This is a genomic window from Methanococcus voltae PS (assembly GCF_024807035.1).
GTDB classification, from domain to species: Archaea; AGJL01; Methanococci; order Methanococcales; family Methanococcaceae; genus Methanococcus; species Methanococcus voltae.
The window spans coordinates 576,717-634,387 of the sequence record NZ_JANUCQ010000001.1 but is presented as its reverse complement, the minus strand read 5'-3'; the positions used below and the strand labels follow the sequence as shown (position 1 = coordinate 634,387).

At 29.9% G+C, this 57,671-nt stretch carries 45 protein-coding genes (2 of these 45 cut by a window edge); 17 read left to right on the top strand and 28 right to left on the bottom strand.

Annotation, left to right across the window (positions count from 1 at the left end):
* From hdrC (M2325_RS02940) to M2325_RS02920, 5 genes are all read right to left on the bottom strand, one after another.
* A protein-coding gene (gene hdrC, locus M2325_RS02940) for a CoB--CoM heterodisulfide reductase subunit C (protein WP_209590639.1) crosses the window boundary here: on the bottom strand, positions 1 to 172 show its beginning. Its footprint begins 386 nt before the window's first position; the window shows 172 of its 558 coding nt (coding positions 1–172); it begins with the start codon at positions 170 to 172; its stop codon lies off the left edge, out of view.
* A gap of 660 nt (positions 173 to 832) precedes the next feature.
* Positions 833 to 1,354: an arsenate reductase/protein-tyrosine-phosphatase family protein gene (locus M2325_RS02935; RefSeq protein ID WP_209590638.1), complete on the bottom strand. Its 522-nt coding sequence runs from the start codon at positions 1,352 to 1,354 to the stop codon at positions 833 to 835.
* Positions 1,355 to 1,519: 165 nt separating this feature from the next.
* Positions 1,520 to 2,509: a ketol-acid reductoisomerase gene (gene ilvC, locus M2325_RS02930; protein ID WP_209590637.1), complete on the bottom strand. Its 990-nt coding sequence runs from the start codon at positions 2,507 to 2,509 to the stop codon at positions 1,520 to 1,522.
* Positions 2,510 to 3,020: 511 nt separating this feature from the next.
* Positions 3,021 to 3,848: a 4Fe-4S binding protein gene (locus M2325_RS02925; RefSeq protein ID WP_310572588.1), complete on the bottom strand. Its 828-nt coding sequence runs from the start codon at positions 3,846 to 3,848 to the stop codon at positions 3,021 to 3,023.
* 133 nt (positions 3,849 to 3,981) lie between these two features.
* A complete protein-coding gene (locus tag M2325_RS02920) occupies positions 3,982 to 4,830 on the bottom strand; it encodes a substrate-binding domain-containing protein (RefSeq protein ID WP_209590636.1) in 849 nt (282 codons plus the stop codon).
* A gap of 379 nt (positions 4,831 to 5,209) precedes the next feature.
* Here M2325_RS02920 and M2325_RS02915 point away from each other — a divergent pair, with 379 nt between their 5' ends.
* Entirely contained in the window at positions 5,210 to 6,250 is a 1,041-nt protein-coding gene (locus M2325_RS02915) for a TIGR00341 family protein (RefSeq protein ID WP_259050763.1), read from the top strand.
* Between the two features lie 69 nt (positions 6,251 to 6,319).
* Here M2325_RS02915 and tgtA read toward each other — a convergent pair whose 3' ends face one another.
* The 5 genes from tgtA to M2325_RS02890 all read right to left on the bottom strand — a co-directional run bounded on the left by tgtA (position 6,320) and on the right by M2325_RS02890 (position 12,945).
* The gene (tgtA, locus tag M2325_RS02910; RefSeq protein WP_259050762.1) at positions 6,320 to 8,338 is read right to left on the bottom strand and encodes a tRNA guanosine(15) transglycosylase TgtA; all 2,019 of its coding nucleotides are present in this window, start codon (positions 8,336 to 8,338) and stop codon (positions 6,320 to 6,322) included.
* Between the two features lie 188 nt (positions 8,339 to 8,526).
* Positions 8,527 to 9,645, bottom strand: coding sequence for a FecCD family ABC transporter permease (locus M2325_RS02905; protein ID WP_209590633.1), 1,119 nt, complete (start codon positions 9,643 to 9,645; stop codon positions 8,527 to 8,529).
* Positions 9,646 to 9,769: 124 nt separating this feature from the next.
* Positions 9,770 to 10,816 carry a FecCD family ABC transporter permease gene (locus M2325_RS02900; RefSeq protein ID WP_209590632.1) on the bottom strand — a complete coding sequence of 349 codons (1,047 nt, stop codon included), beginning with the start codon at positions 10,814 to 10,816 and terminating at the stop codon, positions 9,770 to 9,772.
* Between the two features lie 269 nt (positions 10,817 to 11,085).
* On the bottom strand, positions 11,086 to 11,814 hold the full coding sequence (locus M2325_RS02895) for a 4Fe-4S binding protein (protein ID WP_259050761.1): 729 nt from the start codon (positions 11,812 to 11,814) through the stop codon (positions 11,086 to 11,088).
* A gap of 105 nt (positions 11,815 to 11,919) precedes the next feature.
* On the bottom strand, positions 11,920 to 12,945 hold the full coding sequence (locus M2325_RS02890) for a permease (protein WP_259050759.1): 1,026 nt from the start codon (positions 12,943 to 12,945) through the stop codon (positions 11,920 to 11,922).
* 250 nt (positions 12,946 to 13,195) lie between these two features.
* Between M2325_RS02890 and hdrC (M2325_RS02885) the strand changes: the two genes are divergently transcribed.
* Together hdrC (M2325_RS02885) and hdrB are read left to right on the top strand one after the other, a co-directional pair.
* Entirely contained in the window at positions 13,196 to 13,777 is a 582-nt protein-coding gene (gene hdrC / locus M2325_RS02885; RefSeq protein ID WP_209590629.1) for a CoB--CoM heterodisulfide reductase subunit C, read from the top strand.
* 107 nt (positions 13,778 to 13,884) lie between these two features.
* Entirely contained in the window at positions 13,885 to 14,805 is a 921-nt protein-coding gene (hdrB, locus tag M2325_RS02880) for a CoB--CoM heterodisulfide reductase subunit B (RefSeq protein WP_245314017.1), read from the top strand.
* 118 nt (positions 14,806 to 14,923) lie between these two features.
* Here the strand turns inward: hdrB and M2325_RS02875 are convergent, their stop codons facing one another.
* Positions 14,924 to 16,099, bottom strand: a complete 1,176-nt coding sequence (locus tag M2325_RS02875; protein WP_209590628.1) for a cation:proton antiporter — start codon at positions 16,097 to 16,099, stop codon at positions 14,924 to 14,926.
* Positions 16,100 to 16,594: 495 nt separating this feature from the next.
* Here M2325_RS02875 and dph5 point away from each other — a divergent pair, with 495 nt between their 5' ends.
* From dph5 to M2325_RS02860, 3 genes are all read left to right on the top strand, one after another.
* On the top strand, positions 16,595 to 17,362 hold the full coding sequence (gene dph5, locus M2325_RS02870; RefSeq protein ID WP_209631534.1) for a diphthine synthase: 768 nt from the start codon (positions 16,595 to 16,597) through the stop codon (positions 17,360 to 17,362).
* A gap of 324 nt (positions 17,363 to 17,686) precedes the next feature.
* Entirely contained in the window at positions 17,687 to 18,802 is a 1,116-nt protein-coding gene (locus M2325_RS02865) for a protease inhibitor I42 family protein (RefSeq protein WP_259050757.1), read from the top strand.
* Positions 18,803 to 19,039: 237 nt separating this feature from the next.
* Positions 19,040 to 20,947, top strand: a complete 1,908-nt coding sequence (locus M2325_RS02860; protein ID WP_259050755.1) for a molybdopterin biosynthesis protein — start codon at positions 19,040 to 19,042, stop codon at positions 20,945 to 20,947.
* 88 nt (positions 20,948 to 21,035) lie between these two features.
* On the opposite strand, the gene M2325_RS02855 is transcribed toward M2325_RS02860, so the two are convergent.
* Positions 21,036 to 21,824, bottom strand: coding sequence for a DUF7839 domain-containing protein (locus M2325_RS02855; RefSeq protein ID WP_209590624.1), 789 nt, complete (start codon positions 21,822 to 21,824; stop codon positions 21,036 to 21,038).
* A 472-nt stretch (positions 21,825 to 22,296) separates the two neighbouring features.
* On the opposite strand from M2325_RS02855, the gene M2325_RS02850 reads away from it, so the two are divergent.
* Entirely contained in the window at positions 22,297 to 23,403 is a 1,107-nt protein-coding gene (locus M2325_RS02850; protein ID WP_259050749.1) for an ABC transporter substrate-binding protein, read from the top strand.
* Positions 23,404 to 23,548: 145 nt separating this feature from the next.
* Here M2325_RS02850 and M2325_RS02845 read toward each other — a convergent pair whose 3' ends face one another.
* Positions 23,549 to 25,057 carry an FIST signal transduction protein gene (locus M2325_RS02845; RefSeq protein WP_259050747.1) on the bottom strand — a complete coding sequence of 503 codons (1,509 nt, stop codon included), beginning with the start codon at positions 25,055 to 25,057 and terminating at the stop codon, positions 23,549 to 23,551.
* Between the two features lie 515 nt (positions 25,058 to 25,572).
* Here M2325_RS02845 and M2325_RS02840 point away from each other — a divergent pair.
* Positions 25,573 to 25,929 (top strand): response regulator, encoded by a 357-nt coding sequence (locus tag M2325_RS02840; RefSeq protein WP_209590621.1) that lies wholly within the window; start codon positions 25,573 to 25,575, stop codon positions 25,927 to 25,929.
* 305 nt (positions 25,930 to 26,234) lie between these two features.
* Positions 26,235 to 28,199 carry a cache domain-containing protein gene (locus M2325_RS02835; protein WP_209590620.1) on the top strand — a complete coding sequence of 655 codons (1,965 nt, stop codon included), beginning with the start codon at positions 26,235 to 26,237 and terminating at the stop codon, positions 28,197 to 28,199.
* Between the two features lie 288 nt (positions 28,200 to 28,487).
* Here M2325_RS02835 and M2325_RS02830 read toward each other — a convergent pair whose 3' ends face one another.
* The 8 genes from M2325_RS02830 to endA form a co-directional block, all read right to left on the bottom strand.
* Entirely contained in the window at positions 28,488 to 29,648 is a 1,161-nt protein-coding gene (locus tag M2325_RS02830) for a Coenzyme F420 hydrogenase/dehydrogenase, beta subunit C-terminal domain (RefSeq protein WP_209590619.1), read from the bottom strand.
* Positions 29,649 to 29,922: 274 nt separating this feature from the next.
* Positions 29,923 to 31,950 (bottom strand): formate dehydrogenase subunit alpha, encoded by a 2,028-nt coding sequence (gene fdhF, locus M2325_RS02825; RefSeq protein WP_259050745.1) that lies wholly within the window; start codon positions 31,948 to 31,950, stop codon positions 29,923 to 29,925.
* Between the two features lie 1,285 nt (positions 31,951 to 33,235).
* Positions 33,236 to 33,709: a beta-class carbonic anhydrase gene (locus M2325_RS02820; protein WP_374759662.1), complete on the bottom strand. Its 474-nt coding sequence runs from the start codon at positions 33,707 to 33,709 to the stop codon at positions 33,236 to 33,238.
* A gap of 251 nt (positions 33,710 to 33,960) precedes the next feature.
* Positions 33,961 to 34,500, bottom strand: a complete 540-nt coding sequence (locus tag M2325_RS02815; RefSeq protein WP_259050742.1) for a hypothetical protein — start codon at positions 34,498 to 34,500, stop codon at positions 33,961 to 33,963.
* A 494-nt stretch (positions 34,501 to 34,994) separates the two neighbouring features.
* On the bottom strand, positions 34,995 to 35,822 hold the full coding sequence (locus M2325_RS02810; RefSeq protein WP_209590616.1) for a formate/nitrite transporter family protein: 828 nt from the start codon (positions 35,820 to 35,822) through the stop codon (positions 34,995 to 34,997).
* 827 nt (positions 35,823 to 36,649) lie between these two features.
* Positions 36,650 to 36,904, bottom strand: a complete 255-nt coding sequence (locus tag M2325_RS02805) for a selenium-binding protein (RefSeq protein WP_209590615.1) — start codon at positions 36,902 to 36,904, stop codon at positions 36,650 to 36,652.
* Positions 36,905 to 37,140: 236 nt separating this feature from the next.
* Positions 37,141 to 38,325, bottom strand: coding sequence for an archaeosine biosynthesis radical SAM protein RaSEA (locus M2325_RS02800; protein WP_209590614.1), 1,185 nt, complete (start codon positions 38,323 to 38,325; stop codon positions 37,141 to 37,143).
* Between the two features lie 123 nt (positions 38,326 to 38,448).
* Positions 38,449 to 38,997, bottom strand: coding sequence for a tRNA-intron lyase (gene endA, locus M2325_RS02795; protein WP_209590613.1), 549 nt, complete (start codon positions 38,995 to 38,997; stop codon positions 38,449 to 38,451).
* Between the two features lie 202 nt (positions 38,998 to 39,199).
* Here endA and M2325_RS02790 point away from each other — a divergent pair, with 202 nt between their 5' ends.
* Positions 39,200 to 40,579 carry an NAD(P)/FAD-dependent oxidoreductase gene (locus M2325_RS02790; protein ID WP_209590612.1) on the top strand — a complete coding sequence of 460 codons (1,380 nt, stop codon included), beginning with the start codon at positions 39,200 to 39,202 and terminating at the stop codon, positions 40,577 to 40,579.
* A 159-nt stretch (positions 40,580 to 40,738) separates the two neighbouring features.
* Here the strand turns inward: M2325_RS02790 and M2325_RS02785 are convergent, their stop codons facing one another.
* The 3 genes from M2325_RS02785 to thiM form a co-directional block, all read right to left on the bottom strand.
* The gene (locus tag M2325_RS02785; protein ID WP_259050740.1) at positions 40,739 to 42,379 is read right to left on the bottom strand and encodes a Na/Pi cotransporter family protein; all 1,641 of its coding nucleotides are present in this window, start codon (positions 42,377 to 42,379) and stop codon (positions 40,739 to 40,741) included.
* Positions 42,380 to 42,509: 130 nt separating this feature from the next.
* On the bottom strand, positions 42,510 to 43,130 hold the full coding sequence (gene thiE / locus M2325_RS02780; RefSeq protein ID WP_209631694.1) for a thiamine phosphate synthase: 621 nt from the start codon (positions 43,128 to 43,130) through the stop codon (positions 42,510 to 42,512).
* Positions 43,131 to 43,536: 406 nt separating this feature from the next.
* On the bottom strand, positions 43,537 to 44,346 hold the full coding sequence (gene thiM, locus M2325_RS02775; protein WP_209590609.1) for a hydroxyethylthiazole kinase: 810 nt from the start codon (positions 44,344 to 44,346) through the stop codon (positions 43,537 to 43,539).
* Positions 44,347 to 44,686: 340 nt separating this feature from the next.
* Here thiM and glnA point away from each other — a divergent pair, with 340 nt between their 5' ends.
* From glnA to M2325_RS02760, 3 genes are all read left to right on the top strand, one after another.
* Positions 44,687 to 46,027, top strand: coding sequence for a type I glutamate--ammonia ligase (gene glnA, locus M2325_RS02770; RefSeq protein ID WP_209590608.1), 1,341 nt, complete (start codon positions 44,687 to 44,689; stop codon positions 46,025 to 46,027).
* A 287-nt stretch (positions 46,028 to 46,314) separates the two neighbouring features.
* The gene (gene cobQ / locus M2325_RS02765) at positions 46,315 to 47,886 is read left to right on the top strand and encodes a cobyric acid synthase CobQ (protein WP_209590607.1); all 1,572 of its coding nucleotides are present in this window, start codon (positions 46,315 to 46,317) and stop codon (positions 47,884 to 47,886) included.
* A gap of 62 nt (positions 47,887 to 47,948) precedes the next feature.
* Positions 47,949 to 49,232 carry a peptidase U32 family protein gene (locus tag M2325_RS02760; protein ID WP_209631695.1) on the top strand — a complete coding sequence of 428 codons (1,284 nt, stop codon included), beginning with the start codon at positions 47,949 to 47,951 and terminating at the stop codon, positions 49,230 to 49,232.
* Between the two features lie 81 nt (positions 49,233 to 49,313).
* Here the strand turns inward: M2325_RS02760 and hemB are convergent, their stop codons facing one another.
* A complete protein-coding gene (hemB, locus tag M2325_RS02755) occupies positions 49,314 to 50,294 on the bottom strand; it encodes a porphobilinogen synthase (RefSeq protein ID WP_259050739.1) in 981 nt (326 codons plus the stop codon).
* Between the two features lie 306 nt (positions 50,295 to 50,600).
* Between hemB and M2325_RS02750 the strand changes: the two genes are divergently transcribed.
* From M2325_RS02750 to M2325_RS02740, 3 genes are all read left to right on the top strand, one after another.
* Positions 50,601 to 51,173 carry an ATP-dependent Clp protease proteolytic subunit gene (locus M2325_RS02750; protein ID WP_209590605.1) on the top strand — a complete coding sequence of 191 codons (573 nt, stop codon included), beginning with the start codon at positions 50,601 to 50,603 and terminating at the stop codon, positions 51,171 to 51,173.
* Positions 51,174 to 51,524: 351 nt separating this feature from the next.
* Positions 51,525 to 52,121, top strand: coding sequence for a DUF106 domain-containing protein (locus M2325_RS02745; protein WP_209590827.1), 597 nt, complete (start codon positions 51,525 to 51,527; stop codon positions 52,119 to 52,121).
* A 189-nt stretch (positions 52,122 to 52,310) separates the two neighbouring features.
* Positions 52,311 to 52,826 carry a chorismate--pyruvate lyase family protein gene (locus tag M2325_RS02740; RefSeq protein WP_209590604.1) on the top strand — a complete coding sequence of 172 codons (516 nt, stop codon included), beginning with the start codon at positions 52,311 to 52,313 and terminating at the stop codon, positions 52,824 to 52,826.
* A gap of 63 nt (positions 52,827 to 52,889) precedes the next feature.
* Here M2325_RS02740 and serB read toward each other — a convergent pair whose 3' ends face one another.
* On the bottom strand, positions 52,890 to 53,555 hold the full coding sequence (gene serB / locus M2325_RS02735) for a phosphoserine phosphatase SerB (RefSeq protein ID WP_209590603.1): 666 nt from the start codon (positions 53,553 to 53,555) through the stop codon (positions 52,890 to 52,892).
* Between the two features lie 252 nt (positions 53,556 to 53,807).
* On the opposite strand from serB, the gene M2325_RS02730 reads away from it, so the two are divergent.
* Positions 53,808 to 54,605, top strand: a complete 798-nt coding sequence (locus M2325_RS02730) for a D-aminoacyl-tRNA deacylase (RefSeq protein ID WP_259050864.1) — start codon at positions 53,808 to 53,810, stop codon at positions 54,603 to 54,605.
* 86 nt (positions 54,606 to 54,691) lie between these two features.
* Here M2325_RS02730 and M2325_RS02725 read toward each other — a convergent pair whose 3' ends face one another.
* Both M2325_RS02725 and M2325_RS02720 read right to left on the bottom strand, forming a co-directional pair.
* Positions 54,692 to 56,995: a cohesin domain-containing protein gene (locus M2325_RS02725; RefSeq protein ID WP_259050736.1), complete on the bottom strand. Its 2,304-nt coding sequence runs from the start codon at positions 56,993 to 56,995 to the stop codon at positions 54,692 to 54,694.
* A 1-nt stretch (position 56,996) separates the two neighbouring features.
* Positions 56,997 to 57,671: the 3' portion of a hypothetical protein gene (locus M2325_RS02720; protein ID WP_259050735.1), read on the bottom strand. It continues 240 nt past the right edge of the window; only the last 675 of its 915 coding nucleotides appear in the window; its start codon lies off the right edge, out of view — the gene reads right to left on this strand; the stop codon is at positions 56,997 to 56,999.

Genomic DNA, 57,671 nt, shown 5'->3' with positions numbered 1-57,671 from the left:
CTTTTCTTGTTCTGTATGCTGTTCTTCTACCACTTGGGCAGCTTCCTGTACATGTACCACATTGGTAGCATGCCTTAAATGATGCAGTTACATCTTCCCCAGGTACCGGGTCTCCTGCTGCTATGATTTTGTCTGCAAATTTCTTATCTGTTCCAGTTTCCATGTTTATCATAATATTACACCTCGACATTATATAGGCATATATATAATATATGAGTTGATGTTTACATTCACATATTATACAAGTGTATAATACCCTCTATTTTAAAATAGTATTTTAATATATTTGCCAAAAATCAAAATAAAAAATAATACCCTAAAAAATACATATTAACGTTTATTTTCTATTTTTAAAAATTAAAAATGTGTATAAGTGATATAGATAACATAAGGGCTATAATTTAATTATTCGTGCTTATTTTGTAATTTAATTCATAATAAATTAATATTTTAACTTTAAAATATTAATTAAAGCTTATATGATATTTAAATTTTAAAAAGAGATAAATTTATATAGTTATAGGGTTATTTAATAAAATTATGTTGGTAATATTTAAAATATCAACATAATTATAACTTATTTATTAATAACTTCATACTACACACACAAAAACATAAACAAAAGTGATTTAAATGGCAAAAGGTAAAAAAAGCAACGATAAAGGCGCAAACGCACCTAAAAAGGAAAACACACAAAAAGGAAAATCATCTAATAAATCAGCTGGAAAAGGTAAAAAATAGATTTTTAATTTAGTTTAACTTTTTCTTTAATTTTTTAGTTTTTAATTATTATTTTATTATTATTATTTTATTATTATTTTATTATTATTACTTACTCATATTCGTTTAAAGTTTCCGATAATTCTATAACTTTTCTTTGAATTTCGTCACGTACTTTTCTATAAAAATGAATGTCTTTTCCTTCAGGGTCTTCAATTTCCCAAGCAATATGTTTTTTTGAAGGTACATAAGGACAGGCTCCTATACAACCCATAGTTACAAGGATATCCACGCCTTTTATATCATTCATTACCTCTTCTACGGTTTCAGGCGTCTGTTTAACGGGTAATCCTATCTCATCCATTATTAAAACAACCATTTCGTCAATTTTATTATTTTCATTTTCATTTTCATTTTTATCCTTCTCTAGACCTGCACTATATGCGTCTAGCCCCTCATATTTTGCGAAACTCTCTGCCATTATGCTCCTTCTTTTATTATGGACGCATAAAAATAGTATTTTTTCTTTTTGCTGTCTTTTTGAATTTGTTGATTTACTAGCACATCTTTGATTTTTACATCCACAATCGCAAGTTAAATTTGATTTCGGTATTTTTTGATTTGAAATCATCATAATATCCCTCGTGGTTATTAATATATAATATTCAAATTATCTTATTAATATTTAGTTAATAATATTATATTTAAATATATGGATAAATTATATTAAAAAAATAGGAAAAACTTGGGTAAATTAGAAAAAAAGATAAATTATTATTAAATAATTTATTAAATAATTTTATTCTTTTTCTAAACCACATTTTTTCCTTAAATCAGCGCCTACTGTTTCAATGAGTAATTCTCCTTCCAATCTTCTCATTGAGTTTAAGTGAGGTTTTCCTGCTTGGTTTTCCAGAGCAAATTCTTTTGTAAATCTTCCGTCTTGGATTTCTTTCAAGATTTCTTTCATTGCTTCTTTTGATTCTTTTGTAACAACTCTTTCTCTTCTTGTAAGTCCACCGTATTCTGCTGTGTTACTTACATCGTTCCACATGTTTTTAAATCCTTTTTGGTAGATTAAATCAACGATTAATTTCAATTCGTGGCATGTTTCGAAGTAAGCCATTTCTGGAGCGTAACCCGCTTCAACGAGTGTTTCAAATCCTGCTTTGATTAATTCTGTAACACCACCACAGAGAACAGCTTGTTCACCGAATAAGTCGGTTTCTGTTTCTTCTCTGAATGTTGTTTGAATAACTCCTGCTCTTGTTAAGCCGATACCTTTTGCCATTCCTAATGCAACATCGTAAGCTTCGCCGGTTTCATCTTTTTCGATACAGATTAAACCAGGTACACCGAAACCTTCTTCGTATGTTTTTCTTACCATTTTTCCAGGTGATTTAGGAGCTACCATTGTTACATTTACACCTTTTGGTGGTACAATGTATTTAAAGTGGATATTGTAACCGTGTGAGAAGCTTAATGTATTACCTTCTTCTAAGTACTGTTTTATTTGTTTGTTGTATACATCGCCTTGTATTTCATCAGGGATTAATACGTGTATGATATCAGCCATTTTAGCAGCTTCTTCGATAGTGTATACTTCGTGACCGTCTTCCTTAGCAGCTTCCCAAGATGCGCCACCTTCTCTTAAACCCATTATAACATTTAAACCGCTTTCTTTCATGTTTAATGATTGAGCTCTACCTTGGCTACCGTATCCGATAACAGCTATTGTTTTGTTTTTTAATTTGTCGTAATTTGCTTCAGCATCGTAAAGTACTTGCATTTTGTCACCTGTATTTACATCTAATAGATTAAGTTAGTTTAAATTAATTTAAAGTAATTTACATTTGTGGTTTATTCCTGTAAGTTAAATTAAATATATATGCTATTTATATGCCAATTTAAAAGTAATATAAAAATAAAATTAATGTATGAATTGAATTGGATTTATTTGATATATTTAAGTTATTTGATATAGTTTATATTATTTATAATTTTGTCATATCATATTTAAATATTATGTAACATTGACATAATTCATCGAAATAAGTATAAATCTTTTTATATAAATAATTATGGCATAAAATGAATTAAAAGCGTTATTTTTTGATAAAGTACAATAATATACAATTGTTTTAAAGTATTATAGGATATATTTAATTAAATAATAAATAAAATAAAAATAGGGCATTATTTAGAATAAATAGTACTTATATTAAAAAAAATAGAAAAATTATTCATAATATATGACTTGAATTTATTTTTATTTTTATTTTTATTTTTACTTTTTAGTTTTACTTTTTAGTTTTACAATGACTACATCCGCTACTACAAGTAGTATCGGTTTTGATTTCTTTTTTATTCTCTTTTTTGAGCCCATTCTTTGAAAATATCTTCCGATATATCTTTTTGAGGGCTTGAATTCCTGTCCCGTATGGACACATATACCTACACCAAAATCTTGCAATTATCATGCTTAAAACTAAACCTAGTAATATAAGGTAAAGCCTACCATAATACGCATTGTTTCCGGAAATCAAGGTAATCCATATTGAATTTAATAAACTACCTGTTCTAATAGGACTATAGAATCTAGGGTCACCCATAAAAAGTGCAATAACTGCAAAGGTAAATATTAGGTATTTTAGTATATTAAATATCATTTTATACTCTTTGTTGGTTTTAAAGTTTCCCTTAAATATTTTTTTACGTATTTTGTATAAAACGTCATTTAGAGTACCATATGGACAAACTCTCCCACAGAAATCTACCCTAGTGACTGCGAGATATCCCAAAATTGCTACGAAAACAGGTTTTCGCAACTGTCTTGATGGGCAATCTACAACAGGGCACATATCGCATACAACAAAAGGAACAATGTAAGGGCACCTAAACACTATTATGGCGAGTGAAGGTATAGATATTAAAAAAATTCCATATTTTACAAATTTTGTGTACATATTTTTTAATAGTAATTTCTTTTTTACATTCTTTATATTTCGTAGATTGTCCATGGTTTTTTTACGTTCTTTATTATTATCGTTATTATCTTTATTATCGTTATTATCTTTATTATCTTTATTATCATTATTGTTAAAATCTTCAGGGTTTTTTGAATTCATTATTACACGCTACAATTAATTTAGTATAGGATAGTTAATACATTATAATGTGATTAAAATAGAATACAAATGATTAACATAAGTTAAAATTAAAAAGTTAAAATTAAAAATTGAAAGATATTTGAATAAATAATTAATTATTTAATTTCAAATAGTCTTTGTAATAATTATTGTATATTTCTTGACCTTCTTCGGTATTTACAGGTACGAATCCATGCTTTGCTAAAATTTGTTCAGCTTCTTCACCTAAAACGAAGTTTTGGTATTCGTAAGCTAATTTAGGGTATTTTGTGTAGTTCATAACGCCCACGGTAAAAATACCGGTTTGAGGGGTCATATATTCCCTAGGCATATCAACGATTTCGTATCTACCTTTAACTTCCGGTAATGTTGTAACTCTTCTTTCTACTAATGTAGCGTCAGCTTCACTGTTTTCAAATTCTAATAGCATTTTCTTGTAACAATCAAAATCTTTTGAAGATTTTTCATATATTGAATCGATAAGTTCTGATTGGTTTATCATTGCCTTTTTAGTAGGTATAGATGATTTTGAATCAGTATAAACTTTTACATCTTCCCTATTTAAGTCAGCTAATGACTGTATGTTTTTAGGGTTACCTTTTTTAGTGAGTATTACCCAGTCGGTAAACTGATATACCTTATAATCAGGATTCATTAAATCTAAATCCACTAATTGTTGAGAGAAAATAATGGTTCTAGGCAAAAATACATCTGCGTAAGCTCCGCCTTCGAGTGCTTTTTCTAATTTACCAGCATTTGCACCAGTAAATTCTATTTTACAATCGTATTTTTGTTCAAAAACTTTGTTTACTTCAGTTAGTGCTTCAGTAGGTCCTCCACAACTGTAAACTGTTAAAACAGTTTTAGCACCTGTGTTTGTACCATCACCGCTAGAAACACAACCGCTAAATAACAAAGTCAATGAAATCAAACCTAATACTAAAAATAAATTCTTTTTCATAATATCTACCTAATAATTAAATTTTTACTTAATTAATATGTTATTAATACGTTAGTAATACTTTATTAATACGCGACTAATATCTAATTTAACTTAAATTACAATTTTCTATGTGCTATAGGTTATTAGATTTTTTAATGTATGTATGCACCATAACAAGATATAAATTATTATGATTATATATAAATACTTTATTAAATTGGTTATTTTAGAATTTAATAGATATTAGAATTTTTAATAACAAACTAGTTAAAATAATGTAAAAAATAAAAAATAATATGTAAAAATATGGAAAATACTTAAAATGATTTAAAATAAATTGGAATACGTTAAAGTAAGTTATAAAAAGTTAAAATAATTTAAAAAAATGGGTTATATTATGAAACTTAGACTTATTGAGTGTTATGTTCCAAAGGGGATATTTGCAGGTCTTGAAAGTTCAGTATCTGAGAAATCATTGGAACAAATCATATGGAGCAGTGTAAACGAAGAGAGAAATCAGACTGTTATAAAAATATTAACCACCCTAAGTTACGCTGAAGTCATAACGGATGAACTTTCTACCGCCTATGGAGGTTCAAACTATAGAATGTTCACATTAAGCCCTACAAGTGTGGTACCACCTATTAAAGAGGAAGAATTGGAGAAAGAAAAAGAAGATGCAGGAATTGAAAAAAAAGAAGAAGAAAAATTAGTAGAAAGATTCACGAGGGGGGAAATACTTTCTAAAATGCAAGATTTTTCTACAATATCGAAAGAATCCGTTTTAATGTTAATATTATCAGCTATTGTGGCTTCAATAGGTCTGTGGAAAAATGATGTAGCAATTATTATTGCATCCATGATAATTGCGCCACTTTTAGGTCCAAACATAGCTCTTTCGTTTTCAGTTTCAGTTGTGGACGTTGAATTAGCGAAAAAATCTTTGAAAAATCTTATATTGGGGGTATCATTAGTCCTGGTATTTTCAATTTTTTTAGGAAATATAATACCCATATCTCCAGAATATCCACAAATAGCTTCCAGGATGGATTTGGGATTTTATAACATAATTATAGCACTTTCAGCAGGTATAATTGGTACATTATCCGTTTTAATTTGCGGAATATCATCTTCGGTTGTAGGTGTTATGATTGCAATAGCTTTAATTCCTCCATTGGTGGCTTTTGGACTAATGGTCGGTTCAGGATATTATATAGAATCATTACCCATTGGGATATTGTTTGTTACAAACATTGTGGCCGTTAATTTCTGTTCAGTCCTTTTATTCTTCGTATATGGTGTAACACCATATAAATGGTGGGAAAAAGAGAAAGCTAAGAAATTTACAATAGTTACGCTTATTTTTTGGCTTTTAGCACTATTATTTATGGCCATAGTAATAATTTATCGAGAAAATATAATTAATTTATTTATATAATATATATTTAAAAAAGAAAAAATTTATTTATTTTATTTATTATTTTATTATATCTTATTTTATTATATATTATTTATTGAATTTATTTACACCGTTTCTAACGTCAATAGCTACGCCGTAATCAAATTCAAGAAGTTCTTTACCATTTAATAAGGTTGTACCGAATGCTAACAATTCATCTTCTTTACTGACTACTAAAACTTCTTCGTAAGGTCTTAACTCTTTATCACAGTCTATTACGAATTTTGCATAAACGGATTTACCATCTTTTGCGAATTCCTCAACACTAGGGTCAATTACTACCCTATGGAATGGAGCAGGAATTTTTTCATGCAATAATTTCGCTCCTTCTTTTGCAGGGATTAAATAGTTATCACTAGCCCTTATGGTGAATAAAACTTCCTTTGTATCCTTCCACATTACATTCCTAAGTCTTTTAGTAGTTTTACTTCTTTTAGTCATTAATTTATCCATTATTTCGTCATCAATAATTTTATGACCGTATTGGTATTGTAACATTTTGTCTATACGGGTTAAATCACATGTATCTTTGTGTGCGTAGAGTGTTTCTTTACTCTTTTCAAATTTGGACTTTGAATGATTGGTATAATAGTTGTAAGTGTGAATATCCATAATTTTTTCAGGATTTTCTTCTTCAATTTTGCTCATAAATTCATTTACAAAGTCGTTGTTAAATTTCTTTTCGTGTTCATATAATTCAGGAATTTCATTTTGAGATAATGGGTACATTGTATCGATATACATAGGTACCAATCCGAATACTGGGTCTTTTATCAACACGTCAACGTCACATTCAATATTTGGTAAGTTTTCACTGTATGGCTTTCTTACGGTGCTTGAAACGTTTGTAAGATATATTTTATCCATTTGTACCCTATTTAATCTTTGTTTATGCCTGTAAACTTCAGGTCTAAACATACTCTCAAATCCAGTATAGAAAAATCCAGATTTTTTAGAAACTGGGTCATTTTTCTCTACGAATTCCATATATTTTGAAACTCTTCTTAATCCATCCATTAATTTAGGGTGTGCCCTACATCTTTCTTCTACGAGCTCCCACAAATTGCCTTCTTTAATAGCAAATTTAATTCTGTCAAGTTCTTCGAAAGTTACGTATAAATTATGTTCTGCTAAGAGTCTTTCAGCTTCCTTCCTTTCATCCTTGTTCTTGCTTGTAAACATCTTATTTAATTCTTTTGGTGCATACTGTGAACATATTGGACATTGACACGGGAAGCTTTTCAAATCTTTCAAATCTTCGAGGTGTTTGGTACCTGAAACCGTTAAATAACGTCCTTGTTTTGCATAAAGTGCGTATGCGGCACTATCAAATAAATCACAGCCTAAAGCAGCAGAAAGTGCGAATAACATAGGATGTCCACAACCGAATAAGTGAACTGGTTTATTTGAAGGTAAGTGCATTTTTGAGTTTAAAATGATATCTACAACATCACCATACCTATATTGCTCCATAAGTGGCACTACCGCACCTAAAGGATAAATATCGAAGTCCATTTGTCCCATTTGTTGAGCACTCTTTATTCTTAAATCCACGTGGGTAGAACCTTGTATTGTACCATTTAATTTTAAATTATATCCCATTTCTTCCCTTCTTGCAATGGAATCTTTTGCACGAATAAGTGTTTCATCCAATTCTCTGCTTGCTCTTTCGTACGAAACGTCTGGAGGTGTTGGTATATCCAATATTGTACCGACGTCAACGCCTATTTTTTCCTGGAAATCTATAATTTCCATTGGTTGAACGTTTACACTACCATAAACGCTTAATTGGAAAGAACCGCTATCAGTTACAATTACATTTTTGAATTTGGTTAATTCGTGTATACCTTTTTCAGAGGCAAATTCGTTTAATTCTGGAGTAGTATAGGTTATATAAGAGTTTGTAATGATTACATCCGCCAATTTATTTATTAAATCGATTGGTACGGTTTGTTTCTTAGGGTTTGGGTGTACAACAGGCATTATGGTTGGAGTTTCTATTTTTTTTCCGTTAATTTTAATTACTCCTAGTCTTGCCATTGCGTCACGTGCTTTTATTTCAAACATTGTTTCACCGAATATTGCATATTTGCTTAATTTTTAAATTAATTTATACTAAAATTGTTTTACAAATAAAATTAATAACTATTCTATTATTTATCAATTCATATAAATAATGTGCGATGAAAATAACTTAAAGTAGTTAAAAAATAAATAAAGGGTAAAATAATAATAAAAATAGAGTTAATAATTATTTAAAGTATTAATTTTTTTTCGCCCTGCATTATCAAATATAGAACTATTATGCCACCAAATACATCCAAAACTGCACTTATTGGCAAAACTGATGCTGTTTTTACATTAAAAATCCATTTGAATGGCAAATAATAATGTAAAGTTATGATATGGCAAGATAACATTAATAAAACTCCTATTAACATACTTGCAGGTAATAAATAGGTATTATCAGACGTTTTAAGTAACGGTCTCGCCAGATAAGGGGCAGATATCCCAACAAATGCCATCAAACCTACGTAGGGTATAATTAAACCAACTACGAATGAAGTCAATAGTAATATTGCTATTCTAATTTTTTTTATGCTTAACCCAAAACTCTTTGCATAGTTTTCACCAAAAACCAAGGCATTTAAAGGCTTTATTAAAAATAATGACATAATAATAAACACTACCGTAGCAAAAGCCATGGGATAAACCGCGTCAAATGTTAATTTTGACAAATTGCCTACTACAAAGCCAAAATATTCATCTATCAATAAATTATCCGAACTGTGGATTAAATAGGACCGTATACCACTAAATAAGTAACTTGCGAGTAATGCAATTATAATTACACTGTTTGATTCCTTTACTTTAAAAGCAATACTTATAAGTATAATTGTAGATAACATACCACCCATCCAACCGGCTATTAATATATCTGCAGTTCCAAAAACCTTGAATAAGTTTGAAAGCGAAGTTGCGAATATTACAAAAGAAACCATTAGTAAAACTCCGCTAGATATACCCGTGGTATACGGGGAAGCTAACAAATTTCTAAATAATATCTGTAACATTAAACCACTACCTGCAAGAGTTATCCCTATCGCTATAGCTCCTAATATCTGGGGAAATCGGACTTCTTTTAGAAGAGTATCTTTAAACATATCTCCGGTTGATTGGTGAATTACAAAGTTTGTAACGTCATCTAAGGATATAGTTTTGGCATTACCCCCATAATACAGCCCCAATATTAAAAATACTATTGAGGATAGTAGTAAAATTATAATAATCGATAATTTGTAAAATTTATTATTTTGCATGTTTTTTAAAGAATTTAAAATTCCCATTTTTTTATTATTTTGGATTTTATCCATCATTTTCACCTAAAAATTAGGTATTGGTCTTTTATTCTTATTTTATTCTTATTTTATCCTTACTTTCTTATTATTTTTTATTAATTTTATTTTTTATTAGATTATTACTTTTTAATTTATTACACTACATTCTAAACTGTTTAGATTTAGTATACACGTATATAGCTATTGGCGCCCCCATAATTGAAAGCGGACAGAGTAACGGAAGTGTACTCGTACCGTGTGGGATAATTACACTTGGTCTAGCAATTATATCGGCAATTAACAGGAATATTGCACCCAAACTTGCAGACATTGGTATTATTTTAGAATGTTTTGATGTTCCACAAATTATTTTAGATATAATGGGCGTAAACATTCCAATAAAAGCTATTGGGCCAGTAAATGCGACAATTGTAGCCGTAAGCATACAGGATAATGAGATTAACACCCTTTTGAAAGATTTTACATTCAAACCGACACTTTTAGCGTAATTATCCCCTAAAATATTTGCGTCAAGTTTTTTTGAAAGCAATATCAATATTAAAAAGATTAATGGGATAACAATTACCGCCATTATAATCAGATAATCAACTGTTAAATTAGATACTGACCCCATTCCCCAACTGAAAAAGTGACTGAGCTTGGAATTATCGTCACCTAACATATCACCAGTATAAATGAGCATGGTGGTTATTCCGGAAGTAATTGCACCAATCATTATTCCAGAAATCAGCAACGTGGAAGTTTGACGAGAAAATTTTGCTATGGTGGATATAACCGACATAACAATTATTGAACCTACATAAGCGGATAATATCATACCCATAGAGGATTTAGGTAAATTTGACCATAGTAAAACCGATGTAAAGCCATAAAGCACTACCCCCAATGTAGCACCGTTTGAAACGCCCATTAAATAAGGGTCTGCCAAAGGATTTCTAAAATAGCTTTGCATTAAGATACCTGCTGTAGATATTCCAAAACCTGCTACAATGGCGCCTAACGTTCGTAATATACGGATTTTAAAAAGTATGGTGTCTGTAAGTTCAGTACCTGTGGTTCCGGTTAGTAGATATTGTAAAATTTGGTAAAATGGTATATTTGAAGTTCCTACGGTTAAACTAAAGATAGATAGTACAAATAATAGTCCTAAGAATGCCAACATCAAAAATATATATTTTTTATCCATAATTCACCAATTTTACCCGTATTTCTGATTAGTTTTTTAATTATTTTATTATTTATTTTATTATTTTTTACTTTAGTTATATTAAAGTAAATTTTAATAAAATTAAGATAACTTTAATTATATAGATTAGTTATATAAATGTTACGAATAGCACGTGAAATATATGCGAAATATCTGTTAAATAAGGGGATTAAAAAGACTAAAAGGGTTAAAAATTATAAAAAAGGAGAATTAAATTTATTATGTTTATTTTTTATATATTTATATATTTATTTATTAGATTTTTTATTAGTATTTTTAACTTTACAGCTTTTGCATGACTTACATAGTTTATAACCTTTTTTTACGGTTTCAATACCTGTTCCATAAGGACATAAGTACCTACGCCAGAAACGAGCTATAAATATGACGCCTAGCAATCCCAAAATTACTAAAGCTATTCTAGCATTTTGCAATATTGCAGTTACAGCGATGTCGTAAATATAAGTACCTGCAATAGCCCTGTTTTTTCCGTAAGGGTTCAATAAATAAGAACGCATACTTAAAGACGCTGCTATGATTGCAAATAAGAATATAGAATATTTTAAAACCATTATAATATTTTTTAAGGTTTTATGTTTGGATAAATTATATGTTTTTTTCGAGATTTTCATTCGTATTTTAAATAAAATATGGTTTAATGTTCCGAAAGGACATATTTTTGTACAAAAATCTGCCTTAAAAACTGCCATATATCCTAAAACACCCACTAATAACGGGGTACGCGTATATTTTAGGGGACATTCATAATGGTTACAATAATCGCAAGCGATAAATGGTACTACATATATACATCGGAATATTGCAAAAATAACAGATGATATACCTGCTAAAAAGAATAAATATCTGCCATTATTAACCGTAAAGTCCCTAATCTTTTTTAAAGTACTCTTTTTACCCTTATGCGAACTATCTTTATTTATTTTAACATCTTCGTTACTCTCAGCCAAATTTTTCAAATTACCGCCTTCCCTTCAAATTTTAAACCTATTTTAAGATATAATATTAAATATATAAAAATGTTAGACTCTTATTAAAATTATTTAATAATTCGTAAATTAAAATTAAAAAATAAATGTATCAGATAAAAGTCCCAATATTGCACTAATTACTATTATGGAAATAAGATATTTCAGAGTCTTTTTTAATCCATAACATTTATTTAAAGCTAAAATCATGGGTAAACCTGTAGCAGGTGCCGATATTAAGAAAGATAAGATTATACCTTTTGGAATCCCCTCAATTGCGAAATTATTTATTAATGGTATTAGTGCGTAAGGACATAAAAATATAACCAATCGGATTGCTGAAATTACGAAATACGTAATTAAATTGTTAGACAATAGCATAACAATAACTTCAGTTGGAATTAACGTGGCAAAAAGTCCCGATAGCATATATCCAATTAATATGGAGGGCATTATAAATTTTAACTGACTTAACAATATTGACGTAAAATTGTGTTCTTTTTGCTTCCCTTCTTTAAAATAAGGAGTATATTTATCCTTTAAAAATACAATACCAACGCATATGGATAATATTATGGATAAAATCACTTGATAGATAGCTAATTTATATCCAATTATGGAAAGAGTCATAAAAAAACCAATGGGAGTTATGGATGCTGCAGATATGATAAATGCCATGCTTGTACCCATATTTACGCCTTTGCTATTCATTGCATTGGCTACAGGCACGCCACTTGCAGAGCATAGTGGTAAAATTGCACCCATTAATGAAGATTTCAAAAGTGAAAAACTTGAATAATTCAAATTATGGACAATTTTTTTCCTTAAATCTCCTTTTAATTTTACCTTTAAGTATGCAGAAATTATAAATCCGACTAAAATATATAAAATAGAATCTTTTAGGAAATTAAATGATTTTTCAAAAGATTTTAAGATTATATAGGTTATATTATCAAAATTTAATGAAATAAGGTTCATATTTAAATATGATTCCAAATTGGAGTTTATATTAATTGTTATTATATTATTTATTATATTATTTATTATATTATTTATTATATTATTTATTATATTATTTATTATAAAATTTAGTGCAGATTCTAAAAATGTTATGCTATCCATATTATCCCGATTGTTTTTAATTTTTTAATGATTTTACGTTACTTTTTTTACATTTATTTTTATTAAGCTATTAAATTTATTAATATCCAATTTAACATTATTTATACCTATACGCAATTACATAAATACATTTGTATAATTAATCCTTATTCCGAGGAGTTTTCGTAATATTATACAATTGTATTACATCCAAACATAGTAACAGTATATAAATAAGGCTTAAAAAAAATATATAATTAGGGGTGAAATAATGGTTTTAAAATCCAATGAATACAATAAAGAGTTTTCAGAAGCAATTGTGAATGCAGGAATTGATTTTTTGGGAGAAGATAAAAGTAATTCATTTAAAAGATGTTACCAATGCGGTACATGTACGGGAGCTTGCCCAAGTGGTAGGATAACAGGATTTAGGACAAGAAAAATAATTAGGCAAGCTTTATTAGGCGACGAAGATTTGCTATCTAGTGACGACTTATGGATGTGTACGACTTGTTACGAATGTTACGAGAAATGTCCTAGGGAAGTTAAAATAACAGATTTAATCAAAGTAATTAGAAACTTAGCGTCAGAAAAAGGATATATTGCTGAACCACATAGGAAAACGTCACTTTACGTTTTCAAAACAGGTCACGCTGTGCCAGTAAATGCTGAAATGAAAAAAGCAAGACTTGACTTGGGTTTGACAGAAGTTCCACCGACAACCCATAAATATCCGGAAGCTTTACAAATGATTAAAGATATTATGAGCGATTTGAATTTCTGTAAAAAAGTAGGTATCTGCGAAGAAACAGGGGAATTAACAGAATTAGATTTAAAATATGCTAGTGAATAATTACTAATTTATGAGATAATAAATTATATCCTAAAATATACGAAAAATAAGTTATAATTTATAGTGTATTAATCAAATTAAGTATTTATATAGTTGAGGGGATTTTAATGGAGAATGCCAGAAATAAGGATATGAAAGACGAATATGTATTTTTCCTTGGTTGTATTGCACCTAATCGATATCCTGGTATCGAAAGTGCAACATACAAAGCTCTTGAAAAATTAGATTTAAAGTTAAAACCATTTGAACAAGCATCTTGTTGTCCGGCTCCGGGGGTATTTGGTTCATTTGACTTGATGACGTGGTTAACAATTGCAGCAAGAAACATTGTACTTGCTGAACAGGAAGATTTAGACATCCTAACCATCTGCAATGGGTGCTATGGCTCGCTATTTGAAGCTGACCATATTTTAAAAGACAATGAAACCGCAAGAGAAAAAGTAAACGAAGTATTAGGAAAGCACGGTTTAGAATATAAAGGTACTACAAACGTTAGACACTTGACCGAGGTACTTTACTTTGATTTGGGTACTGAATACATCGCCGATAGAGTAGAAAATCCATTAGATGCAAATGTAGCTGTTCACTACGGTTGCCACTACCTAAAACCTACTGATGTAAAACATATTGAAAGTTCAGAGGTTCCCAAATCACTTGACGGTCTTGTTGAAGCCATAGGTGCTACATCAATCTCATACCGTGATAAAAATATGTGTTGCGGTGCGGGTGGTGGCGTAAGGGCTAGAAACCCAGAAGTTGCTCTCCAAATGTCTGAAACTAAAATTAAAAATATGATTGCTGCAGGAGCAGATTGTGTAACTGAAGTATGTCCATTCTGCCACTTACAATTTGACAGGGGACAAATTGAAATCGAGGAAACATTTAAAAGACAATATAATTTGCCAGTTATACACTATTCCCAGCTTTTAGGATTGGCTATGAATATGTCACCAAAAGATGTGGCTCTTGATTTACACTTTAAATCTGCGGACCCATTGTTAAAAAAATTAGGATATATTGAAGAATAATTGATTATTATTTCTTCTTTCTTTTTTATTTATTATTGTTATTTTATTGTTATTTTATTGTTATTTTTTAATATTTGTTTGTTTATAATTTTTTCATTTATTATTTTATTTTATTATTTTATTCTTCGACAAATTCTTTTTTATTTTTCAATACATAGCTCTTTAAGAATATTGGTGGTATTGTAGAGGTTATGAGAGATAATATTACAATTGCAACGAAATAAGGATATGGGAGAATACCCATTTCTAAACCGAGTGTTGCTGCAACTAGTGCGGTTGAAAGAGAAGGTACTGTAAAAACCCCTCCACAAAAGCTTTTTTTAGTGTTGTATTTTAACATCCTTAAAGATATATAACCGGAAAACGTTTTTAATATTGCTAAAACGGAAACAGCTACTGCTATTAAGGATATATTACTTAAATCCGTTAAAACACTTATATTGGTGTTCATACCCACCGTTAAGAAGAATAATGGAATAAATAACCCATAACCTATGGCATTTAAATTTTCATTTAATAAAGTGTCGTGTTCTTCTTTGGTAAGTTCTTCTGAAACGGCTATCCCTGTGATAAATGCCCCGATAATTGGATGTATTCCGATATATTCTCCAGTTATGATTGAAATAAGTATCAATAAGAGTATAAAGTGTATTTTAGGAACGTGTAATTCCTCTAATTTTTTGAAAATGTACTTGGACATCAATGGGATTATGAGTAAAAGTCCTACAATATAAAGTAAAACCAAGCCCATAAACTGGAATATTTCTGAATTTAAGCCCCCTGCTGTTTCGTTTACCTTAACAATTATGGAAACTATTATAAGGCTTAAAAGGTCTACAATAACCGTTGCACTTAATAAAGTCGTACCGAGTTTTGATTTAATCATGTTTAACTCATCCATAAGCCCATAAACAATTCCTACGGAGTGTGAGGAAAATATGACTGCATAGATAAGAGAGCCAATGAAATCTAACCCAAAGAGTTGGGCTACAAAATAACCGCCAATTGCAGGAATTACCATTGAAAATATACTTAAAAATGTGGAGTTCTTAAATTCTGCTTTTAAAGTATCGTTATCCACCTCTAAGCCTGCTAAAAACATTAAAAATAACATGCCAAATGCACCAAATTGCATAAGCGCGTCACTCATAGGTATTAAGTTTAAACCGTAAGGCCCTATGAATATACCTGCCAACATCATTGCCGTAATACCTGGAATATTAAATCGCTTTAAAATCTGAGGGAATATGAAAATTAAGAGCATAACAATAAATAACATTATATAATTGTCCATAATATACACCGTGAAAAGTTTAAATTTAAATTACTTTGAATTACTTTGAATTACTTTGAATTAATTGAATTAATTGAATTAATTGAATTATATTTTTTGCCGTAAATTATATAAATCAATAAATTTTAAGATAAAAGAAAATTAACAATTTAGATTAGATAACTTAGATACTATGTACATTTTATAATTATATTTTTAAGAGTACTAATTATATTTATGATACAATCGTATATTTATTAGTCATACTTTATCAAATACTATCCAATATTATATAATAAAAATTATTTTAATTTTCAATAAGTTTTACGTATGAATACTATAATATAAATACTTTAATAATCAATAAACGATTAAATAGGATAAAATAATCAATTTTACATCGATTTTTTTAATAAAATATTAAGATATATAGATGGAATTAATAAATTAAATAAGGATATTAAATTATTAAATTACCAATATTATAAATTATAATATTAATAAAATGGTGATAATATGTTAATTATGGCAGGATTAGGGCTCTACGACGAAAAAGATTTGACCTTAAAAACACTTGAACATGCTAAAAAAGCCGATAAAATTTATGCTGAGTTTTATACGGCTATTTTAACAGGTACAACTTTAGAAACAATCGAAGAAACGCTTGGAAAAAAGATACACGTATTAGACCGTGAAAAAGTAGAATACGAGACTGAAAAATTAATAAATGAGTCAAAAGACAAGGATATTATGTTTTTAACTGCGGGCGACCCAATGGTTGCTACTACACACGTAGATATTGCAGTAGAAGCCAAAAAGAAAGGTATTGAAGTTGTTATTATCAATGCTCCGTCAATATATTCTGCTATTGGTATCACAGGTTTACAAATCTATAAATTTGGTAAAACTACGTCCATAGTATTTCCAGAACCTAATTATTTCCCAGAAACGCCGTACAATGTTATAAAAGATAACTTATCGTTGGGCTATCACACATTATGTCTTTTAGATATTCACGCACATGAAAATAAATTTATGACAGCTAATGAAGGTTTACAGGTGCTTTTAGATATCGAAGAAAGAAGAAAAGAGAATTTATTGAGTGAAGATACGAAAGTTTTAGTAGTGGCTAGAGCAGGTAGTTTAAAACCTAAATTAGTCTATGGAAAAATAAAAGATTTGATAAAACAAGACTTTGGGGCTCCATTACACAGTATTATAGTTCTTGGAAACCTCCACTTTATGGAAGAAGAAGCTCTAGAGATACTTGCGGAAAATATATAATTAATTTAATTAATTAAATTAGTTAATTTTTAATTATTATTCTTACTTTATAATTATTTTATTCTTATATTCTTACTTTATAATTATTTTATTCTTATATTCTTACTTTATAATTATTTTATTCTTATGTTGTTATTTTTCTTATTACTAGTTTATGAACACATATAATCAATTAATTTAGATATTACACTTATTAATTTTTCAATAATTATTAATCGCCATACTAATTAAAAATGTATTTATAAGGTAAATATTATAATATTCATGTAATAAACTTAGCAAGATAATCAATCTACTAAAAAAGCTAGTTTATAGGGGTGAAGTATGTACAAAAAGTTATTTGCAGTACTCGCAGTGATTTTGGCAATTTTGGTATCAGGTTGTGTTACGGAACAACCTACAGGGGAAATCAATCAATCTACAAACCCGGATGATACATCAAATTCTTCAAAATACAGTGAAGTAAACATTACACAGCATGTCGAAACAATGACATTCGGCAAAACAATTCCAACACTTGGAAAAACGTTAATAAATTTAAAAGAAAATCCATCAACTGGATATGGATGGAATTACACCATTGAAGGTGATAAAGATGCTATCGAAATTATCGAAGATAAATATATAGCTCCTGAATCAGACCTTGATGGTGCTCCAGGAACCCGTTCATTCTTAATTGAAGGTAAAAAAGCAGGTCAAGCTAAAATTATATTCAAATATGAAAGAAATTGGGAAAATAATAGCGAAGTTAAAGAATATACCTGTATCGTAAATGTTATAAAAATTGACAGATACGAAATATCAAAAAATCCTAACATTACCAGAAACTATAATACAAAAGTAGTTTTATTAAACGATGAGATGCAAGTTTCATTACCTGAAAACCCTTCAACAGGTTACAAATGGGTAGTTGACAACGGCGCACCTAAAATTTTAGAACTCGTTTCCTCAAAATTCATTAATGAAAAGAATGCAGAAGATACAAAAGACGTTGTCGTTGGTGCAGGCGGTAACAGAATATGGACCTACAAATGTTCAGAATCTGTCACTGTTAGATTAACATACTATTTAGTATCTCCAGCAAACGAAGTTACACAAGTGGAATACTACGACGTATATATTGACTTAAAAGATGCTGAAAAAGTAGCAGAAAACAAATCTGTTAAAGTAGGGGAAGAATTAAGTATTACCCATGCAATGCCTAAAAATTACGCAGGATACGCTATTGAAATTAGCAATAAAGAAGTTTTAAACTTTGAAACAGTGTCTAACGCAGACGATGAATTAAATATAACCTGGATATTCAATGCTACAAAATCAGGCGATAGTAAACTTATCATTAGAGAATACTTTGGCGAAGAAAACACTGACGCTGAAAAAATAACCACTTACAACGTTAAAGTTGAAGACGATGTTGTATCAGTGATTAGCAGTAACTAAATGACTATTTGAATATTTGACTATTTGAATAAATACCTATTAATTTATTTTTCCTTTTTTTATTATATTTTTATTATGTTTTAATCCATTATTATTCTATTATTATTCTATTTTATTTTCTTTAATTACAATTAAATAAAAAGTAATAAATCTTTTAAGCAATATATTTAATTTATAGAAATTATTTTTTCATTATTTACTCATATATGAAAATATTTAAAAAGATACGGTGTTTTTATGAGATATTTAGAACTTTTAGAGATAAAAGATGCAAAAAAAATTATAATGGATAAACTAAGCGAATTACAAAACGAAGAAATTGATTTAATTTACTCAAATGGTCGTATACTATCAGATGACATAGTTTCAGCTGTAGATGTACCCCCATTTGACCGCTCACGTATGGATGGCTACGCAGTACTTGCAAAAGATACCTACGAAGCTGATGAAAGCAACCCTATAACTTTAAAAGTTATAGATAGCGTTAAAGCCGGAGCTTTTAGCGATAAAAAATTAACCGAAAAAACCTGTATTGAGATAGCTACTGGTGCACCTATGCCTAAAAGTGCCGATGCGGTTGTAATGGTAGAATATACGGAACAAATTGCCGAAAATGAGATAAAAATCTATGATGCGGTAGCTCCTCACGAAAATATACAATATTGCGGTAGCGACATTATGGTTGGTGAATTAATCTTAAGAAAAGGCACCAAATTAACTGCCCGAGATATTGGCGCGATTTCAGCCATTGGGATGGATAAAATAAAGGTGGAAAAAAGTTTAAATGTTGGTTTAATATCCACAGGGAACGAATTGCAAGAATTAGGGGATAATTTAAAACCTAACAAAATATATGATGTAAATACGTACACTTTGGCTTCTTCAATACAAGAAAATGGCTGGAATTTTAATTTTTACGGAATTGTTGGAGATAATAAAATAGATTTAAAAGAAAAAATTACCAATGCACTAAATAAGGACGAAGATGTCATTATATTAAGTGGAGGAACTTCTGCAGGGGTTGGAGATTTAACTAGCACAGTTATAGAGGAATTAGGCGGTGAAATATTAGTTCACGGCATAAAAATAAAACCTGGAAAGCCTACGATAATCGGGCAAATCCTATATAATAACAAACATAAATTAGTTGTGGGATTACCTGGTTACCCAACATCTTGTTTAACCATTTTTGACGTATTATTTAATGAAAAAGGGAATTTATTAACTGCACACTTCCATCCTCGTTATATTTCAGCAAAAGGAAGGGAAGAATACTTGCCCGTGTCAATTATAAAAGGTTTAGACGGTTATGGCGTATATCCAATTGTAAAAGGTAGCGGTGCAATCACCTCTCTCACATATGCGGATGGATACGTTATAATACCGGAAAATAAAGAGATGTTGGAAGATGAAGTTGTTGACGTTCACTTATTTGGAAATATTAAATTAGGGCTCAATATTATTGGTAGCCACTGCGTTGGAATAGATTATATATTACAAAAAAGTGATTTAATAGCTAAAACAATTAATGTAGGTTCATTAGGTGGTATTAGCTCCATTAAAAGAGAAGAAGCAGATATTGCAGGTATTCACTTGCTTGGAAATGACGGAGAATATAACATACCATTTTTAAAAAGATACGGCGTAAAAAATGCTTCTTTGGTTAGGGGATACCTTAGAGAACAGGGTTTTATCTTTAAAAAAGAATTAGTTGAAAAAGTAGGGTTTGAATTAAAAACTATTGAAGATGTCTTAAAATTGTTAAAATCCCCTGTTGCTAAAGAAATTGACTTTATTAATCGAAATAAAGGTGCTGGTACAAGAGTTTTATTCGATAAATTTTTAAAAGATAATAAAATAAACAAATCTAATGTTAATGGCTATGATTTAGAGGCTAAAACTCATTCAGCAGTTGGAGCTTCGATTGCTACTGATAAAGTCGATATGGGCGTAGGGATTAAAACCATTGCTGAAAAATATAATTTGGAATTTATAAAACTTGCAGATGAAAATTATGATTTATTGATTCGAAATGAAAAAATAAACGACCCTGAAGTCTTAGAATTCATAGAATTACTTAAAAAAGTGGAATTACCATTTAAAAAGCCAAATGATTGCGGAGAAATTATCTATAAAAGTGAATAAATTAAAAAATAATAAAAAATAATAATTATTTAATTCTTTTAAGTTTTTTAATTCCTTAATTTATTAATTCCTTAATTTATTTTTTTAATTAATCATTAAATTCTAATTCCGCGTCTAAAATTGTGTAACTTATTTTGTTTTTATCGATTTCATTTAAAACATTTTCAGTCATTTTTCCTGTTACGAATGCGATAACGTCACAACCTCGTTTACAAGCGTTTGTAATGCCACTTGATACGCCAAATCTTATATCGGGCTTTATGTCTAATTTATTTAGTAATACGGCACTAACAGTCCCCATCATTGCTATAACTGCGTCAGGATTCTCTTCCAATATTTTTAAGACAAATTCTGTATTTACCGCACTTGTACCACCTTTTACCTTTGGAGGTACTTTTAAAACTATTACTTTTCCTTTTCTAACGTCCACGTAGCCATCAAGCTCGTGTATTGATATATCGTCGCCTTTTTTACCATCTTCGTAAACAATAGCGGATGCTTCTGTGACATTTGTTTTAGATATGTACATTAAACCCTTGTGCATGTAAAGATATACTTTATCCCCTTTTTTTACATCTTCGTTTGCTATTGCAGGCCAAGTGTCCTTATATCTGTATAAATTCTGGTTTACTTCCGAAAGATAGTCTTTAAAATCCCCAATCCACAATTTAAGGTGTTCCATACCCATATCTGTAATTACGTATTCTCCCCTACCTCTAGATTTGATAAATCCGTTTTTTGCCAAGCTTCTAACGTGTTCAGAAACTCCTTGAACAGTTATGCCTAAAACTTCGGCAATTTCTTTTTGTTTTATATGGGGTTGCTTTCTTACGATTTCAGAAAGTATTTGAAATTCTGTAATATTTCTTTTTTTCATTTTCACACCAAATATATTGTTATTCAAGTGACTTGAATAATTTATTAAAATTTAGTTGATTTAGTAGATTCTATTTTTTTTAAGATATATAAAGCTTTGTAAAATTCTTGAATCTGCATTATTCCTTAGACATTTATTTTATTAATAAGGCTTAATTTCAACAAGGAGTACTTCAAAATAATTTTTTTATTAAAAGACAATTTCATACTCCGTAACTATATAATAATTTGTCTTATTGTGTTAATTTTTAAAAATTGTTTCGTAAGATACATATAGTAGTAATTAAAAGGTATATGTCGTAAAAAACTGAATAAATACATGCAAATTAACATTCGAATTAAAAATACAAACTACAAACTACAAAGGACATTATTTTAATTAATAAGTTCAAAAATAACCAGTTTATTACAGATTATACACCGAGGTGTTTTTTATTAAAAAAATTATCCTAGTATTAGGTTGTATACTTGTATTGGCATTCTCTGGATGCGTAAGCACTCCTTCAGAAGATGGAGAAGTTCCAACAATTAAATTAGGACACTTACCATCTGACCACGATGCACCATTACACGTAGCAACAGAAAATCCTGATTTATTCAAAGAAAAATATGGCGTTTACTTGAAAAACGTAGACGGTAAAAATAACTATGAATTATATGAAAATGATAAAAAAATAGCAAATGTTGAATCAGTACTTATCACCCAGGGTGGAGCTCAAATTATGACATTATTGTCACAAGGCCAACTCCATATGGGTATTAATGGCGTTCCTCCTGTTGTATTTTCAGTAGATAGTGGTACAAAAGCTAAAATTGTAGCTGGAATCAACGAAGAAGGTTCTGCAGTTGTTATAAGAAACGATATTCCAGCTAATGACTGGGATGAATTTGTAGCTTGGGTTAAAGCTCAGAATAAGGCGGGCAAACAAGTAGCTATTGGTCACCCGTTACCGGTTTCAATCCAATATGTTATGATAAAATCAGCTTTAGATTATGAAAACATCACATACACGGAAAATGCTGACGATAAAAGCGCTATGGTTTACTTAATGAACTGTAAAGGACAAGGTTCAATGTCTAAATTACTTGAAAAAGGAGATTTAGACGCAGTAATTGCTTGGGAACCTACACCTGAAATCTTAAAAATAAATGATATTGCAAAACCTATTGCATACAGTGCAGAATTACCACCTGAAGGAGCTTGGGTAGGTCACTCATGCTGTGTTTTAGTGGCTTCAGACGATGCAATCGCAAACAACAGAGATGTAGTTAAAGCAATGACTAAATTAATGTTGGCTGGAAACAAAGAAATCAATAAAAACCCTAAATTAGCAGTAAACGCTTGTTCTGCTCAATTAGGTACTCCTTTAGAAGTAGAAGAATTATCAATTCCAAATATTAAATTTGCTGAAAAAGTAGATAAATTAAAAGTATTTGGCCCCCAATTTGTTCAAGTTATGGACGAACAAGGTATGATGCAAAACGAATTAAAAGGATTAACAGAAGATGAAATTAGAGAAAAATTATACGATTTCTCATTATTTGAAGAAGTTTCAAAAGAAATTGACGAAATTGAATAATAACAATAACAATAACAATAACAATATTCTTTAATTAAATATTTTCTTTTTAATTTTTTATTTTTAAATTATTTTTGAGTATTTTATTGAAAAATAATATTAAAAATTTAAGTATTTTATTTATTTTATTTATTTTATTTAGATATTAATGGTCTTTTTTAAATATTAATCCAAATTTAAGTAATATTTTACCAAATTCGGTTATTTGAATTAAAGCGTTCTCTTTTTCTGCGAAACCGTGCTTTAATATTGGGTCTACCCTATCATAAGCAGAACGTCTATGAATGCCCAATGCTTTTGCCAATTCTTCAACTTTAACAGAACCACCTAGCTCATCTATTTTAATAAGCGTTTCTCTAGTTGCAGGGTGTTTTGTTATCATGTGTATACCCTCTTTTGCGCTTATGCTAACTAGGTCTGGGCAAATACCGCACATTGCAATGTCATAATTCCGTATATCGCCAAATATGATTTCTCCGTATGTTGTAAGTCCGAGTAAATCACCAAGTTGGTAATTTTCCAATTTATCTTTCAATAAATCAGTGTTGGTTTCCATTAACATTGCCGATACATTACAAAATGTAATTGCTGGTTTATTATAGTATGGGGGAGAATTCTCTAAAATATCTATATTTTGATTAAACAACTCGTTTACTTTTGTTTCATCAATTCTTACGTGTTTTAACTCTTGGTGATTACGGATATAAGATGCAGTAGTCATATGGTCATCAAGAAGATTTACCGGACCTTTTAAATAAATCTCTTCATTATTGGCTACCATACCTAATGGATTAGATAAATAAGATTTTTTATCCTTTTTTAACTCATTTACCGATTTTTCGTAACCAATTAAGTCCTTATATTGGTCTACCGCATTTTTACCATTTATTTTCATAATTTTTCTTTTGGTATTTTCCGTTATTATGAGCTTATCTCTTAAATAGCATATATCTTCAACTTGAAGTTTTTCTACGGCGTTATTATCCGTATTATCAGTAGCTGTATTGAATTGAGAGTTTTCCTTCGTATCTTCCATATTCTTATATCGACCATATGACATTTTAGGGATTAAATCGCCCCCAAAGGCTACACAGACAATACTATCGAAATATGAATCGTTACAATACTGATACATCCTATTAAATTCTAAATTATCGGAAGAGATACCCCCAAAAATTGGTATGGTATACCCTACTTCTTCGATAATACTTTCCATAACTTTTTCTTCAGACTTGCAAAAATCCATTAACACATATATCAATTTAGGGGACATTCCCAAATTATCTATTGCGTCACGAACTGCATTTCTTCCCGCTTCTTTTGGATTTACACTTGCACCTAAATCCACACCTATGCCCACACTAATATATTTAGAACTTATAATACCTACTGAAACGCCGTTTGAAACAACATTATTGCTTACAATTTGAAAATTAGAGCTACTACCTACAATTGGCGTATTTGTATCCAAAACCAACCTTACCCCATTTAAAACTTCTTCGGGATTATACTCCGGTGAAGAATACAAAAAGGCGATAGTTGGACTTTCAGAATGTTTTTCCATATTTTTCAGTGCATCTGAAGTTGCGTGAGCCCCTGCTTTAAGTGGATTAGTATCTTCGGAGGTTCCAAATCCATACTGTATAAATTGCACAATAGCACCACGATAATATTTAATAATTTTTTATTTAGTAATTTAGTTGATATATTTTAAATAATTTTTAACACATTTTACAAACTTTAGAAACTTTAGAAACTTTAGAAATTTTGCAAATTCTAAATATCTAAATATTTATTATATTTTGCATATTTACATTTAACACTTTTAAATTAATTTTTAAGAATTTACCACATTATAATTATAATATACATATATGTGTTACTCTAATATATTAAACATATTATTTAATTTAACACAGTATGTATTATATTTATATTATAATTATATATGTATATTATTTAATCTATTGATAACATTTGTAATGTTAATAACTACAATATTATATATTTATTAATGGGACAATTTGATAAATAATAAGTATTATAAGAATATATACTAAACACATATATACTATTGTTAAAATTTAATTAACATAAATCCCTCAAATAACAATAACATACTAATAATTACTATATTTTAATGTATGATATTACTTAATGGGTGTTAATATGAAAATACTTGTTGTTGAAGATGAAGAAGATATTTTAAATTTAGTAAAATTAATACTTGAAATCGAAGGTCATGAAGTAAAAGCTGTTTCAAGCGGACAGCTCGCAATTGAAGAGTTAGAAAACGGAATCCCTGACTTGATAATATTAGATATTATGATGCCTGAAATGAATGGTTGGGAATTTTTAGAAGTATCACGTGGAAAATATGGAAAAATTCCTGTCATTGTGTTTACTGCAAATGCACAATGTAATAATATTAAGATAGCTCAGGAAAAAAACGTAGATTACTTAATAAAACCATTTGATAAGCAGGCGTTAGTTGAGAAAGTAAATGAATATGATAATTCATGGTAATAGCGATTTACCAAGTGAATTAATCGTTAAATGCAATAACATAAGACATACATCATAATTATCATATAATTAGATAAATAACTAATATTATATAGAATAGCTTAGTAAATAGATAAGTTGTTATTAAAACTAAATAAAACTAAATAAAAATAAAATTAAATTATTAAAGTTATTTAAATTAATTAGATATTTAATCAATATAAAATAATATAAAATAATATAATATATGAATTTAAGTTAGTACAATAAAATTAGCACATACCATAGTATAGCCATGTAGTCATATTCTAAATGGAGAGGATTTTATGAAAAAAGTTCCATTATTTAAGAGATTTGGCACTAAACTATTAATATACGCTACCATTGTTGCAATTATCCCTATAATATTGTTAAGTGTTATATCAAATGGTACGATTAGCAATACCATGCAAGAGCACTCGCAAAACAAAATTAATAGTGACCTAAAAGTGGCCGAAAACATACTGAATAGTAGATTAAGTGAAATGGATGCTGTAGTTTATTATTCTAAAAATTCAAATTTGACAAAATCCATAATTTACTCCAAAGATGAAAAACGTATTTATGAGCTAGCGACGTCTATTAAGAAATCGACGAATTCGGATTTCGTACTGATTTGTGACGCAGAAGGAAATTCGATAGGCGGTTCGAATAGTAATGATACAGGAGTTGGAGACTTTAAATACTTAATGGATGCGGAATTTAAAAAAGAAGGACATAAATGTATTGAATTAATTGGCGAACAAATTCTTAAAGGTCAGAATATTTACAATGAAAGTATTATTCAATTATCTGGAATTGAAAATTCTGATAAATATCTCCATAAAGCAATGGGTTTGGTTTCTGCACAACCTGTTTACAAAGACGGTAGATTCATAGGTTCAATAATTGTTGTAGATATAATAAACAAAGACAATAAGTTAGTAGATAAAGCAAAAGAAGTATCTGGAGAAGCTACCACAATATTCTTAAATGATATAAGGATATCCACCAATGTTAAAGATAGTGAAGATAAAAGAGCTATCGGTACAATTGTTTCAGAAGATGTTTACAAAAAAACATTACTTAGTGGAGAAACTTACTACGGTAAGGCTTTTGTTGTTAATGAATGGTATTTCACTGCATACGACCCAATAAAGAACTTTAAAGGCGATGTTATAGGTATGTTATTCGTGGGAACGCCTGTGGCACCTTATGAAGCCCTAAATAGTAACATTAAAGTTCAAACAGTTGTTATTGCATTCTTAGGTTTAATAATTGCTTTAATTGTTTCAATTATGTTAAGTAAAAGCATAATAAAGCCAATGGAAAACTTAAAAGAAGCAGCTCAAAACTTTAGTGAGGGACGCTATGGCACTAAAGTTCCAGTCGATAGCCTTGACGAATTTGGGGAACTTTCTAAGATATTCAACAAGATGTCCGATGAAATAAGTATATCTCATACGAAATTACAAAAACATGCTGAAGAATTAAGTAAATCATATGATGAATTAAAAGAATTGGATAATTTGAAATCTGATTTAATTGCAATTGCATCCCATGAATTAAGAACGCCACTTACATCAGTTAAAGGATATGTAGAATTGGTACTCGACGGTACTATGGGAGAAGTTAACGAATCTCAAAGAAAATGTTTGTCTATTGCGAATGATAACATCGATAGATTAAGAAGGCTAATAGAAAGTATGCTTGATTTATCGAAAATAGAGCGTGGCGAACTTCAAATGCAAAAAGAATTAATGAATATAAAAACTGCAGTTAATGAAGTTGTAGAAAATTTAAAACCATTATTTGATGAAAAAAATATAAGATTGGATAAAAAATTGCAAAATCTAAGTTTGTACGGTGACAAAGATAGATTAATGCAAGTAATAACAAATTTAGTTGAAAATGCCATTAAATTTAACCCTACAAATGGAGAAATATATATTGGTGCTTATGAAGATGAAGGAAACATTCACTTGGTTGTAACAGACCACGGTGCAGGTATTCCTGAAAAAGACCTTGAAAAGATATTCGATAGGTTCTATCAGGTTGATTCTTCATCAAAAAGACCTAAAGGTGGCTCTGGATTGGGTCTCGCAGTATGTAAAAGTATTGTAGAAGCTCACGAAGGTATCATTTGGGTTGAGAGTGAACTTGGTAAGGGAAGTACTTTCCATGTTATATTACCAATCTTCTCTAATACTTTTGGAATTGACGACGAGGAAAATCCATTCATAACTAAGTTAAATAAAGATAAATTTGAATAAATTTGAATAATATTGACATAAAATACAAATTAATAAAAAAAAATAATCTTACTTTTTTTATTTTAAGTTTTTTGAGTTTAATGTATTGTTAATAATAACACCATGTAAAATATTCGTACAATTTTTATTTTTTAGAACTTTTAGAACTTTTAGAACTTCTATAAATTTTCAAATAATTCAACAAAAAAAAGAAATTAAATAAATATTATTAGATTTAGTATTATATCTTATTTTATTTATATTTAAATTATTTTACATATATTTAATTGTTTAATTTAATTGTTTATTTTAGTGTTGTCCACCACAAGGTGAATCCATTAAAGGAGGCATTGTATCGTCAACACCTGCTTGGTATCCGGATTCTTTTCTTGTTCTTTCCTGAACTTTGTGGAATATCTTAGCTACTGGGATTTCCATAGGACAAACATCCGTACACTGACCGCAGTTTACACAGCTGTACGCCATGTGTGCCATTCTTACACCGTGGAACATTAAAGGTTCTGGTGGTATCTGTCCTTTTGTTGTAAAGTCAGGTATTGCACATTCTACACAGAAACATACTGGACAAGCATCTCTACAGCCGTAACATTTGATACATCTGTTAAAGTATTCGTCCCATTCTGATAAATCAGGGTAATCAGTTTCTAATTGAGATGTTTTACCACTTTCACTCATTTTTAACATAGTCTTTTCGACTTTGTCTCTGATTTCAATACCTTTTGGATTTGGAGCTTTGGTTTTAATGAAGCCTTCTTTTTCAGCGTCTTTTATTAATTTTTGACCTTTTTCGGTGTTTACTTCAACAAAAGTCCACTTTCCAGCATCTTCACCGATAACTCCCCAGTTACCACATGCTACATCTGCTTTTCTTGGCACTTTCACGTCACATCTTTGGCAGTTATCTCTTCTACCGTAACCGTCGTGCTCTAAGTCGTGCATTTTGATAGCTTTATGAGTTCCGTCTTTTAATTCTATAATAAACTTACCTTTATCGATTTCTTCCTTAACTACATCGAATGGGTCTACTTCATAGAATAATTTAATCATTTCAAGAGCTGTTTGAGGAGGTACTGTACCACCACAGTTTAAACCTATCATGTATACGTTATCAAGGTCTATTTGTGCTCTTTTAGCTAATTCAACGATTGCTTTCATGTCACAAGGTTTTACAGGGACAGCTATTTTTTGACCTTTTAAGTGTTCTTTAATTATGCCTCCCCACATAGTAGGGGCACAGTGCAATGAACCAGCTGTTTTTAAGAGGTCTTCTGAATTTGTAACGTATGTAGGGATTGCATCGTAAACGTCTTGACCTTTTTTGAGTGTTAATACGCCATCTACGAGTTTACTATCTAATAGATATTTAAATAAGGCTGTTACTGCGCCACCACACTCTCCCTTACTTAATATTTCAGGGTCGGAAGCTTGAACATAGTACATATCGCCCATAATTCCACCGTTTTATACTTTTATAATACTTTATAATATTGGAATATTTAGAATATTGGAATATTTTACAATATTTTACAATATTTTATGCTTTTATTCAAATTTTAATCTAAGTTAATAGGTTTAGATAAGAATTAGCAACGTGTTTAATAAGTAATTTTAAATTAAGTAAATTAAGTTAAATTAAATAAGTAAGTGAATTAAATTTAAAATAATAATTACTAATTAGCATTTTATTTCAATTTAATCAACTTATATCGTAATTTAAGCTTAATTAAGCTTTTTCAATCTTTACAGCACATACCTTGTACTCTGGTATCTTACAGTTAGGGTCTTGTGCAGGATTAGTTAAAGTGTTTGCCGCAGCTTCTGCGAAGTGGAATGGCATAAATACAACGCCTCTCTTGATGTTAGGTGTGATTCTTGCCTTAACTACAACTTCGCCCCTTCTAGTGGTTGCTTTAACTGACTGTTTATCCTTAATACCCATTTCCTTAGCATCTTCAGGGTGTATCTCAATGAAACCTTCTGAAAGCTCTTCATCTAAGTGTTTACTTCTTCTGGTCATTGTACCGGTGTGGTAGTGGAATATAACCCTTCCAGTTGTTAAAATCATTGGGTATTCAGCGTCTGGCAACTCTGCAGGGTCTCCATATTCAATAGGGAACATAACTCCTAAACCGTCAGCGGTTAAGAATTTTTCCTTGTGTAATATTGGAGTTCCTGGGTCTTCAGGGGTTTTGCATGGCCAGTGTAATCCATCTACACCAAGTCTATCGTAAGTCATACCTGCGTACTGAGGAGTTACTGAAGTAATTTCGTTGAATACTTCTTCAGGTGTGTTAAATTCGAACAATTCAGGGTGTCCCATCTTTTCTCCGATTAATTTAACGATTTCCCAATCTACCATAGCACCTTCTAATGGTTCTACAGCTTTGTGTACTCTCTGAACTCTTCTTTCAGTGTTTGAGAATGTACCGTCTTTTTCAGCCCAAGAAACACCTGGTAAAACTACATCTGCAATTTGTGCAGTTTCAGTTAAGAATAAGTCTTGAACGATTAAGAGGTCTAAATCACCTAAAGCGTGTTTTACGTGGTTTAAGTCAGGGTCTGAAACCATTGGGTTTTCTCCCATAACATATAAACATTTGATTTTTTTACCTGCTTCATCAAGCATATCAGGAATTGCGAAACCTGGGTTAGGGTCTAAATCAGTTTTCCAAGCTTCTTGGAATTTTTCCTGTGTTGCTGTTACATTTTGGTAACCTGGGTATACGTTAGGTAATGCACCCATGTCACAAGCACCTTGAACGTTGTTTTGACCTCTCAATGGATTAACACCAGTTCCTGGTCTTCCCATGTTTCCGGTAATCATTGCAAGGTTACAGCATGATTTTACGTTGTTAACTCCATGTATGAATTGAGTTATACCCATACAGTACAATAAGGAAGCAGCGTTTGCACTTGCGTACATTCTTGCAACTTCTTCAATATCTTCTGCAGGTACGTGTGTTATTTTTGAAACGTATTCAGGCGTATATTTTTCAACTGTTTTCTTAAGTTCTTCGTAATTTTTAGTTCTGTTTTTGATAAATTCCTCGTCGATGAGGTTTTCCTTAATAATTACGTGCATAATACCGTTTAACATAGCGGTATTTGAACCTGGAACTAACTGCAAGTACTTGTCAGCTTGTTTTGCTGTGTGTGTGTATCTTGGGTCGATAACGATAACTTTTGTACCGTTTTCTTTTGCCTTGATAATTCTTCTTGCAATTAAAGGGTGTTGTTCAAATGTATTCGAACCAATGATAAGAATGCAATCTGCTTCTTCTATATCAAGTATCGAATTTGTCATAGCTCCTGAACCAAATGCTTGGCCTAATCCTGCAACAGTAGCAGAGTGTCACAACCTCGCACAGTGGTCTACGTTATTCGTTTTCATAACTGCTCTTGCGAATTTCTGGAAAACATAGTTGTCTTCGTTTGTACATCTTGCAGATGAGAAAAATCCTACTTCATCTTTTCCGTAAGTTTTTAATTTGCTTACTATAAAGTCGATTGCCTCGTCCCAGGAAGCCTTAACTAATTCGCCGTTTTTTCTAATTAATGGGCTGTTAAGTCTGTCTTCTCTGTGCACAAATTCGTGGCAGTATGCTCCTTTAATGCAAGTTTTACCTTCGTTTACAGGGTGCCTTTTGAATGGGTTTGTACCAACTACTTTGTCGTCTCTAACAACTAAGTCGATACCACAACCAGTACCACAATAAGGACAGACCGTATGGACAAATTTTAGACCTGTCATAATATCACCGTATTAAATCATTTGTTGAATATTTTTAAAGTATATATGTATGATGTTAATTCATGTGTAAATATTGTATGCAGTATATGTATTGTATTTACTTGTAAATAAAGATGCCACCGCTAACATCTTCATGATAAATTGATAAATTTGATAAATAATTAGTTATAATGTAATATAATGTAATATTCAGTATATTTTTAAATTTTAATTAATGTATATTATTATCAATATAAGCTAAATCTAATGTAATATTTAGTGATGAAATTTTATGATAAAATCATAAATACAAATAAATTAGCAATAGAATTGTATCTGCATTTTAATATAAAACAAAATACGAGCATAAGATATAAGTTACAAAGATTGTAATTTATATCCGACTCGCAAAGATTGTCATATACTATATAATGCTTGAAACGTATTAATTTCAATTTTGTATTTGAAACGTATTTGAAATTTTTTATTTTTAAATGTGTATATATTAGAGTTAATTTAGAGTTGTATTTTGAAATATTCAATATTTTTTTGTATTTATTGACTTATCGTATTACACAGAGTTTCAGGTTATTCCATGTAACTTAAGTTATTTAGATTATTTAGGAAATACTTCATAAATCCTTTGAATTTACTAAATTTTTGAATATATTCGGATATCTAGGTGATTAACATACACGTCGTTAGGCTCGGATATGTTGTTAATTTAGACATTTAATATAGACTATGCAATTTAAACTTAAATCTCGGAGATTCAACCCAAATTGACGGCTTATTTAGTAAAATTTACTGACTCCATGTTAATTTTAAAAGGTGTCCGCAAGCATAACGAGTCGTTTATACTGCATCATCCAGATTTCAAAACTAACATAAATTCATTTGAAAATCTTTATTTTTTAGTTTTTAGATTCTATTTTACAATCGTGTAAGGTACTATACTCATTGTATTAAAATCTTTCTGTGTTTTTTAAGTATTTTTCCATAATTTACAGTTATTTTTTAAAAATATTCAAATAATTCAATCTTTTGATTAATTTATTAATAAATTAATTGTAATTCGCTAGTTGTTCAAATATTATTTGTTTATTTATAAATTAAACTACTTAATGGTCATTTAGTTATTAATTTTGATTACATTTTCACAAAAAATTAATGTATTTGTATTAAGTTCTTACAAAGCTCTTTTTAAGTTCTTACAATTAGGCATATTTAGTGTAAAATTACTTTAATTACTTTAATTACTTTAATTATTTAATTATTTAATTATTTAATTAAGTAAGTTTTGCAATTATACTAATTTTGTAATTTCTCCAGTAACGATGTCTATGATAAGACCTTCAACTTCTACGTCTTTAGGGATTGCAGGGTGGTTTTTAACTAACTCCACACCTCTTTTAACGTTTTCTTCTTCATCATCCATTTTACCTATCCAAGCATCGAAGTCTGTTGTAAAGTATGGATTTGCGCCTCTTCTTATCATTTCTTTCTTTATTTCTGCAGTGTCTGCCCCTGCCATTCCACAGTCAGTATGGCCAACTATGGCTATCTTTTCAGCACCTAAGCAGTATATAGCAACTACTAAAGACCTTAAAGCGTCTTCTGTTATGATATTTCCGGCATTTTTGATAACTTTTGCATCGCCTCTTTCGAGACCCATTTTTTCATTTAAAAAGTTTACAAGTCTTGTATCCATACAAGTTACTACTGCTAATTTCTTTTTTGGTCTGGCTTCTGCTCCGATAATTTCACCTTTACTACTCATTTGTATATAGAATTGTTTAATAACAATAAAAACTTGAAAAAATTGAAAATATAAATATGTTCTAAAATTATGATATTTTGTTTAAACTATATATTAGAGAGGTTAATTTAATGCTTAATATAATTCTGCAAAAAGCAGTGATAATAGGGTTTAATTATAGCTTAATGAATATTAAACGTATAATTAAATTGTTAGACTTTAAATGTTAGAATTAAATATTTACTTAGGCCATTGTGGCTTATTGGCAAGGATTATGGCTTAATTAATCCGATACCGTATATTTTAGGCTTCCACAATTTTGGAATACCTATGAACCCAAATAAATAATAATGTTTGGCTACAACGCCATATAATTCAACGATGTCGCCTTTTTTAATATCTTCGGGGATGGGGGCTATTAAATTGGCGTATATTTCACCGGAATTATCTTTTAATCGTATGGTTGGCTTTGCAGATACCCCATAGATAACTTTATCCAGGGTTCCAACCAACTTAACTTTTTCATTTACTTTGTCCTTAGTAATTTCTGAAATTTTATATTCTTTTGTCGAACCGATATATTGTGGCAGTAAATCGTTTGACAAATTTCTATTCATTTTAGAAACTTTTAGAGGAATTAATGTTAAACCCAAGATGAATGGAATACATACTACGAATAACCAAGGATTATTGGACTGTATGGTTGCCCACACAGAAAATGCCGTCCATATTATTAAAGAAGCTGTGGCTGAGGGTGTAGTTTTAGCGTGATATAATATCTCTTTAAAGCTTAATCCCGTTTTTATATTCATAGTTTCACCTTAGGTTTTAAAATTAATAATTTAATTAATAATTTAGTTAGCATTAATTATTAATTTAAATATAATTTAAATTTGGCGCATTATGCTATTACTATATTTTATGATTGTTTGATTGTCATTTAATATTAGTGATTAAATACAAATTAACAAATTCATATTGATTGGATTGTTACACTTTTACATAAAATGTAAATTTAAACAGATTATACAGTTCGTCGTAAAATCTTTGAGATATATCGAGAATATACTTTAATTTGGGAATATTTTGGGAATATTGTTTTATTGGAATATATGTTTAGATTTACTAATTAAATACTGTAATTATTTAGTTTTTGATTTAAACAAATGTGCATTAGTTTAAAATTATTATCTACGTTTATTATCTAATAAATAATAAATAAGGTATTAATAAGGTATTAATTTACTAAATTGATAATTTATTAATATTTGGGGATATATTAATAAATTTTAAATTATTTAATAAATTAAATTTTTTTGCTGTATGCGTAGTGGTAAACCATAGCTACAAAGATAACTGCACCTAATATGTTACCGATAGTTACTGGAATAATATTCCAAATCCACCAGTCAGCTACTGTAACACCAGCTCCTAACATCATACCAGCAGGTATGAAGTACATGTTAGCCACACAGTGCTCAAATCCTGTAGCAACGAAGGCCATAATCGGGAACCATATCATAATAACTTTACCGAGGATACTTGTAGCAGCCATTGAACCAATAACAGCTAAGTTAACTAACCAGTTACAACCAATACCTTTAAGTAATGCTGCTAACCAGCCCATACCGCCTGCAGCCATGTAAGGTAAAACCTTAGCTTCAGCGGTTGCGATAGCGCTCTGACCGAATGCGTTAACTGTGGCAGCACCTGTTGATTTGTCGAATGATTGTAATGGCCCATATGCCATTAAGAAAGCATATAATAATGAACCAATAAGGTTACCAATATAAACATAAATCCATACTTTCATCAATTTTGAGAATGATGTTTTCTTTTGGAACATAGCAACTGGTAAGAGCATCATGTCTCCTGTAACTAATTCCATACCGGTTATAATAATTAAAACCAAACCCACAGGGAACACAGCTGCAGCCATGAATTTACCGAATCCTGCACCCATTGCTGCACCGATACCAGTACCTACAACAGTAGCAAGTCCACCACCCATAGCGATGTAAGCTCCACCCATGATACCTCTTAAAAGAAGTTGGTCCATTGATAAATTACCTTTGGTTTGTCCTGCATTTCCTGCAATGTCAACCATTTTGTCAGGCGGGTTCATGTCAACCATAATATTACCTCCAAATATAATAATATTATCTTTAGTTCAAATAATAACTATTTTAATATCTTTCTAATATTTCTTTAATATTTAATTAAATATTTGATAGTTATTTAACAATTAATTAACATTTTAACATTATTTTCTATATTAGATATATTTTATATTCAATATTCAATATTTAGGTATTAAATATTTGAACAAATTATCTGATACTGAATCTTTGAACAGTTTCTTCGTTCAACATTACCCTTCACAATTTATTCATTTGTGGTCTTGTGGTCTTGTGGGGTACTATCCTCACATATGTAAGTATAAATATAAATAGGTATCAGTTCAGTTCATATCAAAAACGTTATATAGTAGTTTTTTAAGCTTTCTACCTCGTAATTGCTTTACATTGCATTATTGGAATTGTTAATATAATGTAGTTAACTATTGAATAAATTAATCTAGAGATTATTCAATTATAAGTCAATTTATATTGTATATATCGATTACAATTCTGAATAGTTAAGCAATTAGATAATCAAATGAGGTATTTAAAAATATTAATAATCCATGTGTTTTTACAAGCTTTTGATTAAAAATAATAAAAATGAAAATAATATAATTGTAATATAATATAATTGTAATATAATGTATTGTAACTATTATTTTACCAATTTATTTTAAAGTTAATATAACTTTCTTACGTGAGGCTAAAAATTAATTAAAAATTTTATAATTTTATTATGTATATATTATTTATTATTTTACGTATGTATCTTATGTATTATTATATGTATTTAATTATTTATTTAATTATGTATTATTCTACACTTTGGGTTTTTGGATTATCCCATCACAAATTGTCCTTCGTCTGCTTTCACAGCTGTTCCATACCCCAATAATTCTCCATCTGTATATACCAAAGTAAATCCTATTAATGCAAAGCCACCTTCTTTAGCTTTTACAAGCGCTTCTAGGGCTTGTACAATCTCGTCAACGTTTGCATTTTTTGAAGTAGCAGAAACTATGCCTAATGTGTATAGCTCCACCCCTGGAATTTGGTTGGCAGTAGTTATTATAAATGTATCTTCAAAAACCATTTTTACACCTTTGCTATATATACAGTACCCCTAAGACCATATAATATTTTTTTAAAAGATTGTATATATAATTTTCCATATGGTTCTATATGCGGTATAATTATTTAAAAAATTTAGAAATATGATAAAATAAACTAACTTTAGGTAAATTAAGTTAAAATAGCTGAAATAACTAAAAATAATTAATAAATAAAAAAATAATAAATAGAGAATATTAGATAATATTAGATAATATTTTAATTACCCAATATCAATTTTTCATCACCTAAAGGCACATAATTATTATTTTCAAATTCAATGAATTGTTCCCATTTTTCTTTACAACAATCATATTGTCCATTTTCATAATCTAAAAGTTCTATATCTTGTGTTATTGTGAAATCTCCCAAAATTTCCTTAATTTTTGAGTTACATTCGCAATCTAATATGTTGTGAGCTCCTCTTTTTGAAGGTATACCTGAAGTATCGCACATTACTAAAGCGTTAGGATTTGCTTGTTTTACTTCTTTTACAATTTTTAAGAGACTTAATAAATATGGCGGTCTGTATTGGTTCTTTTTCCATAACATTTCGATTATGGTTCCTTTGTGAATTGAAGCAGGACAGAATGAAATTCTACTACTTCCTAATTCGATACATTTATTTGCAGAGGCTATTGCATCATTTATTGCATCCTGCTCGGTTATGAAAGGCGGTTTTATTAAAATATAGCATTTCATACCTACGTCGTACTTTTTAGCTACATTAAACGCATTTATGATTGTTTCATTTGAAACTCCTTTGTGTATTGCAATATTTCTTATTTGCTCGTTAAAGGATTCGATACCGACCCCGATTTCGATGTTTATGTCTTTAAGGTTATCTCTAATAAATTTCATATTTTCATCGTTTATGAATTCAGCACGTGATTCGATTGCCACTTCTTTTATATTGTAGCCCATTTCTCTTAATTCATAAATTTTACTAAATATGTATTTTTGAGCATCCTTTGTAATCTCGAACTCATCTAAAAAGCTTCCTGATGTAAACATTTTTATTGAAAAGCCTTTTTTAAATTTTTTGTTAAGTGTTTTTATATTTTCAGCTTTTTCTTCATCGGTCGCATCTTCTTTTATATTTAAATTTCTTTCGAGTGCCTGCGTAAATTGTTTTATAATGTTTTCAGTGGAAATATCAACAGGCGAAGCATCCATTAAATAACTGCACATTGTACAGCCCCCGCTTACATATGCCCACTTACAACCTTTTGTTCGCAAAATAATTGTAAAACTGTTACCCATTGTTTGGTCTACAAAGATATCATCCTGTATCCAGGTAGCAATAGCCCTATCAGGGTCTATTTCTTTTCTTTTCCTTAGTTGTCTTGCCCTATTTTCTTTTAAAAATTTTTCCATTTCTTCCATATCAATAAATTTGGTCATCATCTTACCTTTAATATTTAGTTTTAATATTTAATTTTAGATTATATATTAATTACTTTATTTATTTTTATTTTTTATATTATTCTTATACTATGATACAATATACTAAAATATATATTGTATTTAAAGTCTTAAATATCCCATATTATAGTAAACTACACTTCCGTCAGCGTCTAAAATTGCAACTATCAGTTGCTTCTTAACGGAATGAGCCACCCTAACAAAACCTGTCATTTCGGATAATTCGCAAGGCATTTCTTCAGTGAAAACCTTCACAAGATATTTAGAGTGTATCTCATCAATATTGTTCCTTTCGTAAAGTCTGAAATCTGAACCGTATTTTAAACCAGTTCTAACTGTATAGCCCCTCGTCCTCAAATCTTTATATACTAAGTATTTTGAGCATAATTTTGGACTTATTTCGTTTACTATTTCGAATAGCTCCTCAAAATCAATTGTTTTGTACCCTTCTCTTTTATTTCCTTTTGCTACTACTATCCATTCCTTATATGTAAGATATAGACCCTCTACTAGTGACAATGATAAAAAATTATCGTGCAATTCTCCGTATCGTTTTTCGTTTAGTCTTGAAATTGCATTCCTATCATGTACTAATATCCTATCATCCACTAATTTTGCAGATGCGGTTTTTTTAACCTTTTTTCTTGCCATATTATCACGTGTTTTATTATTCTATATTTTAAATTGTAAAATTATTTAAAGTATGAAACTGTATTATTATTCTAAATTAGTATTATATAGTATATATTCTTAGTTATTATTGAAATTTAATCCTTTGATTTTATTTATATAAAAGAGTATAAAACTAAAAATAAGTTAAAAATAAATTAAAAATTATTATGAAGGCTATGTTATGAAAGTTTTAGTAATAGGTACTGGTGCAGCAGGCTTAACAACTGCGTCTACAATAAGAAAATACAATTCAGACATTGAAATAACCGTATTAACACAGGAAAACTATATTGCATACTCCCCTTGTGCAATCCCTTACGTTATAGGTAAGGAAATCAAAGATTTTAAAACAATTGTTATGCACGAACCGGAAGATTATGCAAAGAAAAACGTGGAAATTCTCATCAACTCTGAAGTAGTTGACATTAACGCTGACGAAAAAACCGTTGTATACAAAAAAGCTGACGAAATAAATGAAATAAAATACGATAAATTAGTTCTCGCAACCGGTGGAACTCCATTTATACCACCTATCGAAGGCGTAAACTCCAAAGGTGTATTTAAAGTAAGAACAATCCAAGATGGGATGGATATTCAAAACTACATCAACAAAAATGGCGTTAAAAAAGTAGTTGTAGCTGGAGCGGGTGCTATTGGTATGGAAATGGCATACTGTTTAAAAGAAATTGGCATTGATGTATCTGTTATCGAAATGGTACCTCAAATATTCCCAAGAGCTTTAGACCCAGATATGGCAAAAATTGTTCAAAATTACTTAGAAGAAGAAAATACTTCTGAAGATGCAAAATTAAATATCATACTTGAAAAACCTGTTGGAAAAATAATAGCAGATGACAATGGCGCTGTTTGTGGCGTTATGGTTGGCGAAGAAACCCTTGAAGCTCAAATGGTTATTATGTCAACCGGCGTAAGGTCAAATATTGCACTTGCACAAAAAGCAGGCTGTAAAATTGGCAGATGGGCAGTTTTAACAGATGAAATCATGGAAACAAGTGTTGCTGATGTTTACGCAGTAGGTGACTGTGTCGAAGTAGTAGACGCTATTACTGGAGAGCAAACACTTTCACCGTTTGGAACTACAGCAGTTAGACAAGCAAAAGTAGTTGGAAAAAACATTGCAAAATTAGAAAATGCACCAGTTTCAAAACCTGTTTTAAACAGTAATGTAACCAAAATAGGTAAATTAGAAATCGCAGGAACTGGTATGTCTGAAATTGGAGCTGGTATGAACAACATTGAAGTAATTACCACAATTACGAAATCAGCATCTAGAGCAAGATACTACCCTGGCGGAAAACCAATCTACATTAAATTAATCGTTAAAAAAGATGACAACAGAGTTATTGGTTGCCAAGCAATTGGTGAAGAGCGTGTTACCGAAAGAATCGACGCAATGTCCATTGCCATAAGTAAAGGTGTTACTGTTGAAGAATTGGCAAATATGGAATTTTCATACGCTCCACCAGTATCAATGGTTGTAGACCCGTTATTCTTAGCAGCGGAAAACACAGTTGAAAAAATTAAAAAAGAAAATCAATAATTTATTAATTTGATTTTGATTTTGATTTTTTTATTGAAATAAGTAGAAAAAAAGAGTATATTATTCTTTATTTTTAATTTATTTTATAGTTTATATTTTATTCCATTTTTTATTTATTTATTTATTATTTTATTTATTACTAGTTTTATTCCATTTGTTTTATTTTTTATCGTGTACTGCTTCCCTAACTGTTTTAGCAATGTTTGAAGAGTGGTCTGAAATTCTTTCGAGGTAACTTATAACATCTAAAAATACAATTCCTGCCTTGGGACTGCATTGTTTGGCCTTAAGTCTTTTAATATGTTTCTTACGATATGCTTTTTCTAATTTATCTACTTCATTCTCTAAATAGATAACTTCTTCGATTACTTCTAAACTTGTAGATTTGTAAGCATCCATAGTCTTTGAATAGGTTGAATCTATCATATCATACATTTCGTTTAAATCTTTTAGCGCATCTTCGCTGAATGAAAGATTTTCCTCAATCATATATTCAGCTTTTTCTGCGATTTCTTCTGCAATATCCCCTATTCTTTCTAAATCTGTAACGGTACTTGTAAGAACTGAAATTTTAGCGTGTTGTTCATCCGATAAACTTTTATTTGACAATTCTATTAAATTTACTGTTAATTCATGTGCCATTAAGTCAATTAATTTTTCCTTTCTCTTTACTTTTTCAACTAATTTCATATCTTTGTTTAATAGTGCATCCATTGAATAATCAATACTTTTACCAACTGTTTTACCCATCCTTAAAACTTCTTTGGAGATTAAAAGTAACCCGATAGAAGGTGTTTCTTCAACAATACGTTTGTCCACGTACTTCATAGGCTTCATTTCTCTTTCATCTTCTTGAATAGGTAATATCTTCTCTGCAACGTATACGAAATAACCTGCGAAAGGTAATAACATCAAAGTGTTTGCAACGTTAAACAGGGTGTGAGCGTTTGCAATTTGTCTTTGAATATCCGTAGTACTTAAACTTTGTATAAAACCTATTATTGGAGTTACGTAGATTAAAATCATAAATATCGAAGTACCGATTAAGTTAAACAACAAGTGCATGATTGCTGCCCTTTTAGCGTTTCTACTTGCCCCAATACTTGAAAGAATTGCTGTAACACACGTACCAATGTTTTGACCGAAGATAATAGGGAATGCAACTTCTAAAGACATACCACCTGAAGCAGCAACTGCTAAAAGCAAACCTGTAGTTGCGCTACTACTTTGAAGAATTACTGTAATGATAAAACCTACAAAAATACCCAAAAATGGATTTTCTAAGTTCATCAACATTTCTTCGAACATAGGTGTCCCAGCTAAAGGCTTTAAAACCGCTGACATCATAGCCATACCTAAAAACAATATACCAAAACCAATTAAAACTTCGGCAGTATCTAAGTGTTTTCTCTTTTTTGATGCAAGGTATAATGCAACCCCTGAAGCTACGATTAAAGGTGCTATGTGAGTCAATTTGAAAGCTACCAATTGAGCTGTTACTGTGGTACCTATGTTAGCACCCATAATGACCCCGATAGCCTGGTAGAGACTCATTAAAGATGCGTTAACAAAACCAACAACCATAACCGTGGTGGCACTACTACTCTGTATAATCATAGTAACTACGGCACCCACTAAAACGCCCATATATTTATTTTTTGTAAGTACTTCTATCATTTTTTTAAGCCGGTCTCCTGCGACCTTTTGAAGACCTGTACCCATTAAAGTCATGCCGTAAAGAAATAAGGCAAGACCTCCGACAACTCCTGCTACAGTTTCAAACAAAACGGTTTCATACATGATTGACTACCTCTAGGTATCAAATTTAGATTTTTTATTATATTACGAATTATTGGATATGTTTAATATTTTTAGTATTTAAATCATTATAAAATCCTAATTAAAATCATAGTTTAAAATCTCATATATATTAAATATATTTATCAATTATGTTTCTCATTTCCTTGGATGAATTGACAATATCTTCCGAATTTAAAATTGCAGAAATTACCGCAAGTCCTTGAATATCGCAATTAAGCACATCTTCACAATTTTGATGACTAATACCCCCAATTGCTACGATAGGTAGATTAACAGACTTAGAAATGTTTCTTAAACCATCTACTCCCAAATATCGCGCATCCAATTTGGTGTTTGTTGAATAAACAGCCCCTACACCCAAGTAATCAGCACCTGCATTTATACCATAATTAGCTTCGGCAATGTTATATGCGGAGGAACCAACAATCAAGTTTGGTGCTATCTCTTTTACATGTTCCACTGGCATATCATCCATACCCACGTGAACTCCATCGGCATTAGATGCTATGGCAATGTCTAATCTATCATTTACAAAAAAGAGCGCATCGTAATCCGTAGTTAATTTTCTTAAACTCTTGGCAGTATCTAAAAAATATCTGGTAGATACATTTTTTAGTCGCAATTGTATTGACGTAGCCCCGCCTTCTAATGCTTGTTTAACTTGGTCTACTTCGCTACCAAAACGGCTATCTGTTATTACATATAATTTCAATTTGTCACTAAAGCTCATAGTTTGCACTCTACTGTGGTATATGTTTATTATGTATTTGTCATACACAATATGCACTATTTAGCACTATTTAGCACTATTTTATCATGTTTTTATCGGGTGTCATAATTTATACTATTTTTAATAATTTATTTTAAACCTTATTTTATTTATAGTTAATTTAGATAATTATATGTCACAAAGGTAGAATTGTAATTCCTAAAATATGAAATTAATTACCCTTTTAAGATACATAGTATTTTAAATATATATAATTTACGGTAAGCTACTATTTCAATTAGTAAATATTACCAAATTAAACTAAAAAAACTAAAAAAACTAAAAATAATTTATAAATTTGTTAATATTATATTTTATTATATTTTATTATATTTTATTATATCATGGTATAGTATAATATATTTTATTAAATATTATAGTGTTCAATTTTCATACCATCTTTTAAAACATTTTTATTCATTAAGTAAAGCCAGTCATACATTTTTACGCTGAAACTACCAGGGTATGGCGCTTCTAAAACTGCTTTTTCAGCACATAATCCGTAGGTGGATAATGCAGAAGCTACAGCTTTTGGAGTTCTCTCAACTGCGGAGAATGCACCTATAACGCAAGTACTTGCACAACCTGTGCCTGTAACTTTACTTAACATCTCGTGACCGTTTTTAACTGCAAAATACTCGTTATCTGCTTTATTTGCGATGTAGTCAACTTTTCCAGTCACTGCCACGGTTGTGTTGAACTCTTTTGAAGCATTTAAACAGGTTTCAAGTGCTTCTTCGGAACCACATTCTGCACTATCTACGCCTCTTGTTTTACCGTGTTCACCCAAAAGTGCGGTTATTTCTCCGAAATTACCCCTGAGGGTTGTAATATTTCCAATGTCCAATAATTCAAGAGCTAAATTAGTTCTTAATTTTGTAGCTCCTGCACCCACGGGGTCAAGAGTTATAGGTTTATCCAATTCAGTAGCTATTTTTACAGCTTTTTTCATTGATGGAATCCAGTATTCGTCGAGTGTTCCAATGTTTATAACCAAACTACTTGCTATTGCAACCATTTCATCTAATTCATCTTTTGCATGTGCCATAACTGGGGAAGCGCCCAATGCAAGCAATGCGTTAGCGGTAGAATTCATAACCACATAGTTTGTAATACTTTGAACCAATGGATTCATTTCTCTTACTTTTCCCAAATATTCATAATAATTTAAACTCATAAATATCCCTTTTTTATATTTTAGTAATATTTTTATTTTTCTTTATTTTATTTTTAATAATTATTTGTCTATTTGTCTAATTGTCTATTTGTTTTTTAGATATCATATTATTTATATATTTTCTATCTATCATTATTATTAATTATAAATATAATCTAGCAATTATAATTGAATTATTTAAAACAACACTTAATCCAATTATTTTATTTTGTAAAGCAACATTCCGACGTAAGTTATATATACTTGTATCGGAAATATATTTCCGATAGAGATAAGTATTATAAATAATAACTAATCATTAACAAAAACAAAATACAAGATATGCAACGGGAGGCAAAACATGACTTCACTTGAGATGGCATTAGAATACATAAAAATCAACAACGTGAAATTTTTAAGATTCCAATTTGTTGATATACACGGTGAACCTAAAAATATCGCATACCCTGTAAAATTAGGAACAGCAGATGGCGAAGAAGAATTAATGGGTGTTTTAGAAAACGGTCTTTTCTTCGACGGTTCTTCAATTGAAGGATTTGTTGAAATTGAAGACTCTGACATGGTTTTAAAACCGGACTTATCAACATTGTCAGTTTTACCATGGAGACCTTCTGAAAAATCAGTTGCAAGAATAATTTGTGATGTATACAGGAAAAACGGAAAACCATTCGAAGGCGACCCAAGAGGTTGCTTAAAAAGAGTTTTAGCAGAATTTAAAGAAGAATTCAAAGGAGAATACTTTGTAGGCCCTGAACCAGAATTCTTTATCTTGAAAAACGAAAATGGCAAATGGGTACCTGGAGACGACGCAGGATACTTTGAATTAGAACCATTAGACGAAGGAAATGATTTAAGAAGAAACATCGTATTTGCATTAGAAAACTTAGGTTTCCACGTTGAAGCTTCACACCACGAAGTAGCACCAGGTCAGCACGAAGTTGACTTTAAATACGACAATGCAGTTAAAACTGCTGATAGTGTGATAACCTTTAAAACAACAATTAAAACACTTGCAAAACAAAGCGGTGTACTTGCTACATTCATGCCTAAACCATTCTTCGGTATGAACGGAAGCGGTATGCACTGTAACCAAAGTATATGGTTAGATGGAAAACCATCATTCTACGATGAAAACAACGCTCACCAATTAAGTGACATCTGTTTAAGCTACATTGGTGGTATCTTAGAGCATACAAAAGCACTTGTATCAGTTACAAACCCAACCGTAAACTCATACAAAAGATTAGTTCCTGGATACGAAGCACCTGTAAACATCGCATGGGCAAACAGCAACAGAACTTCCATAATTAGAGTTCCTGCAGCAAGAGGAAAAGGTACAAGAGTTGAATTTAGAGCTCCTGACCCAGCATGTAACCCATACTTGGCATTCACTGTTATGTTAGCAGCAGGTCTCGACGGTGTAAGAAGAAAATTAATTGCGCCAGAACCAGTTGAAAAGAACATCTTTGCAATGTCAGAAGCAGAAAAAAGAGAAGCAAACATTGATTCAGTTCCTTCAAACTTATATGATGCTATCGAAGAATTAAGACAAGACAAAGTACTTAAAAAAGCACTCGGTGACCATATCTTCAATAAATTCATTGAAATCAAAACAAAAGAATATGACGCATACAGAACTGCTGTTACCGATTGGGAATTTAACAAATACGTAAGAATTTAATATTAAATCTAATATATACTTTCTTTTATTATTTTATTATTTTTTATATTTATTATTTGATATTTTATCATTTTACAGTTGTTTCAAATTGAAATAATAATTATAAAATTATATATACTATTTTTCACTATTTTGATTTAATAATTAATTCAATTAAAAATTAATTTAATACCTTTAAGATATATTTGTTTTATTATTTTCAATATACAATTAGGATTACAGTTACAATCCCAAATGTATAATTAAATAGTTAATTACATATTACAATAAAATTTTATGGTGTAATAATGGCAAAATTTATAATGGTTGCAGGAACAGCTTCCAATAGTGGAAAAACGGTCATGGTTTCAGGAATTTGTAGAATGCTAGCTAATAAGGGATATAAAGTAGCTCCTTTTAAATCTCAAAATATGAGTTTAAACTCGAGAGTTAGTGTAGAAGATGGGGAAATAGCAGTAGCCCAATATACACAGTCTGTTGCGGCAAAAGTTGAACCTTCAACGCATTTTAACCCAGTACTTTTAAAACCGAAAGGCAATTTCACTTCACAGGTTATAATTCACGGTAAACCATACAAAAACCTTGATTATAATGAATATAGGAACGAAAAAGATTACTGCATTGAAAAAATAAAAGAAAGTCTTGATTATTTAAATAAAAATTACGATTATGTAATAATGGAAGGCGCGGGTAGCTGTTGTGAAATTAACCTATTAGAAGACGATATAGCAAACCTAAGGGTTGCAGAAATGGCAAATGCAGACGTGCTTTTAGTTTCCGACATTGATAGGGGCGGTGTGTTTGCATCACTTTATGGTACAGTTGAACTTTTACCTGAAAACTGGAGAAAGTTGATAAAAGGCTTCATAATAAACAAATTTAGAGGAAATGCGGATGTTTTAACTGATGGGTTCAAAAAAATAACCGAACTAACAAATATTGACGTTGCGGGACTTATACCATACGATGAAAGCTTAATACTTCCAGAGGAAGATAGCCAAGCTATCCAATCTAAAAAGGTATTTGGAAATATGTCTAGTCCTATCGAAGTAAATGTAGTAAAATTCTCAAAAATAGCTAACTTTACGGATGTTGACGCTCTTTCAACCGACGCAAGGATTAAATTTGTTGATTTTAATGAAGATATTACCGGGGACATGTTGATTTTACCAGGAACAAGATGTTCAACCTTAGAAATGGATAAATTAAAAAATAGCGGTATGGATAAAAAAATAAAGGAATATATTGATAACGGCGGTATTGTGTTAGGTATTTGTGGCGGTTATCAGATGATGGGTAGCAAAATAATTGATGAAGATAAAATAGAATCAGAAATCGGTACAATTGAAGGTTTAGGACTCTTTGATATCTGTACGGAATTTAAAAAGGAAAATAAAAAAGTAATTAAAAATTCAAAAGGCATATTGTACTTAAATGCCCCTGAAAAAAATAAAGAAAGCGATAAACAAAGTAACGATAATACTTCAAAATTTGAAGTAACAGGCTATGAATTACATGAAGGCATAACACACGTTAATGAATTTAGTAGTCTTAAAGAGTGCGAATTAATAAGATTAAGCGAAGGCTTTGGAAATAATGGCAAAGGATTTGACGGTATGATTAAATCAGACGGTAAATCATTAGTAATAGGTACTTATTTACACGGGATATTAGAAAATAAAGAATTTAAGGAGTATTTATTAAATTTAATAATTAAAAGAAATAATTACAGCTATGAATTGTCAAAAAAATCTGCAAATGAGATATTTGATGAAAATTTAGACAAACTAGCAAAAATAATTGAAAATAGCATAAATTATGATTTTGAAGGAAACAATGATAAAATAATGATAAAATAATGATAAAATAATGATAAAATAATAATATGTAAATTAGGGATAATATGGATAATATAGATAATATGGATAATATAAATAGTATAAACAATTTTAGTAGTACTAATACTAAAAAGAAAAACGTAGAGTTGTTATCCCCTGCTAGGGACTTATCCGGACTAATAACTGCATATAATAACGGCGCAGATGCTGTCTATTGCGGTTTAAAAGAACTTAGTATGCGTGCAACCACGAAAAACTTTGAAAGAGACGAACTTGTGCAAGGTGTTAAAATTGCACGAGAAAATGACAAAAAAGTTTATTTATGCACTAATACGGTTCTATATGAAAATGATTTGCAAAAAGCACTTGAAATATTAGATTTTGCAAAATCTGCAGAAGTTGACGCCGTTATAGTAAGTGATTTAGGACTTATGCAAGAAGCAAAAGAAATGGGGCTTGAAGTACACGTGAGTGTACAGAATAATATAACAAATTCCCTTTCTGCAAAATTCTTTTCAAAATTTGCTGATAGGGTTGTTCTATCAAGAGAATTAAGTTTAAATCAGATAAAGGAAATAAAAAACAATTTAAACTCTCAAAAAGTTAATTTGGAACTTGAAGGTTTTGTACACGGTGCTTTATGTGTTGCTATGAGTGGTAGATGCTTTTTAAGCTCTTATTTATTTAATAGGCACGCTAACTGTGGAGATTGTTTACAACCTTGCCGTAGAAGTTGGAAATTAGTAAATGAACATTCAGACGGCACCCATGAATTAATCTGCGAAGGTAAATACTTATTATCTCCAAAAGACTTGTGCACCATTGAACACGTGCCAGAACTTATGGATGTGTTTGACTGCTTTAAAATCGAAGGTAGGGCTAAAAACCTAGATTATGTAATGAAAACCACTAAAATTTATAGGGAAGCCATAGATTCTACTTATAATGGCAATTATTTAGAGAAAATCCCTTATTTCCTGAAAGAACTTCAAAAAATTTATAATCGTGAATACGATACAGGATTCTATTTCAGAAATACTTGCAATTCAGTTCACGATTTACAGTATGAAATAGAAGGTAATGCTTCACCATATAGAAAAATTGAAGCTGGAAAAGTTGTAAATTACTATAAAAAGGTTGGAGTAGCCGAAATTAATTTAACGAATGACATTGAAAACGGTGATGAGCTAATAATAACTGGTGAAACCACAGGTTGTGTGGAACAGGTTGTTAACTCAATGCAAATTGATGGAAAAATTGTAGAAAAAGCTTTAAAAGGTCAAAACGTGGGTTTAAAAATAGATAACCTTGTAAGAGAAAACGATAGAGTTTTTTTATTAAAAAAAGAACATAATAAGGAAATTTAAATATCCTTATTATTTTTTTATACTATTTTTATTTTATTAATTTTTATATTACTTTATATTACTTTATATTATTTTATATTATTAATTCTTACTTAACCATTCAGCGACTTCTTTTGCCCAGTAAGTGATTATAAATTCTGCTCCGGCTCTTTTAATACTTAAAAGTGTCTCAAATACTGTTTTTTTCCGGTCTAACCAGCCTTTTTCAGCGGCTGCTTCAATCATTGAATATTCACCGCTTACACAGTATCCACCGACTGGTATATTGTAATTATCTCTTGCCAATCTTATAATATCCAAATACGGTAAAGCGGGTTTTACAAGCAATAAATCTGCCCCTTCTTCGATGTCGAGCTCTATTTCCCTAAGAGCTTCCCTTGAGTTGGCAATGTCCATTTGGTAAGCTTTTCTATCTCCAAATTGTGGCGTACTGTCTGCTGCATCCCTAAAAGGTCCATAAAATGCTGAAGCATACTTTGCTGAATAACTCATAATTGAAACATTTTTGTAGTTGTTTTCCTCGAGTACCTTACGAATTTCGTATACTCTACCATCCATCATATCTGATGGGGCTACGATATCCACACCTGCTTTAGCATATGAAAGTGCTATTTTGGCCAAAATTGGGAGTGTCTCATCGTTTAAAACTTCTCCATCTTTTGATATAATACCACAATGCCCGTGAATTGTGTATTCACACATACATACATCAGCAATTATAATTAAATCATCGTTTAATTTTTCTTTTACCTTTCTAATAACTTCCTGAACTCCGCCGTTATCGTCATATCCTGACGAAGCTATTTCGTCTTTTTCTTTTGGAATACCAAATAAAATAACTGCGGGAACACCTAAATCGGCTATTTCTTCACATTCTTTTACTGCGGCATCAATTCCAAATCTATATTGATTAGGCATGGAAGAGATAGGTTTTTTTTCATCATTGTTTAAAGTTTCGTCGATGAAAATAGGCATTATTAAATCATTTACTTTTAAATCGGTTTCTCGTACTAAATCCCTAATTTTTTGAGTTTTTCTTAATCTTCTTGGTCTAATTATCATAAAATCACCTTAATTATTATTCTTTAAATTATTCATTATTAATTTATATTTTTGTTATTTTATCGTTTTATTTTATTATTACTTTTATTATTACTTTTATTATTACTTTTATTATTACTTTTATTATTTTATCATTATTTTCATTTTATATATTTTCGTAATATTGATATATAAATATAACAAATTAAATATAACAAGTTACATAATAGGTAATGCAATTAATTAGTTTTTACGTAGGATTTTATATATATTTAACATTATAAACATAATTAAAATAAATTATTAAACAGAACTTTGAGGTTAATTATGAAAATGAATTCTGTTGAAAGTAACGATAGGGAAGTAGTTATACGATTTATGCGAGCAGTTGACCAAAACTCCGTTATTTCATTGATAACTGCTATTGATAAGGAAATGAACAACGGCGTAGACAGGTTTAAATTACTCATTTCATCACCAGGCGGGGATGTTACGGCGGGATTAAGTGCATATAATTATTTAAAGGGCATACCTGCTTATGTAACAACCCATAACTTTGGAAGCGTTGACTCAATCGGTATCGTTATATTTTGTGCAGGTCGGGAAAGATACGCATCGCCACAGTCAAGGTTTTTAATTCATGATGTTAGGTCAGTTTTTAGTAGTACCTCTAATTTAGGGGAAAAAGATATCGAAGAGCGTCTAAAATCCTTAAAAGTTGACATGGAAAACATTTCAAAGGTTATATCCACCAATAGTAATCTAGAAGCCTCACAAATTCAAGAATTCATGCTTGAAAGAACTACACTCAATCCTGACGAAGCCGTTAATATGGGATTGATAACAGAAATACGTTCTGAATTATATTCTAAAAGAAGTAAGATAATTTCAATACATTAATTTATATAATTATATAAATTATATAAATTATATAACGTATATATAAATTATATATACAATTATATTTTTTAACCATAATTTCTATTTTATAATATGAATTTATAACAGGATTACGATATTGTAATTCAAAATCTATAAATATAATAAAAAGTTTAATATCATTAAACAATTAACAGTTATAGGCAGTTTATGTTTGAGATAATTTAAATTTAAGATAATTTAAAATTTAAAATTAGAGTCTATAGAATATGATAATATCTAATAAAATCTAATAGAATCTAATATTAAGTAAAACAAATTAAATTTATAAAATTTACAATGAGGAAAAGTATGTTTGAATTTATTACTTCGATTTTTGATACTATATGGAATGCGTTTATTGGGGCAATGAATGTCGTATTTTTGCCTTTAGTAAATAGTATGGACCCAGCACTATTTATTTTAGCAACTGCATTCATAGTATCTTTTATAATTAACTTAGCAACTAAATTTTTGGTTAATCAGGATAGGATGGCTGAAATAAAAGAAGAAATGCAAGCTTTCCAGAAAAAAGCAAAAGCTGCAGGAAGAGACCCTGAAAGAATGCAAGAATTACAAAAGGAACAGATGGAAATGATGGGCACTCAGATGGAAATGATGAAAATGAGTTTCAAGCCTATGATATATACATGGGTTCCAATTATTGCGATATTTGCTTATTTAAGGTACGTATTCGATGTAAACGGTGTTTACCATTTGGCAAATCCTGCGTGGAATGGTGCAATCGTTGAATTACCAGTTATTATTTCAAAAATCTTATTCATTGATATATGGCACTGGATTGGTGGAATATTCTACAGAGGCGGTTTCGAAATAATTTCAGGAACTGTTTTGGGCTGGTTAGGCTGGTACATACTTTGTTCAATGGGTACATCAATGTTACTAAGGAAACTTATGGGAATTAAATAATTAAATTAACTTAATATCTTTTTTAAATTTTTAAAATAGTTTAACATGTTTTTATCATTTTTAATATTATTTTAATGTTCAAATCAAATAAAAACTAATATATTAGATGAACTAATAACTTATTAAAATAGTGTAAAAATAAAAAATAAAAAAATAAAACTAATATAAAAATTAATTACTGGTGAATGTATGGTCAATATTAAACCCTACAAAGTTATTTCAGAACTTAAAGAACAGCATGGATTGTCCGATGTTGAAAAAATATTACTCGGTACTGACGGAAGCATTACTAACTTATTAGAAATCATTTTTGAAGGTAAGGTTGTTGTAAAAACCGTTTATCAAGAAATAATCGATAATGTTAATCATAGGGCAGTTGCCCTCTATGTTAATGAAGTACCTTTGATATACGCCACGTCAAAAACCCCATTAATCAATATTGAAGACTATTATATACGAGAAAGCGTTAAAAAAGACCTCCTTTCTGCAGACATACCAATCGGCAAAATTCTAAAAATTCATAACTTAGAAACCCGTAGAGAAATCGAAAAGATTAGCGTTTCAGAAATACCTGAAGATGCTAAAAATTTATTAAATCCTATTCGGGAAGAATTGCCTCAAAGAAAATACTATATAATCCATAATAGTAAGCCAATTATGGAAATTGATGAATATTTCAATATTGAAGACCATTTAAAAAATTAAAATAAAATAATAAAATAATAAAAAATAATATGAAAAATTAAAATATAAATTAAATAAAATTAATTATTCTATTTTTAAAATTTTTAAGATATGACTTAAATCTTTTTCGTCAATACAGTAGTCTGCAATATCTTTTAAAACAGGTTTTGCACAGAATGCGATTCCTAAACCTGCAATATTAAACATACTGATGTCATTTGCTCCATCGCCAACTACCACGGTGTCTTTTAAATCTATGTTTTCTTTTTCCGCGATTTTTGCCAATATTTCCCCTTTAGCCAGTCTACTTGAAACGTTTTTTATAACTTCTCCAGTAAGTATCCCGTCTTTATAAACTAATTCATTAGCAAAATGATAATCCAATCCTAATAAATCTTTTACTCTCGATGTTGCAAATGTAAAACCGCCACTTACAACTCCTGTTATATATCCATGTTCCTTTAATTTAGAAAGTGTCTCTCTTGCCCCATTCATTAATTGTATACTTTCTAAAAACTCTAAAATTTGTGTTTCGGACAATCCCTTTAACAATTCTACTCTTTTTTCAAGAGCTTGTTCAAATTCTAATTTTCCATCCATTGCGTCCTTTGTTATTTGTTCGACTTCTTTTTCAACGTTATTAAGTCTCCCTAATTCGTCGATTACTTCGCAGTCTACTAAGGTACTATCTAAATCAAATAAAATTATTTTTCTTTTACTACAGGGTTGTTCTTGTTTGTTATCATTCATTATATTCACCAAATTTACTAAGTTAAGTTAAATTAATAATTTATTATTTGTATTCTTATCATATATCGATTAGAGGATTTAATTATTTAAATTTTATCTAAATATTTATATAGTTTTCAAAGATATATTAATTAAATTTAATTAAAGTTAAAAATTGAAAGATTAAAAAATCGAGTAATTAAAAATATTTGTGATATTATGAATAAAATGAATACATTAAGTAATGAAACTAGCATGCCTAAAATGCCTAAAATGTCCAAAAAATTTGACATTAAAAAGTATTTATTGATTTCGTCAAAACAAGACCCTGCGAGTCAAAATTTAAAAGAAGAAATGGAAAAAAAAGGTTATGAAGTTTTTGAAATTGATGAAAGAACAACACGAACTGATAAAAGTTCCTACCCAACTGCAGAGTGTTATATATTTTTATCCAAACACGCTAGTGCTACAGGTAAACCAACACTTACCGTTCATACACAAGGTAACCTTACAGAAGATAACTCCCATGGTGGAAATCCCGAAGAAATACCACACTGTATACCTGAATTAAATACAATTCTTCTGCAAAAGATAAATGAATACAATAAGAAATGTATCAATGAAAAAACTGGCGAAGAAATAGATTTCGAAGTTAGCTTTGAAGTATTACATCACGGTCCTACGGATTTAGACGCACCTTGTGTATTCGTAGAAATAGGTAGTACCGAGGAACAGTGGCAGATGAAAGACCCTGCAGTCATAGTTGCTAATGCACTAGATAATACGTTGAAAATATTGCTAAAAAACGAGCAAAAACCATTAAAAAGAGCTGTAGGACTTGGTGGGGGTCATTATAGTCCAAAATTTACAAAATTAGCACTAAATGATGAATATTATATGGGTTTCTTGGTTCCAAAATATGCTAAGTTATCAGAAAATATGTTTATGCAACTTTTAACTAAACAGCCAGTAGATATTGTTTTAATTGATTGGAAAGGATTATATGGCGAAGATAAAAGAAGATACATACAATGGCTCGAAGAATTAGGCATTGAATGGTCAAGAATTTAAAAATAACTAAAAAAATAATTTTTTTATATTTTTTATATTTTATATTATTATATTAGTTTATACTATTGCTATTATCATATTTTAATTTAATAACCCCTAATATGGTCATAAATCTTCCTAAAATTATTTCTTAAGCGATATAATAAAATTCTGCGGTTTCTAGGATTTTTTACAACGATTGCAAATGATAAACCCATGGTAAAGCTTATGACTGTTAAAATTAAGTATAAAACTACAGAATTAGGCGATATAACCTCAATTTTCTTCGTAATTTCATACTCTTTTATCTCAGGAACCCTATTTACTTTAAAAGTCATTTCCTGATTACCCAATGTAATATCTTTGTATTTGGGACTGTTTATTGAAGTAATAACGCCTTCAAATGATTTTTCTACAAAATTCCATTCATAATATTGGATATAAAAATCATCATCCTGTGTTTTAGAGCTTGGATAATATTTAACGTCCCACTTTACGTCAAATGGTTTTTTCGATGATGAAGTAATTAACATAGTTAAATTTCTTTTTTCGTTTGCAGGTATTATAATTTTGTTAAGGGATTTGCCGGTGGTACTATTTTCAATTAATTTATAGCCTTTAGGGTTTTTAAACGTGGCATATGCGCTAACATCGGCACTTAACGGGTTGTGAAGCTCAAAAGTTGCTTTATAGGTTATATTATTTGCACTATTTACGTTATTTAGATTATTTGAATTATTTGAATTAGTTAAATTTGCCCTTAAATTCTCAAAAGTGTAATTTAAGATATTATATTCTTTTAAAATTAAATGACCCCGTACAGAATCGGTTGCATCTAATTTATCATTTACTGTACAAGATACGGAATATTGCCCGTAATCGTACTTATGAGATGGTTCATCCATTGTAGAATCGTCACCATCCCCAAATTTCCATTCTAACTCTAAATCTTCGGTATCATCATCAGAGTCTATCATAAAAGGAAGGAAAGATACATAATTGTTATCTGAAATTGCATAGCCTATCGAGATAGAAGGGGGCATATTTTCTTCTTTTTCCAATATATTAACCGTTATATCTTTTGTATCTACATTTACTTTAGTATCATTGTTTTCAACGCTAAAATTTCCCAAAATTAAGGGATAACTAGAATCTTGATTATTAGATGGCGTTATTCTAAATTCTAAAACTGTATAACTCTCTTCTTCAATTCCCTTTGATAATGTTAAGTTATATTTCAAATAACTCTCATTTATTTCCAATTCCGAGTAATTTACTTTATCATACACTGTTGAAAATTGAGATATTTTAAATTGGTCTGCTGAGAATTTATCTTCATCTACAAATATATAACCTGAAAATTTTGTTAGGTTATTATCTTTCATATTAAATGCTTTTAGCCTAAATTTCTCATATGTACAGAATTTCAAATCTGTTGAGGATACGGCTGTCGAAGAACCCGCTGGAACTATAGCAAAGTATGGTTTATTATCCAATATTGTAGAACTATCGTAAAAAACCTTTTTATCTAATATAGTCCTATCTCCAACGCTAACATTATATAATATAGTATTTTTGGGGTCTTCTACTATATTATTTAATTTTAAAGGTATTTCTATAATTTCATTGAAAGTATAACTTTTATCATAATTTTCATCTAAAACATCTTTTAAGGATATAACAAATGAATTTTTCGACGTGTCAATCATATAATAATTATATTGAGAATTAGCAACTTTTATATTATAATTACCAATTAATTCAACATTATTATTGTTATCTGCGTTAAAATTAAAACTACCGGTTATATTTTTTAAATTGGGGTCTGATGCGTCAATCCCATATATTTTTAAAACTGCACTATTATCAACGTTAGGTTTTGGTTTATTGAGAATTAATTCAGCTTTCATACCTCCCGAAACCATTATATTAGCCGAATTAATGACTGGAATAACTGAAACGCCCCTATTATCTGAAAATTCATAGCTTCTAGGTATTATAGTAGTATTTCCACCCTTTAAAACTTTAAATGATAGTGTAGCAATCTTGTAATAGCCTTCGGGGGCAGTACTGGGGTCAAACCATAACATCGTTATTAAAGATGACGAAAGGTCTGTACGTTTACTTGACGCACTATCAGAAATTGAACCAAGTTCTATATTTGTTAATTCTAACATACTAGTATCATAATTAAATTTGGACTGTATTGCAGATACCTTGGGAGTATTACCCCACAATACTATGTCAAAAGAATCTCCTACGCCTATAGTTTTACTATTTGGCTCCAAAGACATTTTATAATCCGTATTTGGGGTTATAGCCATGCAACTATTTGGAATAATAAACAACATAAACAATAATGTTATCAAACAAATTGAAAATTTCAGTTTTATCTTATTTTTAATAACCATATTATTTACCCCCAATTCGTGAGAATAAACCAAAAGCTACTCCAGAAATTAAACCTATCGCTATTGCTAAAACTACTAATTTAAAATCAAAAACTGTTTCAGTGTCTAAATTTACACTTATTTTAGGCTCTATTTGTGAAACATTTATTTCTTTAACATGTATTACAGGTTCTCCCTGGTTTACTCTAATATTTAAGTTTGAAGAATCCGGTTCACCAATACTTGCTGTTTCGTCGTCCACTTTTTCAGTTGTTTTTGTTTCTCCCACGTAATTGGACTCTTTTTTAATATCTAATTTTAAATCATAGTAGGATATTGAAGGATACCTTCCCGAAATTTCTAATTTATTAATATCTTTATAATAAGGGTTATTTCCATTGTAAGATTGCCCATAGTTGGAGGTTATGTCCCCGCCCATAGTTAATTCGGTTTCTCCTTTTTTTATTGGAGTATATGTGATAGTACCTAAAATAAAGTCTTTAGTCACTAAATCTTCAAAAGATATTGATAAATCTAGCTTTCCATCTTTCATCTCGTAACGTTTAAGTTTTGTATCTTTAAAATCGTCACTCCAATTAAAACTCACAGGTTTCAAATATTCGGTTGAATAATTCATTAATAAGTCTACGCCCTTACAACCGCCGTCTTTATCTTCAGAACGTTCAGAATATCCAAA

Excerpts from the sequence above, each read along its gene's own strand:
- M2325_RS02840 (WP_209590621.1), top strand. The coding sequence starts at position 25,573 with ATGAAAATACTTGTTGTTGAAGATGAAGAAGATATTTTAAATTTAGTA.
- M2325_RS02750 (WP_209590605.1), top strand. The coding sequence starts at position 50,601 with ATGAAAATGAATTCTGTTGAAAGTAACGATAGGGAAGTAGTTATACGA.
- M2325_RS02805 (WP_209590615.1), bottom strand. The coding sequence starts at position 36,904 with ATGGTTTTTGAAGATACATTTATAATAACTACTGCCAACCAAATTCCA.
- M2325_RS02865 (WP_259050757.1), top strand. The coding sequence starts at position 17,687 with ATGTACAAAAAGTTATTTGCAGTACTCGCAGTGATTTTGGCAATTTTG.
- M2325_RS02800 (WP_209590614.1), bottom strand. The coding sequence starts at position 38,325 with ATGACCAAATTTATTGATATGGAAGAAATGGAAAAATTTTTAAAAGAA.
- M2325_RS02760 (WP_209631695.1), top strand. The coding sequence starts at position 47,949 with ATGGATAATATAAATAGTATAAACAATTTTAGTAGTACTAATACTAAA.
- M2325_RS02905 (WP_209590633.1), bottom strand. The coding sequence starts at position 9,645 with ATGGATAAAATCCAAAATAATAAAAAAATGGGAATTTTAAATTCTTTA.
- M2325_RS02790 (WP_209590612.1), top strand. The coding sequence starts at position 39,200 with ATGAAAGTTTTAGTAATAGGTACTGGTGCAGCAGGCTTAACAACTGCG.
- hemB (WP_259050739.1), bottom strand. The coding sequence starts at position 50,294 with ATGATAATTAGACCAAGAAGATTAAGAAAAACTCAAAAAATTAGGGAT.
- ilvC (WP_209590637.1), bottom strand. The coding sequence starts at position 2,509 with ATGCAAGTACTTTACGATGCTGAAGCAAATTACGACAAATTAAAAAAC.
- M2325_RS02810 (WP_209590616.1), bottom strand. The coding sequence starts at position 35,822 with ATGGTTGACATGAACCCGCCTGACAAAATGGTTGACATTGCAGGAAAT.
- M2325_RS02935 (WP_209590638.1), bottom strand. The coding sequence starts at position 1,354 with ATGATGATTTCAAATCAAAAAATACCGAAATCAAATTTAACTTGCGAT.
- dph5 (WP_209631534.1), top strand. The coding sequence starts at position 16,595 with ATGTTAATTATGGCAGGATTAGGGCTCTACGACGAAAAAGATTTGACC.
- tgtA (WP_259050762.1), bottom strand. The coding sequence starts at position 8,338 with ATGTTTGAAATAAAAGCACGTGACGCAATGGCAAGACTAGGAGTAATT.
- M2325_RS02820 (WP_374759662.1), bottom strand. The coding sequence starts at position 33,709 with ATGAGTAGTAAAGGTGAAATTATCGGAGCAGAAGCCAGACCAAAAAAG.
- M2325_RS02830 (WP_209590619.1), bottom strand. The coding sequence starts at position 29,648 with ATGGGCGATATGTACTATGTTCAAGCTTCCGACCCTGAAATATTAAGT.
- thiM (WP_209590609.1), bottom strand. The coding sequence starts at position 44,346 with ATGAGTTTAAATTATTATGAATATTTGGGAAAAGTAAGAGAAATGAAT.
- M2325_RS02855 (WP_209590624.1), bottom strand. The coding sequence starts at position 21,824 with ATGAAAAAAAGAAATATTACAGAATTTCAAATACTTTCTGAAATCGTA.
- hdrC (WP_209590629.1), top strand. The coding sequence starts at position 13,196 with ATGGTTTTAAAATCCAATGAATACAATAAAGAGTTTTCAGAAGCAATT.
- serB (WP_209590603.1), bottom strand. The coding sequence starts at position 53,555 with ATGAATGATAACAAACAAGAACAACCCTGTAGTAAAAGAAAAATAATT.
- M2325_RS02740 (WP_209590604.1), top strand. The coding sequence starts at position 52,311 with ATGGTCAATATTAAACCCTACAAAGTTATTTCAGAACTTAAAGAACAG.
- thiE (WP_209631694.1), bottom strand. The coding sequence starts at position 43,130 with ATGAGCTTTAGTGACAAATTGAAATTATATGTAATAACAGATAGCCGT.
- M2325_RS02835 (WP_209590620.1), top strand. The coding sequence starts at position 26,235 with ATGAAAAAAGTTCCATTATTTAAGAGATTTGGCACTAAACTATTAATA.
- M2325_RS02785 (WP_259050740.1), bottom strand. The coding sequence starts at position 42,379 with ATGTATGAAACCGTTTTGTTTGAAACTGTAGCAGGAGTTGTCGGAGGT.
- hdrB (WP_245314017.1), top strand. The coding sequence starts at position 13,885 with ATGGAGAATGCCAGAAATAAGGATATGAAAGACGAATATGTATTTTTC.
- glnA (WP_209590608.1), top strand. The coding sequence starts at position 44,687 with ATGACTTCACTTGAGATGGCATTAGAATACATAAAAATCAACAACGTG.
- cobQ (WP_209590607.1), top strand. The coding sequence starts at position 46,315 with ATGGCAAAATTTATAATGGTTGCAGGAACAGCTTCCAATAGTGGAAAA.
- M2325_RS02900 (WP_209590632.1), bottom strand. The coding sequence starts at position 10,816 with ATGGATAAAAAATATATATTTTTGATGTTGGCATTCTTAGGACTATTA.
- M2325_RS02920 (WP_209590636.1), bottom strand. The coding sequence starts at position 4,830 with ATGAAAAAGAATTTATTTTTAGTATTAGGTTTGATTTCATTGACTTTG.
- M2325_RS02875 (WP_209590628.1), bottom strand. The coding sequence starts at position 16,099 with ATGGACAATTATATAATGTTATTTATTGTTATGCTCTTAATTTTCATA.
- M2325_RS02730 (WP_259050864.1), top strand. The coding sequence starts at position 53,808 with ATGTCCAAAAAATTTGACATTAAAAAGTATTTATTGATTTCGTCAAAA.
- endA (WP_209590613.1), bottom strand. The coding sequence starts at position 38,997 with ATGGCAAGAAAAAAGGTTAAAAAAACCGCATCTGCAAAATTAGTGGAT.
- M2325_RS02860 (WP_259050755.1), top strand. The coding sequence starts at position 19,040 with ATGAGATATTTAGAACTTTTAGAGATAAAAGATGCAAAAAAAATTATA.
- M2325_RS02725 (WP_259050736.1), bottom strand. The coding sequence starts at position 56,995 with ATGGTTATTAAAAATAAGATAAAACTGAAATTTTCAATTTGTTTGATA.
- M2325_RS02815 (WP_259050742.1), bottom strand. The coding sequence starts at position 34,500 with ATGAATATAAAAACGGGATTAAGCTTTAAAGAGATATTATATCACGCT.
- M2325_RS02890 (WP_259050759.1), bottom strand. The coding sequence starts at position 12,945 with ATGGATAGCATAACATTTTTAGAATCTGCACTAAATTTTATAATAAAT.
- M2325_RS02925 (WP_310572588.1), bottom strand. The coding sequence starts at position 3,848 with ATGAATTCAAAAAACCCTGAAGATTTTAACAATAATGATAATAAAGAT.
- M2325_RS02915 (WP_259050763.1), top strand. The coding sequence starts at position 5,210 with ATGAAACTTAGACTTATTGAGTGTTATGTTCCAAAGGGGATATTTGCA.